Origin of the sequence: Oceanobacter sp. 1_MG-2023 (assembly GCF_030689025.1) — a bacterium.
Taxonomy (GTDB): Bacteria; Pseudomonadota; Gammaproteobacteria; order Pseudomonadales; family Oceanobacteraceae; genus Oceanobacter.
Map to the genome: position 1 here is coordinate 1 of NZ_JAUYWA010000008.1, position 57,671 is coordinate 57,671.

Below are 57,671 nucleotides of genomic sequence, written 5' to 3' on the forward strand. Positions count from 1 at the left end.
TCACGTAAATGAATTATCGACGAGTTCTTACTTCTTGATAATCTTGACTTCAGATCATCTCAGTAAGCACCCACACGAATTACTTAATGCTTAATTTTTTAAAGAGCTGTCAGACCGTTTCGTCTGAGCGGGCTGTGCATCTTACAGCAACAAACCCAAGAGTCAAGCGATTTTTCATTTAATGTTGAAGTCATCCAGAGGACTCATTCAACTTGATCAAACCGCTTTCACAACCCAGACCAGAGGTCTAAACCGTGTGGCGCATTCTACAGCGCCGAATCTTTCTGTCAAGCGTTTATTTTCAAAAACTTCTTTAAAAACAACCACTTACGATTGAAAGTTGATCGATCTTGCTGACCACTTCCCGAATCAAGGTGGCGAATAATACACTGATAAATCAGTAATTCAACCCTTAAATCCGTTTTTTCTGGTGGCGGTTCAAATCCAAAGGATAGGTTGCCAAACCAGAACTGAAGCTGACTCATCCAATAACGATGAGTCTTGCCCCATTCCCTGCTGCATCAGCAGTAGGGAGGCGCGCATTATAGGGATGGATTATTTTGAGTCAATCCTTTTTATAAACTTTTTAAGATGTGCGTATAATCACGCTTCATCAACAGGTGACCTCTTCTACCAATAGCAGCAGGTTGTTTCTTACGAGCCACTCGGACTGTTTTCCGTTTGGCTAACCTTGGAGTTTTTATGTCTGAAAAAGCAGTTGTCATCTACTCCGGTGGCATGGATTCCTTCACCATTCTTCAACGCGCTTATAAAGAAGGTTATGAGTTGTTCCCGCTCACCTTCGATTATGGCCAGAAACACAGCAAGGAAATTCGTTTCGCTGCCGATGTTTGTGACGAGCTGGGGCTGCCTCATCGAGTCATCGACATTACCGCCATCAATCAGTTGTTGCAGAGTTCATCATTGACCTCTGATCAGGATATTCCGGAAGGTCATTACGAAGCCGACAACATGAAGTCTACCGTGGTCCCCAACCGTAATATGATCCTGTTATCGCTGGCCATTGGTTATGCCGTTGATATCGGCGCCAGCAAGGTCTTTTACGGTGCGCACAGCGGCGACCACGCCATTTACCCTGATTGCCGGCCTGAATTTGTCCACGCCATGAACGACGTCGCCAAAATCGCCAACTATGAAGCGGTAGAGATTGTGAGTCCTTATCTCAACAGCGACAAAATTGGCATATTAAAAGATGGCCTGGCCATGGGTTTGGATTACGGCCAGAGCTGGACATGCTACAACGGCCGGGAAAAAGCATGCGGCAAATGCGGCTCTTGCGTCGAACGTCTGGAAGCTTTTGCGATAAATGGCGTTACTGATCCACTGGCTTATGAAACAGGCACAGCAACATGAGCAGCAAGAGTACCCCATCAAAGGTGTACCGTATAAAAGAAGCGTTTTACACACTCCAGGGCGAAGGCACACACGCCGGACGCCCGTCTGTCTTCTGTCGTTTCAGTAAATGCAATCTGTGGAATGGCAAAGAAGATGGCCGGGCAAGCGCCAGCTGTCAGTTTTGTGATACCGACTTTGTTGGCACCGACGGGCAAAATGGCGGCCGTTACTCACAAGACGAGTTGTGTTCCCTGCTTCGGGCGCTTTGGCCAGCGTCGGATATTCCACCTTATATAGTATGTACTGGTGGCGAACCGGCGTTGCAGCTGGATGAGGATCTGATCGAGGCCATGCACCAACAAGGATTTGAAATCGCCATCGAGACCAATGGTACGTTACCGCTACCTGCCAATATTGACTGGATCTGCCTGAGCCCGAAGGAAAACTCTCAGGTTGTGCTGCAGCAATGCGATGAGCTCAAGCTGGTATACCCCCAACCGGGAGCGATGCCCGAACAGTTCGAGCATATAAAAGCAACACATCGCTACTTGCAGCCCATGGACATGACCGCGCTGCAGCAAGCGCCCAAACGCGATCATATCCCCCTGTTCTCGGTACAGCCTGCCAATCCGGTACAAGCGACCGTCAGTTATTGTCTGGCCAACCCGCAGTGGAAACTAAGTACTCAGACCCATAAATGGATCGGGATAGACTAACCACCCGCTCAACCTCACCTGAAAACGCGAGAACGGATCGACAGTTACGACTCCTCACCTCTGGGTGAGGATTATTGGGCCAGGCTGACGCCGATCATCAATCAGCAACCGTCTGGTCTGGCCATACCAGCGCCACTTTACCTTGCAACTGTCCCTGCTCGTACCGCTTATGAACCGATGCCAATTCGATGGCTGCAACAGATTCAGGCTCGGGTACATCAATAACACCCTCCTCAACCCAGGCTGCAAACTGCACCAGATCCCGACCGAGTTGCTCCCGGCCCTTGCCGGTCAACAATGGCAATGCCTTGAAAATCGCATGGAGCGTCAGGGACTTGGCGTGCGCCGGAGACAAGTCATGAGTGCCACGGGCATTGATGGTCGCCACATCCCCCCATGCGGCAACGGCATTCAATGCGGATGTCAGACTGTCACCACCATGTGTATCAACAACACAGTCGAAGCTTTTACCTGAAGCGACCAGGTCCGCAACGGCATGATGCGCCAAGGCTTCAACGCCCATGGTACGCAAGATATCCAGTCGTTCGGAACTACCTGCCGTGGCAGTCACGGTTAACCCTTGATGCAACGCCAGCTGCAAGACCATGCGGCCAACACCACCAAGCCCTCCCAGCACCAGCAATTGACTGTCTGACGAGGGTCGCAAACGCTGGAATATTTCCATCGCCGTCAGCGCCACCACAGGCAAACAGGCGGCGGCCTCATTGGTCAGATTGGCTGGGGCACGAGCGAGCAGGCGCGCATCGGCAAGCACATACTCACACACTGTCCCCATGGTTCCGCGCACGCCACCCGTCATGCCATAAACACGGTCGCCGATGGCAAAACCATCAACGCCTTCACCAAGTGCGATTACTTCACCACAGACATCACAACCAGTGGTGCCGGATTCCGTGGCAACCGGTGCCAGCCCGGAGCGCACCTTGGTATCCAACGGGTTAAACCCGGCGGCCAGTACTTTCAGTAATAATTCCCCTTGGCCTGGGTCGGCGACGTCAATCGTTTGGAGCGTCAATACATCCGGGGAGCCATATTCAGTAAACACCATGGCTTTGGTATTAATCATCAGGATTCTGTTCCTATCCCATCGTCAAGATGGTGAACCAGTGGGTGGGTGTTGGCTTCTGCTGCGGCGATCTGGCGAATAACCATATCGACCAGGTGCTCGCTGCCGCCATTGGAGTGGAAGCTGGCATAAACCGTTCGGGAGATCACAGGGGCATCTTTTACCAGAAACAGGGTTTGTTGATCGAATGCGGTGGCGACCAGGCCCCAGGGAAGGTAAGCCGCCCCGCCTCTCGACTGAATACAATCAAGGGCTATTCGGCCAGTATTGGTTTGCAACGCTGGCGTGCCTGGTAATTTCAGCTGTCGGTTATGCTGTGCCTGAAAAGCAGTTCCCCAGTCCACCAGCACATACCCTTGCCCCAACGCTTCGTTAATCGTCACGCCTTCCACTGACGAACACAGGTACAGGGGCAAATGTGCTACTTCCAGGGTCGTCAGTTCATCGACTTTCGGCGCATCAAACAGAAAAGCCAGGTCCAGAGTACGCTCCAGTATCTGACGAATCAGGTTGCCACTGCTGTGTGCAACGGCTGTCAACGACAAGCCATCAACCCGATCCAGCAAGCCCGCCATTTGCTGCTGTAAAAAACCGTCCCATAAATTGGGAGTGGCACCGATGGCCATTTGTTGGCTTTGCCCTGCTTCTGCAGCCACTTCCTGACGAATTTTTTGTTCCAGCCGTACAGTGCTTTCTGCCAGCGGCATCAGCTTTTCACCAGCAGCCGTCAACTGGATGTTATTACGTTGGCGTGAGAACAACTCAACGCCCAATAACCCTTCCAACTGTCGCACACGAAAGCTGACCGCAGACTGGGTCAGATAAAGGTTTTCTGCCGCGCGACCAAAGTGTCGGGTGCGAGAGACTTCCATAAAGGTTTTAAGCAGTTCTGTATCCATTTGACCAATTTATATGTTCGTTACGATAAGTATTTTTTGTTTTACCGCGCAAAGTGCCCTGACCATACTCCGCCGAAACCACATTGGCTGTCCAGCCACTCACTAGATGTTATTTACAGGGGAATTGAATCATGAGTTTTGCCAGCCCGAAAAAATACTTTGATGATCGCAACTTTCCGCGTGGGTTTCATCGTTCAGGTGACTTTACTCGCGCCCAGGCCGAGATTCTTGAGTCACTTGGCACTGTTTTAAAAGCACTGCACGAAGGCACCCAGGAACCTGAAGATGAAGTTGAAGCGCACTTTGTCATGGTCTGCCAGGGTAAAGAGCAAGCTGTTACCGATATAGAAAAAGCCTGGACTCTGTACCTGTCGGCACTACGCCGCAAACAGGTTTACTTTACCGCCTCCTCAGCGGCCGTCACCGACGGTGTCAGTGAAGCCATCGACACCGATGACTAAGCCGACACTGGGGTACCTGGAAGTACTGGCGCTGCCTGACGTCGGTATTCAATGTCACGCCAAGGTTGATACCGGTGCCTGCTCCAGCAGTTTACATGCGGAAGACATCAAGGTCTTCCAGCGTGATGGCCAGGACTGGGTGAGCTTTCATGTGCTGTTCAGTCGAGAAAAAATGCGTATTGATCAACGCTGTGAGGCACCGCTGTTCACCCGCAAACGCATCGCCAGTTCCAATGGCTCCCGCAGTTATCGCTATGTCATCAAGACACCGGTTACTATCGGCAACCAGCAATGGCCCATCGAACTCAGCCTGACACCTCGCGGTAGCATGAAATATCCTATGCTATTGGGGAGAGAAGCCATTAGCGGTCGTTTCATCGTTGATGTTGAACACACCTATTTGAGCAAATAAATACCATGAAAATCGCGATCCTTTCGCGCAACCCCAGGCTCTATTCGACCCGGCGACTGGTTGAGGCCGGCACACAGCGCGGTCACGAAGTGACCGTCTTCGATACGCTGCATTGTTATATGAATATCAATAGTGTCGAGCCATCCATGCATTATCAGGGTAACGAGCTCAAAGACTATGATGCCGTGATACCGCGTATCGGTGCTTCCATCACTTTTTATGGTACTGCCGTGCTGCGCCAGTTCGAAATGATGGGGGTATATCCATTAAATGAATCGGTCGCCATCAGTCGTTCACGCGACAAGCTGCGATCAATGCAATTAATGTCACGAAAAGGCATAGGCCTGCCCGTCACCGGATTCGCACACAGCCCGGATGATATTCCCGACCTGATTGCCATGGTGGGTGGTGCACCGCTGGTCATCAAACTGTTGGAAGGTACACAAGGTATCGGGGTGGTACTGGCGGAAACCCGCAAGGCCGCAGAAAGTGTTATCGAGGCCTTTATGGGGCTGAAAGCCAATATCATGGTGCAAGAATTCATTCAGGAAGCCGGTGGCGCTGATATTCGCTGTTTTGTTGTTGGCGACCGCGTGGTGGCCGCCATGAAGCGCCAGGCCGCCGATGGCGAATTCCGCTCCAACCTGCACCGGGGAGGCTCTGCCAGTCTGATCAAGATCACTCCGGATGAGCGGGCAACGGCTGTGCGGGCAGCACGCACCATGGGACTGAACGTCGCCGGTGTCGATATTTTACGATCGAATCATGGCCCGGTTGTGATGGAAGTTAACTCTTCTCCTGGCATTCAGGGGATTGAGGAAGCCACCGGCATTGATGTCGCCAACAAAATCATCATGTTTATCGAAAAAAACGCCCGCGCGAATCACACCCGTACCCGCGGGCAAGGCTAGATAACGACTCTGCACCAGCGCCGCTGCTGGTGATATAGCGAGCACAACCAGCCCACGGGTATTGTGGTGATATCAGCCATCCACAAGCCAGGAAGCACCAGGCAGTAATAGTTACCGCCCATACCCGCCATATATCTCGCTATATGGCGTTATTCCTGACAAGTGATTGCATACCCTCCTGGCACGCCTTCCCTGTCGCATATCAATAACAGGCGACCATTCTGGCCGCTAAAACCGTTTACTTCAGCCAGAGGCTTTCGTATAGTCAATGTCCTACCGGGCAGCCAAGGCTGCCTTTTTGCGTTTTAAGGAACTGTCCCGAATGACTGCGATCATGAACACCTATGGCCGCCTGCCCGTTACCTTTACCTCTGGTAAAGGGAGTTGGCTGACAGATACTGATGGAAAGACCTACCTGGATGCCTTATGCGGTATTGCCGTATGTGGATTGGGTCATGCCCACCCGACTATCAGCGCAACACTGTCTGAGCAAGCTGGCCGCCTGATACACACCTCCAATCTGTACGGCATTGAACGACAGCAAGCACTGGCAGATGCGCTGATACGCATCTCTGGCATGGACAATGTCTTCTTCTCCAATTCGGGAGCAGAAGCCAACGAGGCAGCCATCAAGATTGCCCGCAAATACGGCCATCAACGTGGTATCCATGAACCTGTCATCATTGTCATGAGCAAGGCCTTCCATGGCCGTACCATGGCCACCTTGACGGCCACTGGCAACACCAAGGCGCAAGAAGGCTTCGGACCCCTGTTGAATGGTTTTCTCCGGGTCCCCTACAACGACCTCGATACCCTGACCAGGGTCGCCAGCGCCAACCCGAACGTCGTCGCCGTAATGCTCGAAACCGTTCAGGGCGAAGGTGGCCTGGCCACTGCCAGCGCCGACTATCTGCAAGGCATTCGGGCTTTGTGTGACCAGCATCACTGGCTGATGATGGTTGATGAAGTCCAGACCGGCAATGGTCGTACCGGCAGCTACTTCTCCTATCAACAACTGGGTTTTGTCCCTGATGTTGTTACAACGGCCAAGGGCCTCGGTAATGGCGTCCCTATTGGTGCCTGTCTGGCCCGTGGCGAAGCCGCCGATGTATTACAGCCAGGCAATCATGGCAGTACTTATGGTGGCAACCCGCTGTGTTGTGCTGTCGCCCTGTCTGTTGTCGAAACCATCGAAACGGACAATCTCTGTACCAATGCCCAAGAGATGGGCGACTACCTGGCCACTGGCTTCCGGGAGCGGCTGAGCAACAACCCACACCTGGTCGACATTCGTGGTCGTGGCCTGATGATGGGACTGGTGATGGATCAGGATTGCCCTGAGCTGATGGCCCGGGGTCTGGAATACGGCATTCTGCTCAACGTCACCGCAGGTAATGTGATCCGCTTGTTGCCAGCGCTGAACCTCAACAAGGATGATGCTGACAAGATCATCGATATCGTGTGCAACCTGATTGATTCGCTAGATTGATCGATATAACGAAGGAATTGCTGTGAGACACTTTTTAACTCTGATGGATCTGACTTCAGAAGAGCTGAACCAGGTATTACAACGAGCAATAGAACTCAAGGCCATGCAACATCGCCATGAAGTCTATGAGCCCTTCAAAAACCAGGTGCTGGGGATGATTTTTGAAAAATCGTCCACTCGTACCCGGGTATCTTTTGAAGCTGGCATGACACAATTTGGCGGCGCAGCTATTTTTCTGTCGCCTCGGGATACCCAGTTGGGTCGTGGTGAACCCATCGAAGACAGCGCTCGTGTGCTGTCTCGCATGGTCGATATCATTATGATCCGTACCTTCGATCATGCCGATATCGAATTGTTTGCCAAGCATTCGACCGTCCCTGTCATCAATGCGCTGACGGATGATTATCACCCCTGTCAATTGCTGGCCGATATGCAGACCTTTATCGAGCACCGCGGTTCGATCAAGGGCAAGACCGTTACCTGGATTGGCGATGGCAACAATATGTGCCAATCGTATATGAACGCCGCGGTGCAGTTCGACTTCCACCTCAATATTGCTGTCCCGCCTGGGTTTGAGCCTGATGCCGATTTGCTGGCCAAGTGTGGTGATCATGTTTCCCTGATGACATCTCCGGAAGAAGCGGCCACCCAGTCACACCTGATTGTGACCGATGTCTGGGCATCCATGGGCCAGGAAGAAGAACAAGCCGAGCGACTGCGTCAATTCAAGCATTACCAGGTAACTGAAGCATTGCTCGACAAGGCTGCCGATGACGTCCTGTTTATGCACTGCTTGCCTGCCCACCGCGGTGAGGAAATCAGTATGACCTTGATGGATGACCCCCGGGCTGTTGTATGGGATGAAGCTGAAAACCGCTTGCATGCGCAAAAAGCGCTAATGGAATTCTTGCTCAACAAGGCCCAAAACAAATAGCCGTTAACCCCGCTCGCTCACTGGTGATGGCCCTTGATTGGGCCTCTGCCAGCGGGTATCAGAATCATATCGACAGCAAGTCGCGACTCTTTTTTATCCTTAACAACTGCCATTCTGAAATCCTTCTGTGCTTTCGGGTATGCTTGAACTAATATCATACTGTTAATCAACAAGATGAATTAAATTCAAAGCCATGCTAGAAATCAAACATCTCAGAACTCTGGTAGCACTGCGTGATGGCGGTACGCTGGTCGAAGCCGCCAAGCGGCTGTATCTGACCCAGTCGGCGCTTTCTCATCAGCTCAAGGATCTCGAAGACAAGCTGGGCGTGCGCTTGTTTGTACGTAAATCCAAACCGATACGTTTCACCCGTGCCGGCCTGGAAATGCTGCAAATGGCTGATCAGATCCTGCCGCAGTTACGGCAATGTGAGCTGGCATTAAAAAAGCTGGCCGGTGGTGAAACCGGCCGCTTGCATATGGTGATTGAATGCCACAGCTGCTTTGAATGGCTAATGCCCGCGATCAACCGTTTCCGGGATCACTGGCCCGATGTCGAAATAGACCTCACCACCAGCTTCCATTTTGACCCGTTACCGGCGCTCACCCGAGGGGATATCGACCTGGTAATCACCTCCGACCCGGAACCCGACAGCCGTATCCACTATCGACCGTTATTTCGCTATCAATCGTTACTGGCCGTTTCCAACCAGCACCCACTGGCACACCAGGCCCAGGTAACGGCAACAGACCTCGCCCCCGAAACCCTGATTCACTATCCGATTGAACGCAAACGGCTGGATATTTATCAGCATTTTCTACTGCCGGCAGGTGTAGAGCCAGTTGCCAATCGCCAGACCGAGCTGACCCTGATGATGATTCAGCTGGTTGCCAGTGGCCGCGGTGTCGCCTGTTTGCCCAACTGGGCCTTACAGCCCTACCTGGATGCCAAATTGATCAGTGCCTTGCCATTGGGCAAGGGCATATGGCCAACCCTGTATGCAGCGATTCGTACTGATCAGCAAGACGACAGTTACATCAAGGATTTTCTCGACCTGTCAATTGATACCTGTTTCGATCGCCTGCGAGGGATTGAACCTATACGCCAGACCAAATGATCTGATCGATGGCATAATGATCTAGTCCATATGGTAGCGCGGCCAGATCAGGCTGAATCTGGCACCGCCCAATTGTTCACTGCGACCAACGATGGCTCGCCCACCGTGCCAATAAGCGATACGCCGTACAATCGACAGACCCAAACCATAACCACCTGAGCTGCGGGTACGGCTGTCATCCAGTCGGGCAAAAGCCACAAAAACCTTTGGCCATTCGGCTTCCGGAATACCCGGGCCATCATCTTCGACATCAATACGGCATGTATCCACCGCAACACTGCAACGCACCTGGACGCGGGAATGGGCGTAACGACAAGCGTTACTCACCAGATTTTGTACCGCCCGATGAATATAGCGAGGCTCTACTTCCACCAGCGTATTCTGTAACCGTTCGGTTTCCAGAAACAGCACCTCGATATGGGCCGGTGGTCGCGCTTCCGCAGCAACCTGACGAGCAATATCCGTCAAGACCACTTCATGAAACTCCAATAACGGCCCACCTTCCTCCAGGCGGGCATACGTCAGAATTTCATCAATCAGTTGGTCCAGCTCCTGAATATCCGTATCCATCCCCTGTATCTGCTGCTTCAGGTACGGAGACTCAACTTCATCTTCAATAATTTGCAATCCAAAACGCAAGCGAGCCACCGGCGTCCTTAACTCATGGGAAACGGCCCGCAGCATCTCTCGCTGGATATCAATCAGCCGCTGAATATGCTCAGCCATCTTGTTAAAGGAACTGCCCAGGCGATTGACCGGATCAACTCCCGTCACCGCAATACGGGCCGACAAATGCCCTTGCGCCAGACGTCCCGTTACCTGGTCCAGATTCCGCAGCCCCGACTCCAGCGTTGTAACCAGCCAGAAAACCACCAGAGCCAGCACCAGTACTGCCATTAAACCAAGAATCAGCCAGGTGTAAGCGGGAGTTTGCCGCGGAGTATTCAACGGCCCAATCATCAAATGATAGTTATCCCCCAGCCGTACATCGACCAGCCGGGAAGACACAGGATAAGTTGGAGCCGATTTCATCACGGCCAGACGGACAGGCACCGTCAGCTGCTCTGCCAACCACTGTTCATAACTGACCGCATCCATCCCGGACACCTGGTAGTGATGCCGGATCAAATCCGCAAATTGCGCCCAGGCCAGCTCGATATTGCCATCAAAATAAAAGGTCACCACAGCGCCGGATACAACACGACTCAAATCGTCAATATTGGGGACGGACGAGGGATAGGCAGACAACAACGATGCATCAGGCGAGCTGGTACCCCCACTCAAAAAACGAAACTGCATATCGCTATCGTCCAGTACCGTAATCACTCGGCCTCGTAATAAACGGTAGCGTTCATAGCTGTTCAGAGTCCCCAGACCAGCCTGTTCAACCCAGCCATGTTGCAGTGACTGACGAAAGCGTTCTCCCATATCCCCACTATTCAGCACCTGCAAAGGACGCCCCAGATCCTGCTCCCAGTATTCATGCAAACTGATATACCGAATCAGACTCAGCGACAAAAGGCAAAATACAACAATACCGCTGATGGTCATTATCAGGGTGCCATAGACGCGCAAGAACATGATGCTCATCCGTTCACCCTCAGACCCAGGCCAATACGAACACCACAACACCAGCCAACCGGCCGGAACAGCATGGCCCGCGTATCAGGAAGAAAGGTCATTACAGCTCTTTCACAAACAGGTATCCCTTGCTGCGCACCGTCTTGATACGGCGAGGATTGACCGGATCATCGCCGACCTTGGGACGAATACGAGACACCCTGACATCAATCGAGCGATCCTGCCCATCGTATTCAATCCCCCGCAGCTGATGGAAAATTTCTTCACGTGTTAATACTCGCCCGGCGCTGTTGCACAACAACCAGAGCAAATCGAACTCGGCACTGGTCAAATCGATGCTGCGCCCTTCCAGCCAAGCCTCCCGCATGGCGCTATCAACCACCAGATTACCGAACGTCAAACGATTTTCCTGATTAGGCGTGTCGGTCACTGTCTCCTCAAGATGACGAACCCGGCGCAACAAGGCTCGAATTCTGGCCAACAGTACCCGTGGGCGTACCGGCTTGGCCACGTAATCATCCGCCCCCATCTCCAGACCCAGCACCTGATCGAGATCTTCAGTCCGGGCGGTCAGCATCAGAATCGGACCGCGATAGTGAGGACGCACCAAACGGCACACCGCCAGACCGTCTTCCCCAGGCAGCATCAGATCCAATACCACCAGGTCGGGCTGTTCCGTCTTGATACGTTCAATTGCACGGCTGCCATCACCTTCGATGGCAACAACCAGGCCATTACTTTCCAGATAGTCTTTGGTCAATGCTGCCAGTCGCTCATCATCCTCAACAATCAGGATGCGCCAGTGATCATCCGAGTCATATGCCATTTTTTCGTCTGCCATCCAGAGATTTCTCCGTTACGGGGTTCTGCCGCAACATTTACTGCGACCTGTCAGATTAACAGCCGATCGTGCTTATAGCTCGGAGCAGTCAAGCCGTCTGTTAACTCCTGTGCATTCCGTCACAAAAGTTATTCACGCCATCAGCAAGCGCCTCCGTCCCTGGTACCAAAAACGATCGACCCTGATAACAAACCAGCAACCGTTAACACACCAGAAACAATGCGGCTTGCAGCTTGTTCCGCAGTAACGGGCCAATATGATACTAAAAATCACCCACATCTCATGCACATCTAATACACATGTTATTCACAAGCGGGATCCTCCCTGACAAGTAGGCCACACTAGATGTGGGGTTGAAACCATGGCCAAGGCCCATTATCTTGTGCCGCTTTCTTCGGCTTGTGGAACACGCTATGTCATCAAATCGTTCCGTTCTTCAGGCTTGCTTGATGCTAAAATCAGGCACAGCAATTTACATTCAGCACGAACACGCCATGAGCTGGCCACAATCCAAAGCCAGGCGATCGCTGCTGATTGATGGCCAGGATTGAAACAGACACACATCAGGACTTTCCCTTTTGCGCCCAACTTGCCGCCATCCGCTGATACCAGATCAGGGTAGCAGCAAGAACAATGGCCGGAGACAAGTCACTATCAGGCATGGACGTGATCAGAATACCTTCGAGTACAGGCACACTTAACATGAATAGCGCTCTCAAAGTCAGTAAACGCGATGGTCGTCAGGAACTGCTGGATCTGGACAAGATCCACAAAGTGGTTACCTGGGCCGCAGAAGGACTGGATAACGTCTCCGTCTCCGAAGTTGAACTTCGTGCCCATCTGCAATTTTTTGACGGCATCCAGACCTCAGAAATCCACGAGACCCTGATCAAGGCCGCTGCCGACCTGATTTCCGACCAGGCACCGGATTATCAATATCTGGCTGCGCGCCTGAATATCTTTCATTTGCGCAAAAAAGCCTTCGGCCAATACGAGCCACCGGCGTTGCTGGATCATGTGCGCAAACTGGTCGACAACAAACGCTACGACAGCCATCTGCTGGACGATTACAGCGAAGCCGATTACGCCGAGATGGAAACCTTCCTCGATCACAGCCGCGACTTGAACTTCAGTTATGCCGCGGTAAAACAATTGGAAGGCAAGTACCTGGTACAGAATCGCGTTACCGGTGAAGTGTTCGAAAGTGCCCAGTTCCTGTACCTGCTGATTGCAGCCTGTCTGTTCAGCAGCTATGAAAAGGATCGGCGCCTCGATTTCATCAAACGTTTTTACGATGCGATTTCGACCTTCAAGCTATCGCTACCCACTCCTATTATGGCAGGCGTACGGACACCGACACGCCAGTTCAGCTCATGCGTGCTGATTGAAGCCGGAGACAGCCTCGACTCCATCAATGCCACCGCCAGCGCCATTATCAAATACGTTTCCCAACGGGCAGGCATTGGTATTAATGGCGGCCGTATTCGTGCTCTGGGTAGCCCGATTCGTGGTGGTGAAGCCTTCCACACCGGTTGTATCCCGTTTTACAAACACTTCCAGACTGCGGTGAAATCCTGCTCTCAGGGCGGTGTTCGCGGTGGTGCTGCCACGCTGTTCTACCCAATCTGGCATTACGAAGTCGAATCCCTGCTAGTATTGAAAAACAACCGGGGCGTTGAAGAAAACCGCGTGCGTCATATCGACTACGGCGTACAGATCAACAAGCTGATGTACGAACGCCTGATCAAAAACGGCAATATCACCCTGTTCTCGCCATCCGATGCCCCGGGCCTCTACGACGCGTTTTTTGAAGATCAGGAACGTTTTGAGCAGCTGTATACCAAATACGAGCAAGACGACAGCCTGCGCAAAAAAACCATCAAGGCCGTCGATCTGTTCTCCAGCATGTTACAAGAGCGGGCCAGTACCGGTCGTATCTACATCCAGAACGTTGACCACTGCAATACCCATAGCCCGTTTAATCCGAAAAAAGCCCCTGTACGCCAGTCCAACCTGTGTCTTGAGATTGCCTTGCCAACCAAGCCATTGATGGATATTAACGACGAGAGTGGCGAAATTGCCCTATGTACGCTGGCAGCCTTCAACCTTGGAAGCCTGGACAACCTGGATGAACTCGAAGAGCTGTCCGACCTGATAGTACGGGCACTCGACAGCCTGCTCAGCTATCAGGATTACCCGGTCCCGGCCGCCGAACGAGGCAGCCTCGGTCGTCGCACCCTGGGTGTTGGCGTTATCAACTACGCCTATTATCTGGCCAAAAACGGCGTCCGTTACTCTGATGGCTCAGCCAATGGCCTGACCCACAAAGCGTTTGAAGCCATTCAGTACTGGCTGCTGCGAGCTTCCGTCGGCCTGGCAAAAGAACAGGGGGCCTGCCCGCTGTTTGAAGAAACCACCTACGCTCAGGGTATTTTGCCTATCGATAGCTACAAGAAAGATATCGATACTTTCTGTGATGAGCCGCTACACTACGACTGGGAAACCCTGCGCAAGGAAATCAAGGAACATGGCCTGCGCAACTCCACGCTAACAGCGCTGATGCCATCGGAAACCTCTTCCCAGATCAGTAATGCAACCAACGGTATTGAGCCGCCACGGGGCTATATCAGCGTCAAACAAAGTAAAGATGGTATTCTCAAGCAGGTAATACCCGAGTACGAAAACCTCAAGGATGCCTACGAACTGTTATGGCAAATTCCCAGCAACCAGGGCTACCTGCAACTGGTCGGTATCATGCAGAAATTTGTTGATCAGTCGATTTCTGCCAATACCAACTATGACCCCGCCCGGTTCAGTGGCAACAAGGTGCCCATGCAGCAACTGATGCGCGACCTGTTAATGGCCTATAAATACGGCGTCAAAACCCTGTACTATCACAACACCCGTGATGGCATGGAAGACCCTCAGAAAGACGTGATCGAAGAAGACGATGACTGCGCAGGCGGAGCCTGTAAAATCTAGTACGAAAAATTCAACGTACTTTCTACTGATTCTCTTTTAACACTGCACAAGGCCGGTACAATCAACACGCTATGTCGATAGTACCGGCAACAACCCGCTGTGTAAGGAAGCGCACACGGGTCTTTTCAATCCGAAGAATGACAACGGCCGAACAGGCCAGCGAGACGATACTGGCTATGGCCTACACCACCTTCAACCGCAACGAATTTGATACCTTCAAACAGCCCATGTTTTTTGGCGAGCACGTCAATGTTGCCCGTTATGATCAACAGAAACACAAGATTTTTGAAAATCTGATCGAAAAACAACTGTCGTTTTTCTGGCGCCCTGAAGAAGTGGATTTGACTAACGACCGTAAGGATTTTCTTGATCTGCCCGATCATGAAAAACACATCTTCGTCAGCAACCTGAAATACCAAACCCTGCTCGACTCGGTTCAGGGGCGTTCTCCCAACGTGGCATTTTTGCCCGTGGTCTCGCTGCCGGAACTTGAGACCTGGATTGAAACCTGGTCATTCAGTGAAACCATTCACAGCCGCTCTTATACCCATATTGTCCGTAATATCGTGCCCAATCCGGCAACGATTTTTGACGACATCACCCGTAACGAGCACATCACTCGCCGGGCGGTCTCAGTGACACATTACTACGACAGCTTTATTGAACTGAGTAATTATTACCAGCAACTGGGCGAAGGCACGCATACCGTCAACGGCCAGGCCGTTGAAGTCAATATGCACGAGCTCAAGCGTCGTCTGTATCTGACCCTGGTGTCCGTCAACGTATTGGAAGCCATCCGTTTTTACGTCAGCTTTGCCTGCTCTTTCGCTTTTGCCGAACGGGCCAAAATGGAAGGTAATGCCAAAATCATCAAGTTGATTGCCCGTGACGAAGCGCTGCATCTCACCGGCACCCAGCACATGCTGCAAATTATTGCTCGCGGTAAAGATGATGCCGACTTTGCCGTGATTGCCGAAGAGTGCAAGGCCGATGTTGTCCGTATCTTTGCCGAAGCCGCCCAGCAAGAAAAAGAATGGGCCGATTATCTGTTCAAGGACGGCTCCATGATTGGCCTGAACAAGGATATTCTCTGTCAGTACGTTGAATACATCACCAACCAGCGTATCGCCGCCCTGGGCTTTGATCGTATTTTTGAAGCCCGCTCCAACCCGCTGCCCTGGATCAACTCCTGGTTAAACAGCGACAACGTCCAGGTCGCTCCACAGGAATCTGAAATCAGTTCCTACCTGGTCGGTGCTCTCGACAGCGAAGTTGACACCAACGATCTCGGCGACTTTGATCTTTGATGAGTCGTCCATACCCCATGAGTCAACCCCCGGAGAGCAACCACCAGGATCTGTCTTCGTCAGCGAATGACAGCTTTGAGCTGGATGGCAACATCGAACCGGACAGCGGCACCGGACTGCCGCCGTTCGAGTTGGAGCCCCCTCCGGCTACCTCCGACAGCTCTGCCCAACAGGTTGAGTTATATCTGCCGGAGCGTGACCCCGAACAGCCGGAGCAGACACCCCAGCTCGAGCTGGAGGGTATGGCTCCGCCTGTTTTTGCCATTACTCTCGATGATGGGCATCAGGCCCGCTTCCAATACGCAGCTAACTTACTGGAGTCTCTTGAAGCCCAGCAGATCGATGTCCACTTTCAATGCCGGGAAGGCTATTGTGGCAGTTGCCGTGCCCAGCTGCTCAGTGGTGAAGTGCATTACGCCAACGACCCATTGGCCTGGCTGAATGAAGGCGAGATCTTGTTGTGCTGCTGTATCCCTCGCAGCGACGTCAAGATCAAGCTGTAGCGGTTGTAGCAGCGCTAATGAATCCAACGAATATAAGGAGAGCCTTATGTGCAGCGCACTTGTCTTACCAGAAGCCGGAACTCCGGCACCAGCCTTTACCACACTGAATCAGCGCGGTGACACCGTGTCACTCAGCGATTACCAGGGTAAAACCCTGATTCTTTATTTCTACCCCAAAGCCATGACGCCAGGCTGTACCACCCAGGCCTGTGGACTGCGGGACAGTCAGGCAGAGCTGGCGGCCCACAACGCCGTTGCCGTTGGTATCAGTCCGGATGCACCCGCCCGGTTACAAAAATTTATCGACCGCGATCAACTCAACTTCGACCTGCTTTCGGATGAAGACCATCAGATTGCCGAAGCCTATGGGGTATGGGGCCTGAAAAAATTCATGGGCAAGGAATATATGGGGATCAACCGCATCACCTTTATTATTGGTGCAGACGGTATCATTCAGCATGTGATGCCGAAGGTAAAAACCAAAAGCCATCACGATGATGTGATTGCGTTGCTGACCAGCGCCTGAGTCCTTTCGGCCGCCTGACTGCGTGCGGAGAAAAAGCGTCGGAGAAAAAACCAACAAGGCGGCCAGAACGGCCGCCTGTGTCTATCATCTGTCTGCTACCAGTATCTGTCAGTCGAGCTGCTCAACCCGGATCCGGGTTACTGCACCCACGGTGCTTTCCAGCGCTTCAATCGCTGCAATCGCCGCATTCATGGCTTTTTCCACAATACGGTGAGTCAGCAAAATAATCTGCGCCAGCTCTTCCCCTTCCTTGGGTTCTTTTTGAATGATGGCTTCGATATTAATGCCGCGCTCACTCAGAATCGTGGCTACCGATGCCAGCACCCCGGTTTTATCCTGCACCTGAAGGCGCAGATAATACGAGGTGACCACTTCTTCCATCGGCAGGACCTGCTCATCTTCGATTTCGTTGTACGCCAGATGGTTCACCCGCACCGAGGCATCGGCTTCCAGCGTCCGCGCCAGATCAATGATATCCGCAACAACAGCAGAGGCTGTTGGGCCAGCACCGGCTCCCGCACCAACGTACAGCGTATCGCCAACGGCATTACCGTTCACCATCACAGCGTTTAATACGCCATCTACCTTGGCAATCGGCCGGGCTTCCGGAATCAGGGTCGGATGCACACGTAAATCAATGCCTTTTTCTGTTTGACGACTGACTCCCAGGTGCTTGATGCGATAGCCCAGCTCTTCTGCAAATTCAACGTCATCCCGGGTAATATTACTGATGCCTTCGGTGTAACAACGATCAAACTGTAACGGAATACCGTACGCAATCGATGCCAGAATTGTCAGTTTGTGGGCCGCATCAATGCCTTCAACATCAAAGGTAGGGTCTGCTTCGGCATAACCCAGCTGTTGGGCCTCTGCCAACACATCGTTAAAATCCCGGCCTTTATCACGCATCTCGGTCAGGATAAAGTTGCCGGTTCCATTGATGATACCTGCCAGCCAGTTGATACGGTTGGCGGCCAGCCCTTCCCGCAGCGCCTTGATGATAGGAATACCACCGGCAACACCGGCTTCATACATCACCGACACGCCCTTGGCTTCTGCCTGGGCAAAAATCTCTGCGCCATGCTCGGCAATCAATGCCTTGTTGGCAGTCACCACGTGCTTGCCGTGCTCAATCGCCGTTAATACCAGCTCACGAGCGACCTCATAACCACCAATCAACTCCACCACTACATCGATTTCAGGGTTTTTGGCCACATCAAAAATATCGTTAGTCATGGGAATAGTGCTGGTGTCGTAAGCGGGATTCGGACGACGAGCTCCGATCTGCGCCACAATAATCTCGCGACCTGCCCGGCGTGCAATGTTTTGCGCATTGGTCGTCAGTACATCAAATGTACCGCCACCGACTGTACCTAAACCGCAGATACCTACTTTTACCGGTTTCAAGGTCTTCTCCTCTTTGCTGGATAAAATCGAACGCTATAGCGCAGTGGCTGATCACCGTTCTTTATATATTGTTCACTGTATTTTAGCGGCTGTAATGCCTTGCCTTGCCGCATATCGCGCTGCCTGGTGCGAATTGTCAGCCCAGTTCAGTCACCCTGATAATGGCCATCCTTGCGCAGCATATGCTTGATACCACGCAGTGCCTGACGGGTACGCTGGTCGTTTTCAATCAGGGCCAGACGTACATGGTCGTCGCCGTATTCACCAAAACCGATACCCGGTGACACAGCGACCTTGGCATCCAGCAAGAGTTTTTTGCTGAACTCAAGTGATCCCATCGCCCGATATGGCTCAGGAATACGTGCCCAGATAAACATGGTGGCCTTGGGAATATCGACCTGCCAGCCCATATCATTCAAGCCTTTGCACAACACATCACGCCGATGTTTGTACATCTCGCAGATCTCGTGCACCACCGACTGGTCGCCTTCCAGAGCCGCAATAGCCGCCACCTGAATGGGAGTGAATGTACCATAATCAAGGTAAGACTTGATCCTGCCAAGGGCGTGAATCAGGTCTTTATTACCGCAACAGAAACCGACCCGCCATCCCGGCATATTGTAGCTTTTGGACAACGAGAAAAATTCGACCGCCACATCCCGGGCACCTTCAACTTGCAGAATCGACGGCGGTTGATAACCATCAAAGGCGATATCAGCATAGGCCAAATCCTGCACTACCCAGATCTGGTGTTCGCGGGCCATCTCGACCACCCGTTCAAAAAAATCCAGCTCAACACATTGCCCGGTCGGATTACCGGGAAAGTTAAGCACCAGCATTTTGGGTTTGGGCCAGCTGTTTTTGATGGCTTTTTCCAGCTCGGCAAAAAAATCCACGTCCGGAGTCATTGGCACATGGCGAATATCCGCACCGGCCAATACAAAACCATAAGGATGAATCGGGTAAGCCGGATTGGGCACCAGTACTGCATCCCCGGGGCCAAGCGTCGCCAGCGCCAAATGCGCCAGACCTTCCTTGGAGCCTATTGTAGTAATCACTTCAGTGTCCGGGTCGAGCTCAACGTCGTAGCGGTTCTTATACCAGTTAGCCATGGCTTTGCGCAGCCGTGGAATGCCCTTCGACTGGCTGTAACGATGCGTGCCTTCTTTTTGCACCGTTTCAACCAGCTTGTCGACAATATGCTGTGGCGTATCCTGATCCGGATTCCCCATCGATAAATCCACGATGTCTTCACCACGGGCTCGCGCCGCCATTTTCAACTCACCGATAACGTTGAAAACATAAGGGGGCAAACGCTCAATACGCGGAAAATGCTTGTTCATGGTGGACTCTTTCATCAATGGCAGAAAAGCCCAACAGGCTACTGGATGGCGGCGCTTTGATCAATGGAAGGCGTGCCGTTACGCCCACGCCTGGTGCTGTAGCGCAAGGCAACGACGGGCATGGAGCCATGTAGGAAGCACCGACGGGGCTTCCGTGTCGATGCCGTGAAAGCCTGCAATATTATGATTTTGGCATCGTCTTTATTTTACGCATCAGCCAATGACCCAACGCTACTTCCCCGATGGCCATCACACCGTACAGTGCGCCGAACATAAACGAAGAACCGATAAAGGCAATAATGATCAAGGCGAGAAACGCCAGCATCAGGTTTCTTTTATCCCTGAGTAGTGTTGAATCACTGGATAAGACAAACCCAGCGAACATGCCGATCACGAGTCCTACAATAATGCGTCCTAACATGTGTCCATTTTCCTGAAAAAGCGATTGTTTATCGAAGCGACTCTGTTTCACAGCCGATATGTTTACGGTTTTTTGTCATGCGCCGGAATGGCTGTCCGTTCAAAGCTGACGCTTAACGAATCTGATGCCAGCACCCAATCATGCATGTGTTTTCGCAACATGGTGGCAGAAACCTTGTCTGCGGGCGTCAAATCCAAGGATTTTGACAGGGCATAAAGATGAAAGGTATAGACTTTGATGCCCGGACCTTTCGAGCAAGGCGGAGCATATTCGTTTTTCTGGTTCACAATATTATTCCCCAGTGTACCAACCGACTGCCCGGCTTCCGTACCCGTCACCGTTGGTGGAATATTGTACATGCTCCAGTACCAGCGTATGCCCTCCGGTCCTTTTGATGGCGGTGGCTGTGTGCCACCGTCTGCCCGACTGCCAGCGTCAGGATTGGGCCTGGAACTGGATTCGGGTGCTCGCGGAAGCTGTAGTTCCGGCCCTGGCCTGGGCTGATGATCCATAATGATCACCAGCGACCGGGTTCCATCCGGCACCCCACTCCAGCTTAGCGGTGGAGACATGCCACCACCGTCACAGGTAAATTGAAGCGGTAATGCACCACCATCGGTAAATGCGCGGCTGGTCAGTTCAAGACCGTCATTGGCCCGGGCTGTCATTGGCATCAGCAATACCAGGCCTGCGATCGCGAGCGCCGTTATGCTTGCATTCATATTCATAATCCACCATCTCTTTGTATCATCCCGTCATCTCCGACAGGACTGTCAAGTCGAAGATCAGCCAGGCTATCCGGGGCTGAGCATTGTAGGGCCAATGCCCCGGAGCCACCAGACAGCGGGCAGCTACCATAGCGTCTGTCAGTACTGACACCCTGCTGCCAGGCTCGTTCGGGTAAAGAACAAGCGGCTTGTATTCAACCACGACAAGGGCCTATCTCCTTGCTAGTCTTTTGACCTCAGGGCGTTTGACGACACCTCCCTGATCACAAGATGCCCTTTTCATTTTTTCAGGTACTTTTTATTTATGACGTTATCTCTGGTTCTGACTGTCATTGCCGATGACAAGCCCGGCATTGTTGAAACAATTGCCGCCGTGATCAGTCGCCACCATGGCAACTGGACCGAAAGCCATCTTGCCAATCTGGCGGGCAAGTTTGCCGGTATTATTCTGGTGACTCTCAAAGAGTCTGCCGCTGCCAATGAGTTACAAACCGAACTGGCAGCACTTGCAAGCCAGGGCATCGAGATTCGGGCCGAAGCTGGCTTGCCAGATCACCGCAGCAGCCACCATTTGAACCTGAGTCTGGTGGGTAATGACCGCCCTGGAATTGTCCAGGCCGTATCCAGGGTATTGGCCACCCTGGAGGTGAATGTACTGGAATTAAGCAGCGAATGCGCCCAGGCAGAAATGTCTGCGTTATCCCTGTTCAAAGCCCGGGCAGAATTACAGGTTCCCGACACTCTGGATCACGAAACACTGACCGCCGCATTGGAACAGCTGAGTGATGAGTTGATGGTCGAAGTAACCCCCGTCTGAACCGACCGGCCAGCGGCCATCGTCAGCTATCCCGGTCGCGCCGTAAAATCACCGTTTGCCAGCTGACCTCAGGACGTTCAAGCAGATCGCCCCGATCAGCTCTTGGGGTCAACTCTTCTACCGAGATTTTCAGCGGCTTGGCAATGGCTCTGACTTCAACGGCACTGACCGGGTACATCGGCCGTTCAGGATCTCCGGAACCACTGCGCAAGGTCATCACAATCACACCGGTATCAGCCAGCATTTGTACCAGTCGCCGCAAAGCGACTGGCCGATGCGCAATGGACAAATGCATCCAGACCGCTGACAGCAGAATCAGCTGATAACGCTCATCCGGTACTTTTTTCAGGGCTGGCAAGGAGTCATCAATCCATTGCAGCTGGTCTGATCCCAATTCCAGTGCCGTTGACCGCTGTTGACCTATTTCACGCATGCCGGCTGCCGGTTCCACCGCAGTGACATGCCAGCCTTGTTGCGCTAACCAGCAAGCATCCCGGCCGCAACCGGCTCCGACATCCAGCGCTCGTGCTCCTGGCTGCACAGGCACCAGAGGCAGCCAGCTACCGTGCACCTGCTCAACGGTCAGGCCGTCGTAGCAGTCCGCCAGCCGTTTGGCATGGCGATGGTAAAAATCAACACTGGCAGTGGGAGATGGCATGACAACCTCAAAAAAAGCGCCGCCGCTACGACAATCGTAACGGCGGTTTGCGCTCACCCTATCACAACACCGGTAAGGGGCAAGATTTCAAACATTAAGCCCGGCAACAACTCAGGGTTTGTTACGTGCTTTACGATATTTATCGAGTTTGATCTGACGAATATTCGCCGTTTTGACCACCGCCTCTGCCCGACTCTTGCGACGGTGGCGAACCTCTTTCTGCTTGTCTGCAAACGGGTTTTCGCCCTGACGGAACTCAACCCGAATGGGCGTGCCCTTGATGGCCAGTACCCGGCGGAAGGTATTGGCCAGATAACGTTTGTAATCATCCGGCAAGTCATTCACCAGATTACCGTGAATCACCAGCACTGGCGGGTTGGAGCCACCCTGGTGCGCGTAACGCAATTTCGGCCGCCGATTACGTACCATCGGCGGTTGATGGGTTGCTACAGCGTCTTCCAGAATCCGGGTCAGCATATTGGTTTGCCATTTGCCCATGGCCGATTCGTAGGCCTGGTCAACCGATTCATACAGATGGCCGACACCCGTACCGTGCAAGGCCGAAATAAAGTGCATATCGGCGAACGTCAGAAAATCAAAGCGGCGGTCAATTTCATCTTTGACGCGCTGCTTTTCATCCGCTTCCATGCCATCCCATTTATTGATGGCAATCACCAGAGCCCGGCCTGCGTTCAGCACAAAGCTGAGCATATGCAGGTCTTGTTCAACAATACCGGTACGGGCATCCAGCACCAGAATACAGACATGACAATCCTGAATGGCTTGCAGGGTTTTGATAATAGAGAATTTTTCGGCGGCTTCACTGATATTCTTGCGACGTCGCACCCCGGCGGTATCGATCAGAGTGTAATCCTGGCCATGACGCTCATAGGGAATGTAAATACTGTCACGCGTGGTACCGGCTTCGTCATAGACCACAACCCGGTCTTCCCCCAAAAAGCGGTTCACCAGCGTCGACTTGCCCACATTCGGACGCCCGACCACCGCGATCTTGATGCCTTTGACGTCGAGCTCTTCGTGTACGACTTCTTCCGCCGGGCTTTCTTCGCCTTCATCCCAAACGTAGTGCCAGTCGTTTTCAGGGTGAGCAACCGGTTCGTCGGAGACCCCATGAAGCTCATCCATCACATGATCTATCAGTGAGGAAACACCACGGTTGTGTGCTGCGGCAATGCCCAGCGGTTCGCCCATGCCCAGTTCGTACATTTCAACCAATACAACATCGGGGTTTTTGCCGTCGATCTTGTTGGCAATCAGATAAGCCGACTTGCCGCTTTTACGCAGGTAGTTGGCGATCATCCGGTCGCCTTCCAGAATACCGGCGCTGGCATCAACCATAAAAAAGACGATATCGGCTTCCTGTATCGCCTGAAAGCTCTGGGAAGCCATGGCTTCATCGATACCGACTTCTTCACCACTGATACCGCCGGTATCAATAACAATAAACGGCCGCTCGCCGACCTTGCCTTCACCATATTTACGATCGCGGGTCAGCCCGGCGATTTCCGCTACCAGTGCATCGCGAGACTTGGTAAGACGATTAAACAGAGTGGACTTGCCAACATTGGGACGACCCACCAAAGCGATGACTGGAACCATGAAATACCTCAGATAAAAAGGGGAGCCAATAAGCTCCCCGGAAAAACAACGCTGATCACTATGAAAGCAGCAAGACTATTCTTCTGCAGTGACCAGCATAACGTCACCGGCATTGGTATAGACCACTACGCCCCTGTCGGTGACCAGCAAGGGGCTACGCACACCAAAGTCACGGCCATGCAGCTGCCGCCAGCGAGTGGCTTCCGACTGATTAGGATAGCTGACGTGTAAAGCATTGGGAATAAGAGACAAACGCGCCAGCAAGGCACCATCCACCTGACTGAGCAGATACAGGAAGCCTTCGCTGTCGGTGACGACCAGATTGTTCTGGTAAGCTTCGACGCCTCCCAGCTGGCGACCTTTCAGACTGCCCTGGGTCCAGACCGGATCACCACCATACACATCAAATGCGCGAATACTACTGTCATCCAGAGTCAGATAGACGTTACCCAGAGATAACACCGGGCTGGTATAGCTTGAGCCATCTTCTTCCCAGCGCGTTTCACCCGTGGCACTGATGGCGGCTACCTTGCCGTGATAACTGGCGGCATAAATCAGTTGGTTTTCAACCACTACGGTGCCGTCTGCATCCACCAGGCGTTCCAGCTCGGAACGACCTTCCGGTGTTGCCAGGCGGACATCCCAGCGCGGAATACCCAAACGCCGGTCCAGCGCAATCACCTTGCCATTGGCCAAACCCAGTATTACCAGTTCACCGGATACCACAGGGGCGGCGGTGCCGCGTACCGACAGAATCGGCATCGCGGTTTCATACGACCAGCGTTGTTCCCCGCTATAACGATCAAAGGCCGAGACCCGACCATCAATGGTGTGAACATAGACGCGCTCGTCATCCACTTCCGCAGCAGCCACCGCTTCACTGGACAATTGGGCTTGCCAGACAGGTTGGCCCTGATCAGCTGTCAGGCCATGCAGCACGCCATCAACCGTTACCAGAAACAGATGCTCACCGGCCAGCGTAACACCGGCCGATACTGGTTTTTCCAGCGTCTGTTGCCACAGCGTGCGACCGGAGTCCAACGCCAGCGACCAGACAGAGCCGGAGGTATCGGCGGCATACAGTACATCGTCCGCAGCCACGGCTTGCAAACGGCTGTAATTGCTACCCGGGCCATCCCCGATATGAGTGCGCCAGACAATATCCAGGCCATTACTGCCCAATGAAGGCAGGCTCTCGGCATCGGTTTGAGGTTGCGAAGAACAAGCGCTGACCAGAACGGCGGCCAACAGTAACCCGGTGCGGGTGACTCTGCCAGCGACCAGCCGTTGGCGGCCAAATTTCAGACCGCTCAGCATCAGGCGTCCTCAGCGGCGATCAGAAAATCGCTTTTGCGTTGCAGCAGCTGGGTATCCACACCCAGTACGGCAGCAGCATCCAGCGCTTCCTGATAGGCCACCCGGGCTGCTGCGCGGTCGCCTTTGCGGAACAAGGCATCACCACGGGCTTCCAGATACTGAGGGGCATAAGCCGGGTCCGGTACATCGCTCACCAGAGCCAGCGCCGCATCGGTATCATCCAGTTCAACCAGTACATCAGCCAGACGCGCGGTGGCCAGGTATTTGATTGGCGCTTCAGCGCTATCAACCAAGGCTCTCAGCTCGGCAGCCGCACTGTTCATATCACCGTTATCCGCAGCAAAGCGCGCCAGAAACAGGCTGGCAAACTGACTGTAAGTGCTTTTGCCAAAATCACTTTTCAGCTGCTCAGCCAGGACAATTGCTTCTTGCTGGGCAGCCTCATTACCAGACATGATAGCCGCAGAGGCTTTTTCAGTCAGTGAGGAATACAGCGCTGATGCCGCTTCTCCGGTGGTCTGTTGCTGGGTCTGATAATAATTCCAACCCAACCAGCCAGCCGCAACCAACACAATGGCTATCAGCGTGCTCTTGCCATTTTCATCCCACCAGCGTTTGAGCATTTCTGCCTGTTCTTCATCCGTACGCAGTTCTGTCATGACCTGGCTACCTTATTCGTATTCGTTATGTTCATTCGATATCTATTAATGCCAGTGTAAGCACTGTTCAGCCGTCAGGCTGTTACAGCATTGCTTCAGCCAGCCAATCAGACAAGCCGGACTGGGCAATGGTTTGCTGCTCAGCATCATTCCGTAAATCCTTGATGGTGATCTGCTCTGCTGCCAATTCATTCTCACCCAGTAACAAGGCAAAACGAGCACCACTTTTATCGGCTTTTTTCATCTGGCTCTTGAAGCTGCCACCGCCGCAGTGACACTGTATCCGCAGCCAGCTGTGTTCTTCGCGCAAGCGATCGGCCAGCAACAGTGCGGCCATGTCTGACCCTTCACCCATGGCGCAGAGGTACAGATCGACGGTTTGGGTGACCGCCGAAGGAATCACATCCAGGGTTTCCAGCAGCAGGATCAGCCGCTCAATCCCCATGGCGAAACCCACCGCCGGGGTCGGTTTGCCACCCAGCTGTTCCACCAGACCATCGTAACGGCCACCAGCACACACAGTGCCCTGGGAGCCAAGCTGGTCCGTGACCCATTCAAACACGGTCTTGTTGTAGTAATCGAGCCCACGTACCAGACGCTGGTTGATTTCATAAGCAACCCCGGCGGCATCCAGAATGGCACGCAGTTTGGCAAAATGTTCCCGGCTGTCGTCATCGAGATGGTCGTGCAACTGCGGGGCATCAGCCAGCAGCGCCTGGGTGTTGGGATCTTTCGAATCCAATACCCGCAGCGGGTTGCTTTCCAGACGACGTTGACTGTCTTCGTCAAGCTGGTCCTTGAACTGACTGAGATACGCCACCAGAGCGGCCCGATATTCAGCCCGGGCGGCGTTGCTGCCCAAAGTGTTCAGCTGCAGTGTGACCACATCCTTGAGGCCAAGTTGCTGCCATAAGCGGGCTGTCATCAAAATCAGTTCGGCATCGATATCTGCGGTGGCAATACCGAAGGTTTCCACACCCACTTGAAAGAATTGGCGATAGCGGCCTCTTTGTGGCCGCTCATGACGAAACATCGGGCCGGTGTACCATAACCGCTGGGTCTGGTTGTACAGCAAGCCATGTTCTTCACAGGCACGTACGCAGCTGGCGGTACCTTCCGGGCGCAGCGTCAGGCTGTCGCCATTACGGTCATCGAAGGTGTACATTTCTTTTTCGACGATATCCGTCACTTCACCAATCGAGCGTTTGAACAGGTTGGTGCTCTCAACAACCGGCATCCGGATTTCATCATAGCCATGTCCAGCCAGCAGATCCTTGACGGTACCTTCCAGGTACTGCCACACCGGGCTTTGCGCTGGCAGGATATCGTTCATGCCGCGAATGGCTTTTATTTTCTTGGACATAATCTCTGGGTTATTCCTGTAGTTCTGCAGTCTCAAATTCTGCTTTCTGCGGTCTCAGCCGGAGACAATCAGATTGTCACGTTCTTTGTCGAGCTGGTCGGCACGTTCACGAATCAGACGTTCGAGATCATCCACCAGCGTCTCGTTGTTCAGCTTTCCGGCCGGTTTGCCATCGATATACACCAGGTTGGGCTGACCACCGGCCAGACCCAGGTCAACTTCCTTGGCTTCACCAGGACCGTTCACCACGCAACCGATCACCGCTACATCCATATTGGTGCGGATATCTTCGACCCGGGTTTCCAGGTCGTTCATGGTCTTAATAACATCGAAGTTTTGTCGTGAGCAGCTGGGACAGGCAATAAAGTTGATGCCTCGGGAGCGCACTTTCAGTGACTTCAGCATATCCCAGCCGACTTTGACTTCCTGTACCGGGTCTGCTGCCAGCGACACACGAATGGTGTCACCGATACCGTCCCACAGCAGCAGGCCCAGACCGATGGAGGATTTGACCGTACCACCACGCAAGCCACCAGCTTCCGTGATACCCAAATGTAACGGCTGTTCGATCTGGCTGGCGATTTGGCGGTAAGCGGCCACCGTCATAAAAATATCGGAGGCCTTCAGGCTCAGCTTGTATTCCTGGAAGTCGAGGCGATCGAGAATATCGATATGGCGCATGGCCGATTCCACCAGCGCTTCCGGGGTTGGCTCGCCGTATTTTTTTTGCAGATCTTTTTCCAGCGAACCGGCGTTCACACCGATCCGAATCGGAATATTATGGTCACGAGCAGCATCCACTACCGCACGCACACGGTCTTCACGGCCAATATTACCGGGGTTGATACGTAAACAATCCACTCCCAGTTCAGCCACACGCAAGGCAATGCGGTAGTCAAAATGAATATCGGCCACCAGCGGAATATTGACCTGCTTGCGGATCCGGCCAAAGGCTTCGGCAGCATCCATAGAAGGGACAGAAACCCGCACAATATCGGCACCAGCATCCTGAGCCTGCTGAATCTGCGCTACCGTAGCCGCGACATCCGTGGTTTCGGTGTTGGTCATGGTCTGGATCGAGATCGGTGCATCACCGCCAACCGCGACGTCACCGACCATGATCTTGCGACTTTTTCGACGTTTGATCGGATTTTCAAAATGCATCAGTCAGTCTCGCTCGTACCGGTTATCAATCGTTGCTGCTGTCCAGGGATTCCTGGTACAGACGGTATTCGTTGGAATTCGGAAATTGTTTTTTCAGTTGCGTCGCCAGCGTAATGACCTTGTCGGTATCCTGACGAATCGTCGCCAGCTTGATACCCAGCCACAGGCTGTGCGATGTATGACGGGTGTTACCCTTGCTGACCAGGCGATCCAGACGGTCAAAATACTTGCGTGACTCATCGTAGCGCTGGGCTTCAAACAACAGGGTGGAGACATTCACCAGCGCATCAACACTGTATGGCGACAAACGTAATGCTTCCATATAGCTGTCAATGGCATTGGACGGCTGGTTCTGGCGGTAATAGTTCATCGCCAGGTCGTTATACGCACTGGCGCGGCTGTCGTAATAACGATCTCCGGCTGCCGTTTCGAGCCATTTTTTCGCCTTGTCATACTCTTTCATCTGGATATACAGCCGTCCCAGATGATGTTTGGCGGCGGTATACGAGCTGTCGTTGGCAATGGCCTTACGCATAAAATCTTCCGCCAGGTCGTACTCGGCTTCCATTTGCCACACCAGCCCCATGGCGTCGTTGGCAGGGGCATGATTCGGGTCCATGGCCAGTGCTTTTTGCAACCTCTGGCGGGCCAGGTCCGGGCGATTCTGTTGCAGGTAACCAAAGCCAAGCTGGGTGTAGTTTTCCAGCGCCTTGTCCGGGTTCTTGTTTTTTTGCAAGCGGCTTTCGGTGGTGGTTACACAGGCCGTCAAAACCAGTGCCAGGGTAATCATGACCAATTGCTGCAAGATATTACGGAGCTGTCTCATACCTGAGGGCCTTATTGGTTGGAATCCAGTTGCACCGCATTGATATAACGCTCACTGCGGCGAGTACGATCCTCGACCTTGCCGACCAGCTGGCCGCAAGCGGCGTCGATATCATCGCCGCGTGTCGAACGTATTGTCACAATATGATTCTGACTGACCAGATAATCACGGAAACGGTACACGCGATTATTGCTTGGACGTTTGTAGCCAGAATTAGGAAACGGGTTAAATGGAATCAGATTGATCTTGCAAGGTACCTGTTTCAGCAACTCTGCCAGCTCAATCGCCTGTTCCAGACTGTCGTTGATACCATCCATCATGGTGTATTCAATGGTCGCCTTGCGTCGATCCGGCAACCTTGCCAGATAACGATTGGTAGCAGCAATCAACTCGGCAATCGGGTATTTGCGGTTGATCGGTACCAGCTGGTTACGCAACTCGTCATTCGGGGCATGCAGTGATACCGCCAGCGAGACGTCAGTGACTTCCCCAAGCTTATCCAGCATCGGCACCACGCCGGAAGTACTCAGCGTTACCCGACGTTTCGACAAACCGTAGGCATTGTCTTCCATCATCAGATGCATGGCATCGACGACGTTATCAAAATTCAACAGCGGTTCGCCCATGCCCATCATCACCACATTGGTAATACGACGTTCACGGCGTTCACCAGGCTCATGAAAACTCATCGAGGCAACGTAGACCTGGCCAATAATTTCCGCCACTGTCAAATCACGGTTAAAGCCCTGCTTGCCGGTGGAACAAAAGCTGCAATCCAGCGAGCAACCTATCTGTGAGCTGACACACAGGGTGCCGCGTTCTTTTTCCGGAATGTACACGGTTTCAATCGAGCTGCCGCCAGGCATACGCATTACCCACTTGCGGGTACCGTCGGCAGAAATATTTTCATAGACCACTTCAGGCAAACGGATCTCGGCGAGATCGGCCAGCTTGGCACGCAAAGGCTTGCCCATATTGGTCATTTTTTCGAAGTCGGCTTCGCCATACTGATGAATCCACTTCAGCATCTGCTGGGCACGGAATTTCTTTTCACCAATATCGGTGAAAAAAGCTTCCATTTTTACTGGAGACAAGCCCAGCAAATTGATCTTTTGAGTGGTATCGGTCATCAAGCAGTTACCTGGCGTAGCGCTTCCGAGCAGGAAAAAACAGAACGAACGGGAGCAAACCGCTCCCGTTCAGACAAAATCAACGTGCGCAGATTTCGTCAGCAGAGAAGAAATAAGCAATTTCACGAGCAGCAGATTCTGCAGAATCAGAACCGTGTACTGCGTTGGCATCAATGCTTTCAGCGAAATCAGCGCGGATAGTACCGGCTTCAGCTTCTTTAGGGTTGGTTGCACCCATCAGTTCGCGGTTCAGCAGGATAGCGTTTTCACCTTCCAGAACCTGTACAACGACAGGACCAGAAGTCATGAAACCAACCAGATCCTTGTAGAAAGGACGTTCTTTGTGCTCAGCGTAAAAACCGCCTGCTTTATCATCATCCAGGCGCACCATTTTGGCAGCAACAACACTCAGGCCAGCTTTTTCGAAACGGGCAATGATGTCACCGATTGCATTTTTGGCAACGGCATCTGGTTTGATAATAGACAGTGTACGTTCAACAGCCATGTGTAACTCCAATAGTAAATGTATTCAGGGGGTTAAAAATCCGGCGGATTATACGCACGTTTTGATAAAAGGTGTACGCATGTAACCGCTGTCAGACCCAACCCCGTCTCAACCCCGGCTGGTCTGCTGACGTAACCGCGTTACAATCCGGCTCACCTGCTCAATGGCAAAGTCAATATCGTCCTCAGTGGTGTAACGGCCGACACTGAAACGCAGCCCGGCATGAGCCAGCGCATTGCTGCGTCCAATGGCTTTTAACACGTAAGAAGGCTCGATACTGGCAGAGGTACAGGCCGACCCGGACGATACCGCCACTTGCGCCAATGAGGCGAGCAGGATTTCACCGTCAACCCCGTCAAATGACAGATTAAGCAGACCAGCAACCCGCTGCCGGGCATGGCCATTCAGATAGACATCTCCCAACCCCAGCAAGGCCTGCTGTAACCGCTCGCGCAAGGCCGTGATACGCGGTAACTCTTCCGCCAGCAGGGTCGCGGCCATTTGCGCAGCCGTACCGATACCGACGATCTGGTGGGTTGGCAAGGTGCCTGAGCGCATGCCGCGCTCATGGCCACCACCGTGAATCTGGGCATCAATATGCACCTGTGGCTGACGGCGTACATACAACACGCCGATGCCTTTGGGGCCATAAAACTTGTGGGCCGATACCGATAACAGATCTACCCGCCAGTGGTTAACATTCACCGGCAGCTTGCCAACCGCCTGGGCAGCATCCACATGCAGCAGCGCCGGGTGATCACTCAACTGCTCTGCCACTGCGGCGATATCCGTCAGGGTACCGATTTCGTTGTTCACCGCCATCAGGGAAACCAGTACGGTATCGTCCCGCAAGGCATCGGCGACCTGTTGCGGCTGGATCAGACCATCGGCATCTGGCGTCAGCAGGGTAATGGCGACATCCTGTTGCTTCAGCCAGGCCAGGGTATCGAGTATCGCCTTGTGCTCAATGGCGGAACTGATGATATGGCAGGATTTGCCCGGATGATGGCGGCGGTAATATTCAACCACCCCTTTAAGGGCCAGGTTATTGCTTTCTGTTGCACCGGAGGTCCAGACAATTTCACGCGGTTCGGCACCCAATACGTCAGCCACCTGACGCCGGGCTTTTTCAACCGCCTGTTCTGCCTGCCAGCCAAAGCGATGGGAGCGTGAAGCCGGGTTGGCAAAATTGCCATCCATGGTAAGGCAAGCCGTCATGGCCTCAGCCACCGCCGGGTCAACTGGCGTCGTGGCAGCATAATCAAGATAAAGGGTTTTCATTGCAGATCCAAATCACATCGGGCGAAACAGATAACAGATAGTGTAGCGCTGCCACCAAGAGCGTCAGAATACAGTAAACACATGGCGGCAACGGGGAATAATAACGCAAAATTGCCGCTGATCGACAACAACCGCAGTTTACTCTCTCGATACGATTGGTCGCTTATGACGTCGCGGACCTCTCTGATCCGGCTAACCTAACCGTCCAATCAAACCATCCAATCAAACCAAGCAGGTCGATCCGTTAACCCAAAGACACCGTTCAAACACCCGCTTGTCTGTCACTGCCCCTGGCCGTTACCGGGTGCCAACGGTGAAGATGATCAAACAAGGACGTGTTTGACCGTGTTTGCCATACGCTTGTTGCGTTGCTGTCAGCGCCAGAAAAGAACAGTTCTGCAAGGCTGCAAGGGCTAGCCGTTCATGGCATCCGATAAAAATGCATTGATACGATTGCCGGTCTGCATATCCTGGCGGTGTGCCGTGTGCTGGATTTCCTGGCGGGCAATCAGTTCTTGCAAGCTGATCGCCGACAGAAAATCGTGTATCTGCTCACTCAGATCCAGCCACAGATGATGGGTCAGGCATTCATCACCCTTTTGGCAATCTCCGCGTTTACTGCAGCGCGTGGCATCCATGGATTCATTCACGGCATCAACAATTTCTGCCACATTGATGGTATCCATTGCCCGGCCAAGACGATAACCACCTCCCGGCCCACGGACACTGGAAACCAGTTCACGACGTCGCAAACGAGCAAACAACTGCTCAAGATACGACAGGGAGATGCCCTGCCGTCCAGATATATCGTTCAGGCTGACAGGGCCATCTTCTGCGTGTATGGCCAGATCCAGCATGGCTGTCACCGCGTAGCGGCCCTTGGTTGTCAGTCGCATATAACAATTCCTCCGATCGGGTCGGTATTATGTTTATATCCGACTAATACAGTCAACTAAGTAAAGCGTAAAGTAAGCGGTAAAGCCTGTCCGTTGCCCCGGTTTCAGCCCTCACCGCTCTGATCCACCCACACAGGCCTTTTGATCAGCCCTCTGAGGGTCTTTAATCAGCAGTCCGTTCAGCAGTCCGTTCAGATTCAGCTTCTGTTGCTGCAGTGTTTGGTGCTTCGGTGGCTGGTAATTCATCCTTATCCAGCGCGGCTTGTTTGGATGCGCCAAGCGAATCTGGCGTTGCCTCATCCTGATCATCCCCCAGGCAGACAAAATGCTCCCGCTCCAGCTCTGGCAGTGCGTCGTCGCAGTTATGAATACCCACCTGATGCAGGGCCTTGCACATGCGATCAATCTTGCTGTCCACCGCATCCATATGATCCATCATATTGTGGATCGAGCGGGCAATCGGGTCCGGGGTTCCATCGGCAATACCGTAGGCGTCAAATCCCAGTTTTTCAGCCATACGGACAGTCCCTTCTGGCAAGGGATTTTTCTTGCCTGCCATCCGTACAATACGACCAGGAATCCCCACCACGGTAGCGCCGTCCGGCACGGGCTTGGTCACGACCGCATTGGAGCCGATACGGGCATTTTCGCCCACTTCGATTGGCCCCAATACCTTGGCACCGGCACCCACGACAACACCGTTGTGCAAGGTCGGGTGACGCTTGCCCTTGTTCCAGCTGGTGCCACCCAGGGTGACGCCGTGATACAGGGTGCAGTCATCACCGATCTCTGCGGTTTCCCCAATCACCACGCCCATGCCGTGATCGATAAAAAAGCGGTGACCAATCGTCGCACCCGGGTGGATTTCGATACCCGTCAGCCAGCGACTGCCGGTCGATAACAGCCGTGCCAACCATTTGAAGCCACGACGCCATAAGCCATTGGCCAGCCGATAATGCAAAATGGCATGAACCCCCGGATAAGTGGTCAGGACTTCAAACGTATTACGGGCTGCGGGGTCGCGCTCGAAGACGCAGGCGACATCTTCACGGAGTTGTTTAAACATCAGAATGGCTCCCTTGGGTAGCACCATCAATGGCATCATCCATCGGTAGCTGGGCATCCGATCGCGGTGGTGTCTGAGGTGAGAATGATACATCGGTGACTGGTTGATCCTGGCGACGTCCAGCATGTTGCTGTATCGCTGCCAACATACCGCGCACCATATTGATTTCCATCTTGTCCGGTTCCGCCCGTTGATACAGGCGACGTAATCGGGTCATCAGTTGCTTGGGGGTGTTTGGGTCCAGAAAGCCGATATCCACCAGTGTTTGCTCAAGGTGCAACATCATGCCATTCAGCTCCTTGTGTGTGGCTGGCGGGTGATCCCATTCCACTCCCCAGCGTTGCCCCATCACCGCCGCCGTGTTGTCGGCATGGTTATCCGCCGCCGCAATGGCTGCCAGTCGCATTTCGTAACACAACACCTGAACGGCCTGCGCAACATTCAAGGAGGAAAAGGATTCCACCGTCGGAATATGAACATGGGCATGGCAGAGGTGCAGCTCTTCATTGGTCAGGCCGCGGGACTCTCGCCCAAACACCAACGCCGCACGAGCGCCGGTTCCTGTTACCTGACACACACTCTCGGCCGCTTGCCTTGGGGTCATCAAAGGCCAGGGAATATGACGACTGCGAGCACTGGTGCCGACGACCAGACTGGCGTCGGCAATGGCCTCTTCCAGGGTTGGTACAATACGCACCCGCTGCAGAATATCCTCCGCCCGGGATGAACGTGCCAGGGCCTCATCGTTAACGGTCGCGATCGGATCAACCAGAATCAATTGCCCCAGCCCCATGTTTTTCATGGCCCGGGCAGCAGCGCCAATATTGCCGGAATGCGTGGTATTTACCATCACGATGTCAATGGCATCGAGCAGAGGATAATGGTCACCTGCGTCTGAAATCACTTCACCCACCTTTCACTGTGCAACCATCAAGGATGGCTTGCTGGACGCAGCACCCGCCAATCGTCTGATTTATGTGGCAGGAACTGCTAAAAACCGCGAAGTGTAGCGAAAACATGCTTCGCCAACCAGAGCAGTACTGATATAATCACCGGTTCCCCGTTCTTTAAGAGATAGTTATCGCAATGCAGCCCATGGTGAACTTGGCGTTGCGCGCTGCGCGCAATGCGGGTCAGGATTTGGTCCGCCGACTGGACCGCTTCGATTCGTACCAGAGTACGGATCAGGAAAAAGCGAAGTTTATTGCAGACTGCACCATTGGTCTGGAAAAAAGCATCATCTTTGAACTGAAAAAGTCCTATCCGGAGCACAGCTATAACGGCCGTGAAACCGGTGTGAACTCAGGTGTTGAGAAACAGCCAATCTGGCAGATCTGTGTCATTGATGATATCGCCAACTTCCGTGTCGGTATCCCTGCGTTTGCCATTATCGTTGGCTGCCAGATCAATGGCAAAACCGAGCATGCGGTGGTAACCAACCCAATCAATGGCGATGAGTTTACGGCTTCCCGTGGACGTGGTGCCCAACTGAGTGGCCGTCGTATCCGCTGCGGCCAGATCAACAATTTGTCCGATGCCATCGTTGGCTATACCCAGCCCGTTGGTGTTGGTGAAGATGCCTACGTCCAGCGCGAACGTATTATGAAACTGATGGGCAAGACCTATGAGTTGCGTAATATCGGTTCCAATGCCTTGTCTATCGCCTATGTCGCCGCCGACCGTTTCCAGGCCGCCGCATTAAGCAACGTTGACGAATTCAGCCTGCTCGCTGGCGGTCTGATCGCCTCTGAAGCAGGCTGTCTGATCTCAGATATCCATGGTGAACCACGTGTGCGCCAGGGCGGTAACTTGCTGGTCAGCAACCCACGCTTGCTCAAAAGCCTGATGTTCAAAGACTAACAGGCATTCGACTGCCATCCTTGGGTATTTTCTATCCAATGGTCTGGCAGGTCCCACAAAAAAAGCGGCCAAGGCCGCTTTTTTTGTGCAGTATCAGCAGGCTTACTGCACCGCAGAGACATCTTCGGCTTGAGGGCCTTTATCGCCTCGCACCACAGTAAACTTGACTCGCTGCCCTTCTGCCAAGGAACGATGCCCTTGACCACGAATCGAACGGAAATGCACAAACACATCTTCACCGTTATCCCAGGTGATAAAGCCAAATCCTTTTTTGACGTTAAACCATTTCACTACGCCTCGTTCACGTCCATCTTCAACATCTTCCTCCACCACAGTGCCGGTGCTGCTGCGACTGCTGACTGGCTGTTCAACACTGGCATTACCCAGTGAAACCACCAGCAAGCCAGCGCCAAAGGCAGCGGCAAAGACAATCAAGACCAAACCAGCGGGCAATGAAACACCATCCATCAGCCCTTGAAACGACAACCACAAAGCGACTGACACAATAACAGCTGTCAGTAATGCCAAACTTAATTTACGAACCATTGCGATACCTATAATTAACGTTTAAAACTGTTTTTAATTCTGGATCATGAGGCCATCGGGCCTCTCCGCATGAAATCCTAAATCCCTTAAAAAATCAATATGATAGCCATTGCCCCTCAACACAGTGAGCAAACCCGTATGAATAGTAGTACAAAGACCCCCGATCAGCACCGTTCTGACACACTGCAGCTGCTCGACCGTATTACTGAGCTGGAAACCCGGCTGAGCTATATGGATGAAACCGTCGACACCCTGAATGAGCAAATCACTCACCTGTCGGCAGACTTCACCCTTGCTCGTCAGGCCATGCAGCTGATGAATCGCCGTCTGGAACAACTGGCAGCCAATACCGGCGACCTCAAATCCAGCCAGGATGATGCCCCACCTCCACACTATTAATCTGTGCCCGCCCGATCACCCCAAAGGGATCACACAAAAGGACAGTATCGATGAACCGGTTCTCTCGCTGGCAACTGCGGCCACTTGGATGGCTGCAGGCACTACTTTACAGCCTGATCAAAACCCGCCTGATTGGCCCGGCCCAGCAACCCGCCACCCACAATACCTTGCGGGTTTATGCCCTGCTTTATCCTTCGCTCTCAGAAACCCTGGTCATTGACCGTGAAGTACAGGAGCTGAACTGGGCCAGCCCCCTGGATACCGCCAACTCGCTCAACCAGACGGGACTGCCATCGTTTTTCCATGTTTACGGCCGTTCAAGAAGCCTTTTCCACCGTGCTGGCAAACCGGTCATCTGCGATTCACTGAAAATGCTGGCCGAATGGCAATTGGCCCACCCGGATCGTCCTCTTGAAGTGGTTCCTGTACGGGTTTTCTGGGGTCGAGGCCCCCAAAAAGAAGGCTCATTCCTGCGTATCTGGCTGCAAAACAGCGGCTCGTTTGGTGGCCGTCTTCTGACCCTGCTGGCGATTTTATTTAATGGCCGCAATACCTTTGTCCATTTCAGCCAACCGTTATCACTGCAACAGCTGGCGCAAAAGGCTCGTACTCCCCACCGCCTGGCCCGTAAAACCGCGCTCTTGCTGCGTATCCATTTCCGTCAGGTCTCCGCCACTGTCATTGGCCCTGATCTCTCTCACCGTCGTACCCTGATCAGCCAGATTCCGAATCGCCCACTGGTACAGACAGCCATTGAACAGGCGATAAAGGAACAGAACCTGACCCTGCCCCAGGCGCGCCAGAAAACACGCCAGTATGCCGACGAAATCGCCTCCAATATTTCCTATACCACGGTGCGGTTTATGGATGTCCTGCTCAGCTGGGTCTGGAATACCCTTTATGACGGCGTTCAGGTCAACCATATCGACCCGCTCAAAACAGCTGCCCGCGATAACGAGATCATCTACGTCCCTTGTCACCGCAGCCATATTGACTACCTGTTGTTGTCTTACGTGCTGTATCACAATGGCTTGCAACTGCCGCAAATCGCTGCTGGTATCAATCTGAATCTGCCAGTGGCGGGATCCATATTACGTCGAAGCGGGGCATTTTTCATGCGTCGTTCATTTCGTGACAACCCCTTGTATGCCGCGGTGTTCGACGAGTATTTACACAGTATTTTTACCCGGGGTTATGCAGCCGAGTATTTTGTTGAAGGAGGCCGCAGCCGGACTGGTCGAACCCTGCAGCCCAAAGCCGGCATGCTGGCCATGACGGTGCGCAGCTATCTGCGTGACTGCCGCAAACCCATTCTCTTTATGCCCGTGTATCTGGGCTACGAAAAAGTCTTTGAAGCAGGCAGCTACCAAAAAGAACTGAATGGCAAGAAAAAACGGCAAGAAAGCCTGCTTGGTGTTTTCGCCACACTGAAGTCCTTTCGACGCCATTTTGGCAAGGTACAGGTTACTTTCGGCGAGCCGATCTACCTGACCGAATTCCTGAACCAGCAGTACCCCGACTGGCGTCAACAGACTGCTGCCGATCATCATTACCGCCCGGACTGGGCACGACCAGTGGTCGATCAACTGGCCCGGCGTATCGTCACAGGTATCAATCAGGCTACCTCCGTCAACCCCATCAACCTGGTCGCCATGGCACTACTGACCAGCCCTCGTGAAGCCATGGAAGAAAGCGTCCTGATCCAGCGACTGGAAAACTGGGCAGCCCTGATTCGGCAACAACCACTCAGCAATCGTACCCAGGTAACAGAAGGCAGTGCCAGCGACTGGATTCAGCAAGCCGAGACACTTGGCAGCATCCAGCGCCAGAGCCACAGCATGGGCGACCTGATATACGCCGACGATCGCCGCGCGATCGCCCTGACCTACTATCGCAATAACGTCTTACACCTCTTGGCCATCCCGTCGGTACTGAGTTGCCTGCTGGTGCACCGCCAGCCACACCAGGCCAAACAATTACACGCTCTGGTGCTGACCCTTTACCCCTATTTGCAGGCCGAGCTGTTTTTACCCTGGTCAAAGGCACAACTGGAAACAGTGATTAACGACTGGCTCGACACCTTGTGCCAGGCCGACTATCTCGAATGCAGCAACCATCACTATTGCGCCGTGGATGACCGTGAAGCCAGTTATACCGAACTCACGGCACTGGCAACCCTGATGATGCCAACCCTGGAACGTTATTACCTGACACTGGCCCTGCTGCGTCAGCGGCGGTCCGCTACCCTGACGGCAGAGCAGCTGGAGCGGCAATGCTCACTGATTGCTCAGCGAATCAGCTTGCTACATGGCCTGAATGCCCCCGAGTTCTTTGATACCAGCTTGTTCCGGACTCTGGTTGCAGAGCTACTGGAACAGCAGATTCTGACCCGACAAGACAACCATGGGGTACTGGTATTTGGTGAAGCCCTGGTCACATTGACCGAGCAGCTCGAACAGGCGCTAGACGGCCCCATGCGTCACAGCATCCTGCGCTGTATATAGACAGAAACCGATCATATACAAGCGCCAGAAGCTTACTCAGCCAATGGCGCCACTTTCGCCAACACATACACATCGAAGCGATTGGACTTGCCCGTCAGGGCATAGGAAGGAGCACGATTGGCCAGCGGTGCCGCCTTGCGGCCCCGCTTTACCACCACCCGGCAACGCGCCGCTTGTAACGCGGCATCGAGTAACTCATCGGCATCCGCATCACCACCCACCAGCGACCGGAATGCCTGCATGTCTTTTTTAACCTGGGCCGACCCCTTGGCATCCTCGCCAAACATAGGGTCGAGATAGACCACATCCGGCCGACGTGCCATCTCCGCTTCCGGGATCAGTAACGTATGGCTGGAGCCAAACGAAAAACGGATACGGCGCACAATTTCCCCGGCTTCAACATCTTGTCGACCACGTATCAACCCATCGTCCAGCAAGGCCGCCACAACCGGTTGCCGTTCATGGGCAACCACCTGGCAGCCCAGTGTTGCCAGCACAAAGCTGTCGCGTCCCAAGCCGGCGGTTGCATCGATAACACTTGGCTGATAAGCCCCGGAAACGCCAACCGCTTTGGCGATATCCTGACCCAGCCCGCCACCAAAACGGCGACGGTGCGCCGTAGCACCGGCCGCAAAATCAACTCGCACCACCGCCTTGCCACCTGCACCTTCTCGCAGCGACAAGCCATCGCCACCCAGGCACAAATGAAAACCGGGCTGCTGCAGCCGCTCCACAGTGGCCGCTGTCAGGCCATAACGTTCAGACCAGACCGCTGCTTCAGCCGCATACTCTGGCGCCAAACAAATCAACTCAGCCATGGTGCTGCCACTCAGACAAAAAACAGAAACAGCATCGCACCCAGCAACAAGCGGTAAATCACAAACGGCAGCATACCCAGCTTGTCGACCAGCTGCAGGAAGTAGTGAATCCCCGCCCAGGCGCTGATGCCCGACACCGCCATCCCCAGCAACAGGCTAAACCAGTCCACTCCATCGGCAGCCTGAATCAGCTCCACCACTTTGAGGCCGGATGCTGCCAAAATCAGCGGGACCGACAACAGGAAGGAAAAACGGGCCGCATCCAGGCGATGAAAACCCAAAAACAGCGCCGCTGTCATGGTGATACCAGAACGCGAAGTCCCTGGAATCAGTGCCAGCGCCTGAGCCACCCCGATAATCAGAGCCAGGGCAACGGTCATCTCGACCAGGCTATGACGGCGTGACTGACAGCGGTCCGACAGCCCCAGTACCACACCAAAGAGGATTGTCGTGGTTGCAATCACCATGGTCGAGCGCAGGTTGGCTTCAATAAAACTCTCACCCAGCAAGCCAACAATCACCGCCGGTACCGTGGCAATCGCCACCATCCAGGACAAGCGACCGTCTTCATTGGGGGTGCGGCTAAACCCGGTCGTGACCCAACCGACAATCATGCGTTGCAGCTCATTGCGGAAATACCAGACAACCGCCAGCAAGGTGCCAAAATGCACCGCGACATCAAACGCCAGTCCCTGATCCGGCCAACCGAACACCTGTGAGGGTAAAATCAGGTGAGCCGAGCTGGAGATCGGTAAAAACTCGGTAATCCCTTGCAGAATTGCCAAGACAACAGTTTCAAAAATTCCCACGATTGGTTCCTCAGCGTTTGAGCAGGCTTGGTTGCTCGTCCAGTTTTTTCCATGCGACGGAATCGCGCAAATATACGGGGGGGAAATCCTCGATGCCAGCAAATTCCCCTTGCTGCCAGGCAGCCATGACCTGATCTGCGGCGTAGTGGCTCAAAGGCTCAATCCCTTCGATCAGCGCTAGCGCGACCGGGTTATCATCCAGCGCAGCCAGCAGCGATACGCCATTGCCAGCCATCACACAGTCATTCGGATCAAGCTGCCGGGTCTGTAGCAACGCCTGCAACTGTTCGACACAGTGTAGGGGCTGACTGACTTGCTCAGTACCCAGCAGCCGACAAAGCGGCCCATTACGCTCGTACACAGCCCAGAATACTTCACCCATATGAGCATCCAGCACAGTTACCACCCGGCCTGCTGTTGTCTGCGTCAGCGCCTGTTGCGCCAACAGTTGCAGGGTAGAAAAACCGTATACCGGCACATTCAAACCCAGGGCAATCCCTTGAATCACACTGACGGCAATACGAATACCGGTAAACGAACCCGGACCACGGCTAAACGCCAAACCATCCAGCGCTGACTTGTCCACTGCGGCAGCTACCAGCACCTCATCGATCATCGGCAACAAGCGCTGGGCATGGCGGCGGGGCTGTCTTTCGGTCAGATCCTGGACACCCGCGGCGGAAATCAGGCTGACGGAACATAATGCCGACGAGGCATCAACAATCAGCAAATTGGCCATTCCAAACCCTGCCCTCTCGTAAAAAGCGCGCAGTATAGCAGAGCCAATCCGACGCGCTGGCAAAACACCGGACATAAATACGGCGCATAAACAGCAGCCATAAAAAAAGCCCCCGAAGGAGCTTTTTTTATGGCTGGCAGGTGGTTAACCCAGCGCAGACATCACGGTATTGGTAATGTCTTGCATGGAGCCTACACCCGGAATATGGCTGTACTTGGGTGAGCTGGCATCCTGCTTGGCTTCCAGTTGCTTGTAGAAAGCAACCAGCGGCTCGGTTTGTTCGTGGTAAATAGACAAACGTTTGCGAATGGTCACTTCCTGGTCGTCGTCACGTTGTACCAGATCTTCACCGGTTTCATCGTCTTTACCGGCCACTTTTGGCGCATTGTAGATTACGTGGTAGACACGGCCAGAGCCTGGGTGCACACGACGGCCACTCAGACGTTTGACGATTTCTTCATCATCAACATCGATTTCAACGACATGATCGATCACCACGCCAGCTTCCAGCATGGCTTCCGCTTGAGGAATAGTGCGAGGAAATCCATCAAACAGAAAACCGTTAACACAGTCTTCCTGAGTAATACGTTCCTTGACCAGACCGATAATGATTTCATCCGAAACCAGACCACCGGTCTCCATGATTTCCTTGACCTTGAGGCCCAGCTCAGAACCTGCCTTGACTGCGGCACGCAGCATGTCACCGGTTGAAATTTGTGGAATATCGTACTTTTCACAAATGAACTTGGCCTGAGTGCCTTTGCCGGCACCTGGTGCGCCCAAAAGAATTACGCGCATGCGCTTCCCCTCGTTGTTAGATTGGTTTGGATCCATCTGGTTAATTTATGGTTATTTTTTAACCAGCCAAAAAATAGCTGTAACCTTACTCTGGCACAGGTCTGATCTCAACTTATTGTGACCAAAATCCTGTGGGAGTAACGCCCGACTTTGGTATACCGCATTGATTGTTATCATTTTAACGCGGCGTATTACGACCTGAGGTGCTATCCCCAGGTCGTATATAATCAATCAATCTGGCCCGCTTGTCTTGGTCAAAAAATCCTGTTTCTTGCTCAGAAAACAGAGGCGGGCAATCTGGTGATCCATCGAACCGGCCATACTTTATTCTTAACCGGTATTCCTCATACCGGCAGCAATACCGGCCATTGTGACCATCAATGCCTGCTCAACTTCCGGATTGATCATTTCCGGATGTCGCCGCTCACGATATAACAATTCCACCTGCAAATAGTGTAACGGGTCGGTATATGGATCACGTACCGTCATGGAATCACGCAATACCGGCTGACTGTCGAGCAATGCCTGCTGGCCATTAATGGCCAGTACCCGCGCCTTGACGTTATCCAGCCGCTGACGCAGTTGCTCTCCCAGTGGCTGCAAGCCTGGCTCAACCAGACGTGATTCATAATACTCGGCGATTGCACTGTCGGCTTTGGAAACGACCATCTCCAGCATATCGATATAGGTACGAAAGAAAGGCCAATCCCGGTACATGCCCTGCAAAACCGGTAACTCTCCCCGTTGTTGGCAGTCATCCAATGCGTCATCCGACCCTAACCAGGCCGGTAGCATCAGCCGCATCTGGGTCCAGGCAAAAATCCAGGGAATAGCCCGCAAGGTTTCGATACCGCCACCGGCTTTACGGCGGGCCGGACGACTGCCCAGAGCCAGTTTTCCCAGCTCCGGTTCCGGTGTGGCGCTACGAAAGTAGCGTACGAATTCCGGCGTATCGCGCACCATCGCCCGATACGATGCCACGCCTCGCTCGGCCAATCGGGTCATTTGTGCCCGCCATTCATCCCGCGCAGGCTCAGGTGGCAGCAAATTGGCTTCCAATACCGCCGACACATAGATCTTCAGGTTACGCCGTGCAACGTCTGGCTGGCCAAACTTGAAACGAATCATTTCGCCCTGTTCCGTCACCCGCAAGCCACCGGCAACAGACCCCGGCGGCTGTGCCAGAATCGCCCGATGCGCCGGGCCACCTCCGCGACCAACGGTACCACCACGGCCATGAAACAGGGTCAGTGAGATCCCGGCGTCACTGGCAGTCCGGGTCAAGGCTTCCTGAGCCTGATACTGCGCCCAAACTGCCGCCAGCTGACCGGCATCCTTGGATGAATCCGAATAGCCAATCATCACTTGCTGACGGTGCTGACAATAGTCGCGATACCAGTCCACCGCCCACAGCTTGCTCATGCGTAACGATGCCTGTTGCAGGTCGCCCAGGGTTTCGAACAGCGGTACCACCGGAAAATGCGCCCGCACGCCGGCGTCTTGTAGCAGCAGGATCACGGCAAGGATATCCGAAGGCTCGCTGGCCATCGAGATAATGTAGCACGACACCCCTTCACCGGCTTCGGTTGCCAGTACTGCCACGGTATCCAGCACCTCCTGCACATCTGCGGACGGTTGCCAGTGCTTGGGCACCAGCGGTCGCCGGGAAGCCAGCTCACGCAGTAAAAACGCCTGTTTTTCGTCTTCGTTCCAACTGAGGTAATCACCCCAGCCGTAATACTGGCAAATGGCCTGCATCACTCCGGCATGACGGGATGACTCCTGCCGTACATCGAGTCGCACCAGTGAGACCCCGAAACAAGCCACACGGCGAATGGTATCGAGCAGCTGGCCATCGGCAATGGTCTCCATGCCGTTCTCGAGCAAGCTGCGGTAACACAGGGTTAACGGTTCCAGCAGCTCTTCATCCCGGGTCAGGGGATTACCACTGGTTTCCCGCTGCTGAATGCAGTCTGTTGCCCATTGTTTGGTATCTTCCAGCCGCGAGCGCAAGACGTGCAAACAGGCCCGGTAAGGTTCGTCAGGGTCTTGTGGAAAGGCCTGCAAAAGCTCCTCTGACGCTGCCATCATCGACAGCTGGTTCCCCAGTTTATCGATGTCGCGTAAATACAGGTCGGCCGCCATCCAACGCGCCAGGTAGAGTACTTCCCGTGTTACTGGTGCCGTTACATTAGGGTTGCCATCACGATCACCGCCCATCCAGGAAGCAAATCGTACCGGTGCAGAATCCAGCGGCAGTACCTTGCCACCATGTGCCAATAGCTGCTGGTCGAGGTCACGCATCATTTTCGGCACCGCTGCCCAAAGCGAGTTTTCCACCACGGCAAACCCCCAGCGGGCTTCATCAATGGCGGTTGGCCGGGTCTTGCGGATTTCATTGGTATGCCAGACTTCTTCGATCAATCTCGCCAGACGTTGATCCAGTTCCTGCAGCAGTGGATGCTGGTCATGCAAATCATCACGCTGCTGTAGCAAACTGGTGATGGTGTCGTATTTCTGAATCAGGGTACGACGCGTGATTTCGGTAGGATGGGCTGTTAATACCAGTTCAATATTGAGGTCGGCGATACGCTCACTCAGGCCGTCGGCCTTGACCCCGGCGGCCTCAAGCCGTTCGAGCAAATCCGGAAACATGGTATCCAGACCGGGCGATAACTCTCCGGCCCGACGCCAGCTGCTGCCATGTTGCTGGTCGGCAATATTGGCGAGGTTAAGAAACTGGTTAAATCCCCGTACAACCGGCAGCAGGTTTTTTTCAGGCAGGTTTTTCAGGGTTTGCAGCAACTGCTCCCGTTCTGCCGGGTTCCCCTGGCGAGCTCGCTTGGCCTGCTGGCGTATCGATTCAATCGAGACCAGTACATCACTGCCCTGACTGGCCTGAATGGTCTTGCCCAGCATGGTGCCAAGCATTTTTACCTTGTCTCGTAATAGTGGATCCAGTTCGCTCATCACGCTCCCTCCTGACTGATCGGTTTGACGTCCAATAGTGACGCGACAGAACTGGCAGTGGTCTTGTGCTGCTCAGGTTGCCCCGTGATATCCATAAATTTTCTGAACCATCCCTGTAATTCATACCAAAATAAAGGGACCTTGTGAAAGGAGATTAATATGAAAGCGTCAGCTTTGATGGCTCACTGGCAGCAGGAATATGGCGACCCGGTGGCTGAGCACCACTATCCCGTTTCACTCAACATCAAGGATGCCGCCCGGGTGGAGGCGTTACTGGATATGTTTCCCGGTCTGTCGCGAGAGCGATTACTGGCAGACCTTGGTACAGGCGGCATTAAACGATCTGACCAGCGGTTTTCCTTATGTCGCTGGCAACACGATTGTTGCACGGGACGAAGAAGGATTTCCGCTCTATGAGGATATCGGCCCAACACCGACCTTTCTGGCGTTAAGCCGTAAACATCTGGCCAGGATGGACCCCGGCCAGCATTAAAAACCAACCGCGGGACAATAGCGGATCAACAACAGGGCGGATAAGCGACTGCGTCAATCGGCCTGTTGTTTTTCCTGCTGTTTGGCGATTTGCCAGGATGCTTCCATATCGCTGAGTGTGGCCTGCTGCCAGCCACCAGCCGCCAGTGCCCGTTCTTCAACCACGGCAAAACGCTGACTGAAGCGCTGGTTGGTACCACGAATGGCCACTTCCGGGTCAATTTGGTAATGACGCGCCAGATTGGTTACCGCAAACAGCAAGTCGCCAATTTCAGACTCCAGACGCTGACGATCATTGGCCTCCACTTCCACGCTTACTTCTTCCAGTTCTTCACGGATTTTATCCATGACCGCTTGTGGGTCTTGCCAGTCAAAACCGACCGTCGCGGTTTTTTTCTGCAGTTTGACTGCCCGGGTAAGCCCCGGCAGATTCGCCGGAACCGAATCCAGCAATCGATCTGGCTGTTGTGATTTGGCTGCTTTCTCGGCTGTTTTAATGGCTTCCCATTGACGGCTGATATCCACTTCCTGTGGGGCAAGCCCAGCCTCCCGTTCACTCTCCAGGGTCCCTTCAGGAAACACATGAGGATGGCGACGGATCAGTTTGGCCACCAGGCGGTCGATAATGCTAGCAAGGGAAAAATACTGTTTTTCAACCCCTAACTGCCCGTAAAAAATCACCTGAAACAACAAATCACCCAGCTCTTCTTCAAGGTGTGGCCAGTCCTGACGTTCAATGGCATCGGCTACTTCGTAGGCTTCTTCCAGTGTGTGCGGCACAATACTGGCGAAATCCTGTTGCAGATCCCAGGGACAGCCGGTTTGCGGGTGACGCAAACGGGCCATCAGGGTGACCAGGTCTTCCAGTTGGTACATCAGGATTTCTCTCCGCGAATACGCCGCGCTGACATAATATTGGGCAGTTGTTCAACCTTGTTCATCAGGCGACCCAGATTTTCCAGACTTTCAACCTCGACCATCAGCTGCATGCTGGCGGTATTGTCTCCCTGGTTTGACTGGGTGGTAACACCGACGACGTTGACCCGTTCATTGGCCAACACCGCACTGACGTCCCGTAGCAGACCCGTACGGTCATACGCCAGGATCGATAACTCGACCGGATAGGTGCGGGTCGGTTTGACGCCCCAGGTAACTTGCAGCACTCGGTTGGGTTCGATTGCTTCCAGATGCAGCAGGTTTTCACAATCGCTGCGATGCACGGTCACTCCTCGCCCCATGGTAACGTAGCCCCGGATATCATCACCGGGCAGCGGCTGGCAACACTGCGCCATCTGGGTCAGCAGATTGCCAACGCCTTCGATGTAAATATCATCCTTACCCGGTTTGACGGTTGCTTCCAATGCTTTGCGGATAAGGGGTAATTCTTGCTGTGACTGGCCTGCATCGGTCTGCCGCAAGACAGCGTTCACTATTTGGCCAACACGCATATCACCGGCACCCACGGCGGCAAACATGTCATCTATCGATTTCATGTTCATTTTCTGGGCGATGTCATGCAGTGGCTCTTGCGCCAGATCCATGCGATCCAGTTCCCGTAACACCAGCGCACGGCCTTCTTCGATGTTCTGATCCCTGGCCTGCAACTTGAACCAGTGCGCCACCTTGGCTCTGGCTCTGTTGGTGTGGATATAGCCGGATTCGACATACAGCCAGTCACGGCTGGGGTTGGCGTCGGGATGGGTCAGAATCTCGATCTGCTCACCGGTTTTAAGGGTGTAGGTCAGAGGCACAATCCGGCCGTTGACCTTGGCACCACGACACTTGTTACCCACTTCGGTATGTACCCGATAGGCAAAATCCACCGGGGTCGCATTGGGCGGTAAATCCACCACATGGCCACTCGGCGTAAACACGTAGATACGGTCCGGGTTGATATCACTGCGCAAGGCCTGCGCCAGCTCGGGCAGATCATCCAGTTCTTCGTGCCATTCCAGTACCTGACGCAGCCAGGTAATTTTCTGTTCGTAGCCGTTATCCTTGCCGTTGGTGTCCGTGCCCTTGTATAACCAGTGGGCGCAGACTCCCAACTCAGCGTCTTCGTGCATTTCATGAGTACGAATCTGCACTTCCAGAATCTTGCCTTCCGGACCAATCACCGCCGTATGCAAAGAGCGATAGCCGTTTTCTTTCGGGTTGGCGATGTAGTCATCAAATTCATTGGGAATATGACGCCAGAGCGTATGCACTGTGCCGAGAGCGGCGTAACAGTCGCGTCGTTCCGGTACCAGAATCCGGACAGCCCGAATGTCATAGATCTGCGAGAAGTCGAGATTCTTGCGGCTCATTTTGCGCCAGATACTGTAGATGTGCTTGACCCGGCCATACACATCACAACGGATACCGTAATCCAGTAATTCTTCCCGCAGGCGCTGCACGACATCTTCGATATAGTCTTGCCGGGCAATCCGTTTTTCATCCAGCAAACTGGCAATCTGTTTATAGGAGTCCGGCTGCAGATAGCGAAACGCCAGGTCTTCCAGCTCCCATTTAAGATGACCAATCCCTAACCGGTGAGCCAGTGGCGCATAAATATTAAACACTTCTTCGGCCACTTTCTGACGCCGGTCCGGTGGTGCATCCTTGACGGCACGGATGGCCGAGGTACGTTCTGCCAGTTTGATCAGTGCCACCCGGACATCATCAATCATGGCCACCAGCATTTTGCGCAGGTTATCAACCTGGGCTTCACGCTGGCCCAGCACCACATCATCGGTTGAGTTCTGAATGGCACTGATGGCGGCCATGCGCAGCACGCCTTCAATCAACTTGGCCACCGTGCCACCAAAGTCACGTTCGACGCGTGGCAGCGACAAGCGCCCTTCCCGTACCGCACGGTACAGAATAGCTGCCACCAGCGATTCGGTGTCCAGTCGCAGATCCATCAACAGTTGAGCCATTTCAATGCCCATCTGCACACTGTCGACCGACCAGTAGGTCTGGTTGGCAATGGCTTCATCGGACAACTGCTTGGCCAGCTGCAGTGCTTTTAACAACACATCAGGATCGCGGATTTCATATCTCTGGGCGGCCCGCTCCAACCAGCGTTCAGCGTCCAGGGAACCATCGTGCCAAAGAGGAAGATCTTCTCTTACCTTAACCACGACGCTTGTCCTTATAGCGGAGCAGCACCATGGTTTCGACATGATGCGTCTGGGGAAACATATCCATAATTCCTGCCTTTTCTATCTGGTAGCCACCAGCCACCAGCGTACTCAAGTCCCGCGCAAGGGTCGCAGCGTCACAAGACACGTAAAGTACCTGCGATACCTGTCGGGTGTTCAATTCTTGCATAAGGGCTGCCGCACCTGCTCGTGGCGGATCCAGCAGCACTTTGTCGGGGGCCGGCAGGTGAGCCAGCACGCCAGTATTTGATAAATCGGCTTCAATCGCATGCAAAGACAGCGCCAGAGACTCTGCCTGACGCTGCAAACTGCCAATCATGCTCTCTTGCACCTCGACAGCACAGACCTGTTGGCTACGCCGCGCCAGCGGCATACTGAAATTGCCGTGTCCGGCAAACAAATCCCAGATGACGTCCTCAGATTGGGGCTGCAGCCAGTCCAAAGCCTGTTGCACCATTGCCCGATTAACCGGGCCATTGACCTGAAAAAAGTCGCTCAGTTGCATTTTTAATGGCTGCTCATCGACAAAATGAACCAGATCGACCGGCTGGTCGGGAAAAATGCACACCGATGGCTCATCACGCCCCGGATTCAGCCATAGCTGTAATAACGAATCCCCCGTCAAGGCTTCGGCCTGGGCACACAAGATTTTCTGGTCAGCCAATGACAGCGGCTTGAGGATGCGGAACACCAGTGCCAGCGCGCTATCTGCCGCCACCACTTCAATCTGGGTAATATGATCCCGGCCTTGCAAGGTCGAAATACACTCACGCCAACGACTCCAATCCAACGCCGGTAAGGCTGGTAACACCGGGCAACGATCAATATTGGTCAGATGTTCGGAAGCGGCTTCACGAAAGCCAAGAAAGTTACGCTGCTTGTTTTTACTGAAACGCACGCCCAGGCGGGCCTTGCGTCGATAGCCCCACGGTTCCGCGGTAATCGGTGTAGTCCATTCGGGCACGATCAAGCCCTGTCGACTGAACTCGCGCTCAACACGTTGCTGCTTGAAAGTAACCTGGGCGGGGTATGACAGATGCTGCAAGTCGCAGCCACCACAACGCTGGTAGTGTGGGCAGGCTGGTGTCACCCGGTCGGGGGACATGGTGTCGATCGTGGTCAGCTTGGTCATCCAGACTTTTTTGCGGCGACCATCCAGGCGGGCAGTCACCTGTTCTCCAGGCAAGGCGCCCGGTACAAAATAGACATCGCGACCAAGGCGTGCGACCCCTTGTCCATCCGATGTCATGTTATCTATATTCAGCTGCAAGGTTTTTGCCGTAGCCACCCGTATCTCCTGAGCAAATGCCAGCTGGATATAGCTCCGCTGGCGGTAACGGCGCACAGTATTGGTACTCTCAGCGGGATTGCAACCCTGAAGCCCTGTCACAACCGGATTGGTGGCTATTTCCGGGTTTATTCCTGCTCGGGCGCAAAAATCCCAGACGACAAATAACGATCACCGCGGTCACAGACGATCGCTACAATCGTGGCGTCCTCTAGCTGTAACACCAACTGCAACGCAGCGTATACCGCACCACCGGATGACACACCACAAAAAATGCCTTCTTCCCGGGCCAATTGTCGCATGGTGTTTTCAGCCTCTTGCTGGCCGATATCAAGGATTTGATCGACCCGCTGCCGCTCAAAAATGGTAGGCAAATACTCTTCCGGCCAACGCCGGATTCCCGGGATGGAGGCGTTATCTGCCGGCTGCAAACCGACAACACATACATTCGGGTTTTGCTCCTTGAGGTAGCGCGAGATGCCCATGATGGTACCGGTTGTTCCCATCGAGCTGACAAAATGAGTGACTCGCCCACCAGTCTGCTGCCAGATTTCCGGCCCCGTACCGACATAATGCGCCTCCGGGTTGGCCAGGTTGCCAAACTGGTTCAGCACCTTGCCCTGACCTTCGGCCTCCATCGCCAGGGCCAGATCACGAGCGCCTTCCATCCCATTACTGACCAGGATCAGTTCCGCCCCATAGGCTTGCATGGCCCAGCGCCGCTCCATGGTACTGGTATCTGGCATAATAAGAATGATGCGATACCCCATCATCGCCGCGGCCATCGCCAGCGCAATGCCAGTATTACCGCTGGTCGCTTCAATCAGTGTATCGCCAGGCTGGATATCACCCTGCTGCTCAGCCAACCGGATCATCGACAGTGCTGGCCGGTCTTTAACCGAACCGGCCGGGTTATTACCTTCCAGCTTCAGTAGTATCTGATTACCCTTGCTGTTGATCCCCATACGCTGCAGCCGTACCAACGGCGTATGACCAATGCAATCTGCAATGGTTGGGTAGTTACAATCGGATTGGTTTATCACCGTCGTCACCTTGCCTGTTATTCATATAACCAAATACGCGATATAGTACGTGTTGGCTGAATAATTCGTTAATAACAATTACTGATTTCCATATAGCCCTCACTTGTCTTCGCACCAATGCAAGTAGCCATTGTGATTACCGTCAACCTGCGCCAGACAGATGTTCGAAGATTGCGTATAGCGCTATTACTCAGTACTCTTCAGGTTCATTTATCGACCTGCTGGTTCAGGTTGTCTGGCGAACACCATGAAAACCTGGAAGATTCAAAAGCGCGCGTTATTAATGGGGCTGGTGCCTGTCCTGATCGCCTCTGTCACTCTTGGCGGTTATTTTATCAGCCAGCGTTTCCGCGACCTCAATGATTTGCTCGATCAACGCGCACTGGCCATGGCCAAACAGCTGGCGCCGGTCTGCGAATATGGCGTCACCATTGGCAATGTGGCCATTCTGCAAAATATTGCCAATAACATGCTGGAAGAGCCCGACGTTCGTTCCGTCAGTATCTATAACCAGGATATGGAATTGATGGCCCACGCTGGACCGCGAATGATCAGCCACCAGCTGTCCGATTCCACACTGAAGCGCGGTCAATTACATCTGATGCATACCAGCGAGTCGGTACGGGTACGCACTCCGGTACTGGCACAGAATCTGGTTATTTCGGATCAGGTATCCACCCAGTTTTTTGCCGAGCAGGTGGCCGAACCCAAGTTACTGGGATGGGCAGAGCTGGAATTATCATCCAACAACACTCGCCTGCAGCGCTACCATTACGCCGCCTCCTCAATACTGATTATTCTGTTTGCGCTGATCTGCGGTTTTATCTCGGCAGCTTATATCAGCCGCCTGATTTCCCGTCCCATTACCAGCATCCTGCAAGCAATCCGCTCACTGGAAGAAGGCAAACATGAAGTCAGGGTGCGGGTTGAAGAAGGTGGCGAGATGGGTGAGATGGCCAGTGCGATCAACAGTCTTGCCGCCGGTCTGCATCAGAACGCGGTCGAGCAGCAGCGCCAGATCGAAGAAGCAACGCGCGACATACTGGAAACCATGGATGACCTTGAAATCCGTAACCGCCAGTTACAGCTCGACCAGCAAGAGGCTCAAGCAGCCAGCCGCCTGAAATCCGAATTCCTTGCCAATGTCAGCCATGAACTACGTACCCCGCTGACAGGGATTAAAGGCTACGTACAACTGATGGAGCGCACCACCCTCAGTGAACGACAAAGTGATTATATCGACACGATGCGCAAATCATCCGATGACCTGATGCGCATCATTAACGATATTCTCGACCTTTCCAAACTCGAAGCAGGCAAGTTGATCATCGAGCACAATCCGGTCAACCTCAGGGAGCTCACCGAGGATGTACTGATTGCCCTGACGCCGGACGCCATCAACAAACGGCTGGCACTGTCTCTCTCGATCGCGGACGACGTCCCCTGCCAACTACTCAGCGATGAATTACGCCTGAAGCAAGTGCTGACCAATCTGGTAGGGAACGCCATCAAGTTCACCCCGTCCGGCTCAGTCGCCGTTGATATCAGTCTGATTAATGTACGCGACAGTCAGGCCAACATCAGTATTACCATCAAGGATACCGGTATCGGCATGTCAGCGGAGCAGCAGAAACGCTTGTTCAGTGCTTTTAGCCAGGCCGATGCCAGTACCGCCCGCCAGTTTGGCGGCACCGGGCTGGGGCTGATTATCTCACGCGCGTTGGTGCAGTCCATGCACGGTGATATCAGTGTCAGTAGCAAACCAGGCGAGGGGTCCGAGTTCAGTTTTTACGTCAGTGCGGATATCGACCAGAACCCGCCGCCACCGCTGTGCAGCCTGAAACCGGGCCAGATCGCGGTACTGGATGAACACCCGGGTAGTAACCGTAACCTGTGTATTTTGCTCAAGGAATGGCAACTGGTTGGTACTCCCTGCTCCTCCATCCCGGAACTGGAGCAACGGCTACAGGCTCAAGGCAATCGACCGGATGTCATTATTATCACCGTCGATCATGATCACCTGAACAACAATTTATACCAGCAAATTACCCGGCAACTGCTGCCCTATGATGTTCCGATTATTACCCTGATAGACAGCCTCGATCACGACCAGCAAGATCAGTTCCGCCGCATTGGTGCATTCGCCTGTATGACCCGGCCATTCAGCAGCCGCAAACTGCACGCGCTACTGGCCAGCATCCTGAAGGGTGAGTCCGTAGAGGACGAACCCTCCACGGCCCTGCATCAACTCAACCAGGCCAGTGGCCTACCTCCACACGTGCTGGCAGTCGACGATAATGAAGCCAATTTACGTTTGGTGGTCACACTACTGAGAGAGCTTGGCTTACCCACTTATGGTGCCTCCTCTGGCCAGGAGGCCATCCAGATTATCCAGCAGCAATCTATTGATCTTGTGTTTATGGATATTCAGATGCCGGGGATGAATGGCCTGGAAGCCACCCGCAAAATTCGTTTGTTACCAAACAAACAAAGTATTCCTGTCATTGCCCTCACCGCTCACGCCATGGCCGATGAACGCCAGCAACTGCTCAATAATGGTATGAACGACTATCAAACCAAACCGATCTCCATGGATCAGCTGGTGCAGTGCATTCATCGCTGGACAGGGTATATGCCACCGACGGAGCCGATGCAAACAGCGGCAGAAACAAGCGCCGATAACCGACAGCAAGGTGAGCAAACCGATCAGCCCTGTCTGTTTTCGCTGGAGCTGGCCTTGCGCTGTGCCAGCGGCAAACCTGGCCTGGCGTGTGACATGATGGAAATGCTGCTGACATCATTACCCAAAGAGATCATGAACATCCGCACACTGTGGGAAGAAGAAGCACTGGAAGATTTGCAGGCCGCAGTGCACCGTCTGCATGGCGCCTCACGTTATTGCGGCATACCGGCCCTGCGACATGATCTTGATGCGCTTGAGACAGCACTCAAATGCAAACAACACAGTCACTTGCCAGGACGGTTGCGAGCGATGATTGAAAGCGCTGAAAAACTGCAACAATGGGCAGATCAGCACGACTGGCGCAGCGACCTCAGTAACAGTAACCGGGATTAAATCACCGAAACCTCAACCCACTGTCTGGATTAACGGGACAGCACCGCAAATGCCAATACCAGCGCTTCCTCATCCGACAAGCTGACCCAGGCCTGTTTGCCTCCCAGCTGTTGCAAGCGGTCGGCGGCCGCGCCGTAGAGTGACACGCGCGGCGCCCCTGCAGCGCTCCGCAACACCTCCAGCTGCTGGAACCCCACTCCTTTGGCAATCCCGGTACCCAGTGCCTTGGCGAGGGCTTCCTTGGCGGCAAACTGCTTGGCAAGGAAGTTCACCGTGCCACCACGTTGTCGCCACAAGGCCTGCTCCGCCGGCGTCAGGATACGCGTCACCAATCGCTCACCATTACGTCGAAAGACCAGCCCGATACGCTCCACCTGAAGGATATCCGTGCCGACACCAACCACCGCTGACTCGCCAACGGGCAGGCTGTCTGGCATCACGCTGAAGCAGCAGCCAACAAGCTACGCATCTCGGCAACCGCTCGTTCCATACCAACAAACAGCGCCTGGGCAACAATCCCATGGCCGATATTCAATTCATTGATTTCAGCAATAGCCGCGATTGGCTCCACATTGTGGTAGTTCAGGCCATGTCCGGCATTAACCACCAATCCACAGCCATGAGCATAACGCGCCGCTTCCTGAATCCGCTGCAGCTCTTCATCAACCACAGCGGCGGAGGCATCGGCATAACGACCGGTGTGCAACTCAATCACAGGGGCTCCTGTGCGAACCGCAGCGTCAATCTGGGCGGTATCCGGGTCGATAAACAAGGACACCACACTGCCGACCTGTTGCAAACGGGACACGGCTTTCCGGATTTGGTCTTCTTGCCCTATCACATCCAGGCCACCTTCTGTGGTCAGTTCTTCTCTCTTTTCTGGCACAAGACAAACACATTCCGGCTCTACTTCTTCTGCCAGTTGCAACATGGCTTCGGTAACGGCCATTTCCAGATTCATGCGCGTAGTCAGAGTTTCTTTCAAGACGTACACATCGCGGGTCTGGATATGACGACGGTCTTCACGGGGATGAATGGTAATACCATCAGCACCCGCCTGCTCAGCCACAAAAGCAGCCTGTACCGGGTCAGGGTAACGGGTACCACGAGCCTGCCGCAAAGTGGCTATATGATCGATATTAACGCCAAGAAGAACACGGCCGTTTTTAATCACAACAATTTCCTCAATCAATAGGGGATAAGTCACTGAACAAGCAGTCTTTGAACAGCTCAATGACAATCAGAGGGTAAATCACCGGCGGGGAATTTAACAGCAGCGAGGCGTCCGGCATCCGGCATCCGGTGCCTGTGCAGTATGACCAGGCAGGTCAAACAAGCGACGGCTGTTTAGCGGCCGTGACAAGCATTCCGATAACGCCTGCCGCAATACCCACTTGGCCAGCCGCAGTTCGGTTATGCCTAACTGGCCCTGATGAATCGCCAGTAATATCGAGCCGGGGAAACCAGCAGGATCTCGGGTTACTGCAAACCCGGCCTGCGCTTCAAAAGCATAATAAGCCGATGCCTGGATTGCAGCGCCAGTCTGATCCCGATGCCAATGAAAACCCAGCCCCAAATCCGACAGCAGCTGATACTCAAACATACGCAACCAGGGTTCCGCTGCCTGCCCGTCGGCCAGTGCCCTCAAGGTATGGGTATAACGCTGATACAAGCCGGGAAACGATTCACCCTGAGGTAACAGACGTAACAACAGCTCGTTCAGGTAAGCGGTACAAAACAGCGCCTCTCCTGTCAGGAAAAACGTCTGCTGAGGGTCAGCCAGCACCAATCGGGGCCAATCCTGTTCGGCTTGCCAGACCCCTTGATAAACCTGGTGCAGGTGCAATGTTTTGCGCCGGGGAGCCAGCAACAGCTGAAAACCGTCTTGCTCACACAGGGCAGACAGCAACCAGCCGGATTCTCCGGCCGGTTGCCGGTGTAACACCACCAGTGCTTGCATCAGACGCGGTCGTCGTAACCCAAACTACGCAAGGCACGCTCATCATCAGACCAGTTGGCTTTGACCTTGACCCACAGGTTCAGCATCACCTTGCAGTCGAACAGAATCTCCATATCCTTACGGGCATCCTGGCCAATTTGTTTGATACGAGAGCCAGCATCACCGATCACAATACGCTTTTGCGATGAGCGTTCGACCAGAATCAGGGCGCTGATTTCTGCCAGCCGACCGTCGTGGGTAAACTCTTCGATTTCAACCGTCATAGCGTAAGGAAGCTCATCTCCCAGCTGACGCATGATTTTTTCGCGCACCAGTTCTGCCGCCAGAAAGCGGGAGCTGCGATCAGTAATCTGGTCTTCCGGATAAAAATACCCGGCTTCTGGCAAATAACTGTTGATCAAGGATTCCAGCCGATCGACGTTACGGCCGGTTTTGGCGCTCAGTGGAACGATCTGGGCGAAGGCATACCGCTCGGACAGGGTTTGCAGATACGGCAGCAATTCTTCGTCTTTATCCTTGATAAAGTCGACCTTGTTGACCACCAGCACCACCGGCGCCCGCTGTTGGCTGACGGCTTGTAACACCAGGTCGTCTTCTTCCGTCCAGCGCGTCCGGTCGACGACCATAACAACCAGATCAACATCTTTTACTGCCGTTGTGGCCGCCTTGTTCATATAGCGGTTGATGGCTTTTTCCTGATGCAGGTGTATGCCTGGTGTATCGACATATACCACCTGCACATCCTCTTCTGTCTTGATACCCAGAATCTGGTGGCGAGTGGTTTGTGGCTTGCGGGAGGTAATGGACAGTTTCTGCCCGAGAATACGATTGAGCAGTGTCGACTTGCCCACATTGGGGCGACCGACGATGGCAACAAACCCGGTGCGTTGTGTCATTTTTCTT

The 57,671-nt window shown here is 53.6% G+C and carries 55 protein-coding genes (1 of these 55 running past the window's edge); 19 read left to right on the plus strand and 36 right to left on the minus strand.

The window, feature by feature from the left end:
* Positions 1-702: 702 nt before the first annotated feature.
* Complete coding sequence (queC, locus tag Q8W22_RS07045; protein ID WP_305451924.1) at positions 703-1,374, plus strand: 7-cyano-7-deazaguanine synthase QueC; 672 nt, start codon at positions 703-705, stop codon at positions 1,372-1,374.
* Positions 1,371-2,072: a 7-carboxy-7-deazaguanine synthase gene (gene queE, locus Q8W22_RS07050; protein WP_305451925.1), complete on the plus strand. Its 702-nt coding sequence runs from the start codon at positions 1,371-1,373 to the stop codon at positions 2,070-2,072. Before queC ends, queE begins: the two co-directional genes overlap by 4 nt.
* Before the next feature lie 97 nt (positions 2,073-2,169).
* On the opposite strand, the gene Q8W22_RS07055 is transcribed toward queE, so the two are convergent.
* Positions 2,170-3,159 carry a zinc-binding dehydrogenase gene (locus Q8W22_RS07055; RefSeq protein WP_305451926.1) on the minus strand — a complete coding sequence of 330 codons (990 nt, stop codon included), beginning with the start codon at positions 3,157-3,159 and terminating at the stop codon, positions 2,170-2,172.
* Complete coding sequence (hdfR, locus tag Q8W22_RS07060) at positions 3,159-4,058, minus strand: HTH-type transcriptional regulator HdfR (RefSeq protein ID WP_303433345.1); 900 nt, start codon at positions 4,056-4,058, stop codon at positions 3,159-3,161. Before hdfR ends, Q8W22_RS07055 begins: the two co-directional genes overlap by 1 nt.
* A 131-nt stretch (positions 4,059-4,189) precedes the next feature.
* On the opposite strand from hdfR, the gene maoP reads away from it, so the two are divergent.
* From maoP to Q8W22_RS07090, 6 genes are all read left to right on the plus strand, one after another.
* On the plus strand, positions 4,190-4,519 hold the full coding sequence (gene maoP / locus Q8W22_RS07065) for a DUF413 domain-containing protein (RefSeq protein WP_305415381.1): 330 nt from the start codon (positions 4,190-4,192) through the stop codon (positions 4,517-4,519).
* Complete coding sequence (locus tag Q8W22_RS07070; protein ID WP_303433347.1) at positions 4,512-4,931, plus strand: RimK/LysX family protein; 420 nt, start codon at positions 4,512-4,514, stop codon at positions 4,929-4,931. Before maoP ends, Q8W22_RS07070 begins: the two co-directional genes overlap by 8 nt.
* A 5-nt stretch (positions 4,932-4,936) precedes the next feature.
* The gene (gene rimK, locus Q8W22_RS07075; protein WP_305415382.1) at positions 4,937-5,842 is read left to right on the plus strand and encodes a 30S ribosomal protein S6--L-glutamate ligase; all 906 of its coding nucleotides are present in this window, start codon (positions 4,937-4,939) and stop codon (positions 5,840-5,842) included.
* A 322-nt stretch (positions 5,843-6,164) separates the two neighbouring features.
* A complete protein-coding gene (locus Q8W22_RS07080) occupies positions 6,165-7,331 on the plus strand; it encodes an aspartate aminotransferase family protein (protein ID WP_305451927.1) in 1,167 nt (388 codons plus the stop codon).
* Positions 7,332-7,347: 16 nt separating this feature from the next.
* The gene (gene argF, locus Q8W22_RS07085; RefSeq protein WP_305415441.1) at positions 7,348-8,265 is read left to right on the plus strand and encodes an ornithine carbamoyltransferase; all 918 of its coding nucleotides are present in this window, start codon (positions 7,348-7,350) and stop codon (positions 8,263-8,265) included.
* A 193-nt stretch (positions 8,266-8,458) separates the two neighbouring features.
* Entirely contained in the window at positions 8,459-9,382 is a 924-nt protein-coding gene (locus Q8W22_RS07090; protein ID WP_305451928.1) for a LysR family transcriptional regulator, read from the plus strand.
* A 21-nt stretch (positions 9,383-9,403) separates the two neighbouring features.
* On the opposite strand, the gene Q8W22_RS07095 is transcribed toward Q8W22_RS07090, so the two are convergent.
* Together Q8W22_RS07095 and Q8W22_RS07100 are read right to left on the minus strand one after the other, a co-directional pair.
* Positions 9,404-10,972 (minus strand): ATP-binding protein, encoded by a 1,569-nt coding sequence (locus tag Q8W22_RS07095; RefSeq protein WP_303433351.1) that lies wholly within the window; start codon positions 10,970-10,972, stop codon positions 9,404-9,406.
* Between the two features lie 91 nt (positions 10,973-11,063).
* Complete coding sequence (locus Q8W22_RS07100) at positions 11,064-11,804, minus strand: response regulator (RefSeq protein ID WP_303433352.1); 741 nt, start codon at positions 11,802-11,804, stop codon at positions 11,064-11,066.
* Between the two features lie 361 nt (positions 11,805-12,165).
* Here Q8W22_RS07100 and Q8W22_RS07105 point away from each other — a divergent pair, with 361 nt between their 5' ends.
* From Q8W22_RS07105 to bcp, 5 genes are all read left to right on the plus strand, one after another.
* Positions 12,166-12,342, plus strand: coding sequence for a hypothetical protein (locus Q8W22_RS07105; protein WP_305415384.1), 177 nt, complete (start codon positions 12,166-12,168; stop codon positions 12,340-12,342).
* A gap of 164 nt (positions 12,343-12,506) precedes the next feature.
* Positions 12,507-14,786 carry a class 1a ribonucleoside-diphosphate reductase subunit alpha gene (gene nrdA / locus Q8W22_RS07110; protein ID WP_303433353.1) on the plus strand — a complete coding sequence of 760 codons (2,280 nt, stop codon included), beginning with the start codon at positions 12,507-12,509 and terminating at the stop codon, positions 14,784-14,786.
* Positions 14,787-14,962: 176 nt separating this feature from the next.
* Positions 14,963-16,093 (plus strand): class Ia ribonucleoside-diphosphate reductase subunit beta, encoded by a 1,131-nt coding sequence (gene nrdB / locus Q8W22_RS07115; RefSeq protein WP_305451929.1) that lies wholly within the window; start codon positions 14,963-14,965, stop codon positions 16,091-16,093.
* A 17-nt stretch (positions 16,094-16,110) separates the two neighbouring features.
* Positions 16,111-16,596 (plus strand): class I ribonucleotide reductase maintenance protein YfaE, encoded by a 486-nt coding sequence (gene yfaE, locus Q8W22_RS07120; protein WP_305451930.1) that lies wholly within the window; start codon positions 16,111-16,113, stop codon positions 16,594-16,596.
* A 46-nt stretch (positions 16,597-16,642) separates the two neighbouring features.
* On the plus strand, positions 16,643-17,122 hold the full coding sequence (gene bcp / locus Q8W22_RS07125; RefSeq protein WP_303433356.1) for a thioredoxin-dependent thiol peroxidase: 480 nt from the start codon (positions 16,643-16,645) through the stop codon (positions 17,120-17,122).
* Positions 17,123-17,230: 108 nt separating this feature from the next.
* Here bcp and Q8W22_RS07130 read toward each other — a convergent pair whose 3' ends face one another.
* The 4 genes from Q8W22_RS07130 to Q8W22_RS07145 form a co-directional block, all read right to left on the minus strand.
* Entirely contained in the window at positions 17,231-18,529 is a 1,299-nt protein-coding gene (locus Q8W22_RS07130; protein ID WP_305451931.1) for a homoserine dehydrogenase, read from the minus strand.
* Between the two features lie 146 nt (positions 18,530-18,675).
* Positions 18,676-19,887, minus strand: a complete 1,212-nt coding sequence (gene alaC / locus Q8W22_RS07135; RefSeq protein WP_303433358.1) for an alanine transaminase — start codon at positions 19,885-19,887, stop codon at positions 18,676-18,678.
* A gap of 166 nt (positions 19,888-20,053) precedes the next feature.
* A complete protein-coding gene (locus tag Q8W22_RS07140) occupies positions 20,054-20,293 on the minus strand; it encodes a hypothetical protein (protein ID WP_305451932.1) in 240 nt (79 codons plus the stop codon).
* A gap of 62 nt (positions 20,294-20,355) precedes the next feature.
* Positions 20,356-21,015, minus strand: a complete 660-nt coding sequence (locus Q8W22_RS07145; protein WP_305451933.1) for a YbhB/YbcL family Raf kinase inhibitor-like protein — start codon at positions 21,013-21,015, stop codon at positions 20,356-20,358.
* A 310-nt stretch (positions 21,016-21,325) separates the two neighbouring features.
* Here Q8W22_RS07145 and Q8W22_RS07150 point away from each other — a divergent pair, with 310 nt between their 5' ends.
* Positions 21,326-21,838: a glycine cleavage system protein R gene (locus tag Q8W22_RS07150; RefSeq protein WP_303433361.1), complete on the plus strand. Its 513-nt coding sequence runs from the start codon at positions 21,326-21,328 to the stop codon at positions 21,836-21,838.
* A gap of 22 nt (positions 21,839-21,860) precedes the next feature.
* Here Q8W22_RS07150 and Q8W22_RS07155 read toward each other — a convergent pair whose 3' ends face one another.
* The 13 genes from Q8W22_RS07155 to Q8W22_RS07215 form a co-directional block, all read right to left on the minus strand.
* Complete coding sequence (locus tag Q8W22_RS07155; RefSeq protein ID WP_303433362.1) at positions 21,861-22,496, minus strand: bifunctional 2-polyprenyl-6-hydroxyphenol methylase/3-demethylubiquinol 3-O-methyltransferase UbiG; 636 nt, start codon at positions 22,494-22,496, stop codon at positions 21,861-21,863.
* 111 nt (positions 22,497-22,607) lie between these two features.
* Positions 22,608-24,116: a ribosome biogenesis GTPase Der gene (gene der, locus Q8W22_RS07160; RefSeq protein ID WP_305415390.1), complete on the minus strand. Its 1,509-nt coding sequence runs from the start codon at positions 24,114-24,116 to the stop codon at positions 22,608-22,610.
* Between the two features lie 75 nt (positions 24,117-24,191).
* Positions 24,192-25,433, minus strand: a complete 1,242-nt coding sequence (gene bamB, locus Q8W22_RS07165) for an outer membrane protein assembly factor BamB (RefSeq protein WP_305451934.1) — start codon at positions 25,431-25,433, stop codon at positions 24,192-24,194.
* A complete protein-coding gene (locus Q8W22_RS07170; RefSeq protein WP_305415392.1) occupies positions 25,433-26,092 on the minus strand; it encodes a tetratricopeptide repeat protein in 660 nt (219 codons plus the stop codon). The genes bamB and Q8W22_RS07170 overlap by 1 nt, the downstream gene beginning before the upstream one ends.
* 82 nt (positions 26,093-26,174) lie before the next feature.
* On the minus strand, positions 26,175-27,455 hold the full coding sequence (gene hisS, locus Q8W22_RS07175) for a histidine--tRNA ligase (protein ID WP_303433366.1): 1,281 nt from the start codon (positions 27,453-27,455) through the stop codon (positions 26,175-26,177).
* 54 nt (positions 27,456-27,509) lie between these two features.
* Entirely contained in the window at positions 27,510-28,619 is a 1,110-nt protein-coding gene (gene ispG / locus Q8W22_RS07180) for a flavodoxin-dependent (E)-4-hydroxy-3-methylbut-2-enyl-diphosphate synthase (protein WP_303433367.1), read from the minus strand.
* Positions 28,620-28,644: 25 nt separating this feature from the next.
* Positions 28,645-29,445, minus strand: coding sequence for a tetratricopeptide repeat protein (locus Q8W22_RS07185; protein ID WP_303433368.1), 801 nt, complete (start codon positions 29,443-29,445; stop codon positions 28,645-28,647).
* A gap of 11 nt (positions 29,446-29,456) precedes the next feature.
* A complete protein-coding gene (rlmN, locus tag Q8W22_RS07190) occupies positions 29,457-30,575 on the minus strand; it encodes a 23S rRNA (adenine(2503)-C(2))-methyltransferase RlmN (protein ID WP_303433369.1) in 1,119 nt (372 codons plus the stop codon).
* Positions 30,576-30,654: 79 nt separating this feature from the next.
* The gene (ndk, locus tag Q8W22_RS07195; protein ID WP_303433370.1) at positions 30,655-31,080 is read right to left on the minus strand and encodes a nucleoside-diphosphate kinase; all 426 of its coding nucleotides are present in this window, start codon (positions 31,078-31,080) and stop codon (positions 30,655-30,657) included.
* A gap of 108 nt (positions 31,081-31,188) precedes the next feature.
* Complete coding sequence (locus Q8W22_RS07200; RefSeq protein WP_305451935.1) at positions 31,189-32,361, minus strand: aminotransferase class V-fold PLP-dependent enzyme; 1,173 nt, start codon at positions 32,359-32,361, stop codon at positions 31,189-31,191.
* A gap of 413 nt (positions 32,362-32,774) precedes the next feature.
* Positions 32,775-33,257, minus strand: a complete 483-nt coding sequence (gene iscR / locus Q8W22_RS07205) for a Fe-S cluster assembly transcriptional regulator IscR (protein WP_303433372.1) — start codon at positions 33,255-33,257, stop codon at positions 32,775-32,777.
* 163 nt (positions 33,258-33,420) lie between these two features.
* Positions 33,421-34,323, minus strand: coding sequence for a serine O-acetyltransferase (gene cysE / locus Q8W22_RS07210; protein WP_305451936.1), 903 nt, complete (start codon positions 34,321-34,323; stop codon positions 33,421-33,423).
* Entirely contained in the window at positions 34,316-35,227 is a 912-nt protein-coding gene (locus Q8W22_RS07215; RefSeq protein WP_368501382.1) for an RNA methyltransferase, read from the minus strand. The genes cysE and Q8W22_RS07215 overlap by 8 nt, the downstream gene beginning before the upstream one ends.
* Before the next feature lie 191 nt (positions 35,228-35,418).
* On the opposite strand from Q8W22_RS07215, the gene Q8W22_RS07220 reads away from it, so the two are divergent.
* Entirely contained in the window at positions 35,419-36,183 is a 765-nt protein-coding gene (locus tag Q8W22_RS07220; protein ID WP_303433374.1) for an inositol monophosphatase family protein, read from the plus strand.
* Between the two features lie 102 nt (positions 36,184-36,285).
* Here Q8W22_RS07220 and Q8W22_RS07225 read toward each other — a convergent pair whose 3' ends face one another.
* Entirely contained in the window at positions 36,286-36,729 is a 444-nt protein-coding gene (locus Q8W22_RS07225) for a cold-shock protein (protein WP_303433375.1), read from the minus strand.
* A 138-nt stretch (positions 36,730-36,867) separates the two neighbouring features.
* Between Q8W22_RS07225 and Q8W22_RS07230 the strand changes: the two genes are divergently transcribed.
* Together Q8W22_RS07230 and plsB are read left to right on the plus strand one after the other, a co-directional pair.
* Entirely contained in the window at positions 36,868-37,128 is a 261-nt protein-coding gene (locus Q8W22_RS07230) for a SlyX family protein (RefSeq protein ID WP_303433376.1), read from the plus strand.
* Between the two features lie 50 nt (positions 37,129-37,178).
* Positions 37,179-39,632 carry a glycerol-3-phosphate 1-O-acyltransferase PlsB gene (gene plsB, locus Q8W22_RS07235; RefSeq protein ID WP_305451937.1) on the plus strand — a complete coding sequence of 818 codons (2,454 nt, stop codon included), beginning with the start codon at positions 37,179-37,181 and terminating at the stop codon, positions 39,630-39,632.
* Between the two features lie 32 nt (positions 39,633-39,664).
* Here plsB and Q8W22_RS07240 read toward each other — a convergent pair whose 3' ends face one another.
* From Q8W22_RS07240 to ppc, 5 genes are all read right to left on the minus strand, one after another.
* Complete coding sequence (locus Q8W22_RS07240) at positions 39,665-40,450, minus strand: class I SAM-dependent methyltransferase (RefSeq protein ID WP_305451938.1); 786 nt, start codon at positions 40,448-40,450, stop codon at positions 39,665-39,667.
* An 11-nt stretch (positions 40,451-40,461) separates the two neighbouring features.
* Positions 40,462-41,259, minus strand: coding sequence for an undecaprenyl-diphosphate phosphatase (locus Q8W22_RS07245; protein WP_303433380.1), 798 nt, complete (start codon positions 41,257-41,259; stop codon positions 40,462-40,464).
* A 10-nt stretch (positions 41,260-41,269) separates the two neighbouring features.
* A complete protein-coding gene (gene tsaB, locus Q8W22_RS07250; protein WP_305451939.1) occupies positions 41,270-41,998 on the minus strand; it encodes a tRNA (adenosine(37)-N6)-threonylcarbamoyltransferase complex dimerization subunit type 1 TsaB in 729 nt (242 codons plus the stop codon).
* Between the two features lie 144 nt (positions 41,999-42,142).
* On the minus strand, positions 42,143-42,796 hold the full coding sequence (adk, locus tag Q8W22_RS07255) for an adenylate kinase (protein ID WP_303433384.1): 654 nt from the start codon (positions 42,794-42,796) through the stop codon (positions 42,143-42,145).
* 330 nt (positions 42,797-43,126) lie between these two features.
* Positions 43,127-45,766: a phosphoenolpyruvate carboxylase gene (gene ppc, locus Q8W22_RS07260; RefSeq protein WP_305451940.1), complete on the minus strand. Its 2,640-nt coding sequence runs from the start codon at positions 45,764-45,766 to the stop codon at positions 43,127-43,129.
* A 159-nt stretch (positions 45,767-45,925) separates the two neighbouring features.
* On the opposite strand from ppc, the gene Q8W22_RS07265 reads away from it, so the two are divergent.
* Positions 45,926-46,183, plus strand: a complete 258-nt coding sequence (locus tag Q8W22_RS07265; RefSeq protein WP_305451941.1) for a hypothetical protein — start codon at positions 45,926-45,928, stop codon at positions 46,181-46,183.
* 129 nt (positions 46,184-46,312) lie between these two features.
* On the opposite strand, the gene mazG is transcribed toward Q8W22_RS07265, so the two are convergent.
* The 4 genes from mazG to cysM form a co-directional block, all read right to left on the minus strand.
* Positions 46,313-47,134 (minus strand): nucleoside triphosphate pyrophosphohydrolase, encoded by an 822-nt coding sequence (gene mazG / locus Q8W22_RS07270; protein WP_303433389.1) that lies wholly within the window; start codon positions 47,132-47,134, stop codon positions 46,313-46,315.
* On the minus strand, positions 47,134-49,380 hold the full coding sequence (gene relA / locus Q8W22_RS07275; RefSeq protein ID WP_305451942.1) for a GTP diphosphokinase: 2,247 nt from the start codon (positions 49,378-49,380) through the stop codon (positions 47,134-47,136). The genes mazG and relA overlap by 1 nt, the downstream gene beginning before the upstream one ends.
* Positions 49,373-50,689 (minus strand): 23S rRNA (uracil(1939)-C(5))-methyltransferase RlmD, encoded by a 1,317-nt coding sequence (rlmD, locus tag Q8W22_RS07280; protein ID WP_303433392.1) that lies wholly within the window; start codon positions 50,687-50,689, stop codon positions 49,373-49,375. Before rlmD ends, relA begins: the two co-directional genes overlap by 8 nt.
* A gap of 128 nt (positions 50,690-50,817) precedes the next feature.
* Positions 50,818-51,729 carry a cysteine synthase CysM gene (gene cysM, locus Q8W22_RS07285; protein WP_305451985.1) on the minus strand — a complete coding sequence of 304 codons (912 nt, stop codon included), beginning with the start codon at positions 51,727-51,729 and terminating at the stop codon, positions 50,818-50,820.
* 250 nt (positions 51,730-51,979) lie between these two features.
* On the opposite strand from cysM, the gene Q8W22_RS07290 reads away from it, so the two are divergent.
* Positions 51,980-54,808, plus strand: coding sequence for a response regulator (locus Q8W22_RS07290; RefSeq protein ID WP_303433393.1), 2,829 nt, complete (start codon positions 51,980-51,982; stop codon positions 54,806-54,808).
* 29 nt (positions 54,809-54,837) lie between these two features.
* On the opposite strand, the gene acpS is transcribed toward Q8W22_RS07290, so the two are convergent.
* The 5 genes from acpS to rnc form a co-directional block, all read right to left on the minus strand.
* Positions 54,838-55,245, minus strand: a complete 408-nt coding sequence (acpS, locus tag Q8W22_RS07295; protein ID WP_305451943.1) for a holo-ACP synthase — start codon at positions 55,243-55,245, stop codon at positions 54,838-54,840.
* Entirely contained in the window at positions 55,245-55,982 is a 738-nt protein-coding gene (gene pdxJ, locus Q8W22_RS07300) for a pyridoxine 5'-phosphate synthase (protein ID WP_305451944.1), read from the minus strand. Before pdxJ ends, acpS begins: the two co-directional genes overlap by 1 nt.
* Positions 55,983-56,075: 93 nt before the next feature.
* Positions 56,076-56,768, minus strand: coding sequence for a DNA repair protein RecO (locus Q8W22_RS07305; RefSeq protein ID WP_305451945.1), 693 nt, complete (start codon positions 56,766-56,768; stop codon positions 56,076-56,078).
* Positions 56,768-57,664, minus strand: a complete 897-nt coding sequence (gene era, locus Q8W22_RS07310) for a GTPase Era (protein WP_303433400.1) — start codon at positions 57,662-57,664, stop codon at positions 56,768-56,770. The genes Q8W22_RS07305 and era overlap by 1 nt, the downstream gene beginning before the upstream one ends.
* Positions 57,661-57,671: the final stretch of a ribonuclease III gene (gene rnc, locus Q8W22_RS07315; RefSeq protein WP_303433403.1), read on the minus strand. 676 nt of this gene lie beyond the right edge of the window; the window shows 11 of its 687 coding nt (coding positions 677-687); its start codon lies off the right edge, out of view; its stop codon occupies positions 57,661-57,663. The genes era and rnc overlap by 4 nt, the downstream gene beginning before the upstream one ends.

Coding starts and splice junctions, on each gene's coding strand:
- queC (WP_305451924.1), top strand. CDS start 703: ATGTCTGAAAAAGCAGTTGTCATCTACTCCGGTGGCATGGATTCCTTC.
- queE (WP_305451925.1), top strand. CDS start 1,371: ATGAGCAGCAAGAGTACCCCATCAAAGGTGTACCGTATAAAAGAAGCG.
- Q8W22_RS07055 (WP_305451926.1), bottom strand. CDS start 3,159: ATGATTAATACCAAAGCCATGGTGTTTACTGAATATGGCTCCCCGGAT.
- hdfR (WP_303433345.1), bottom strand. CDS start 4,058: ATGGATACAGAACTGCTTAAAACCTTTATGGAAGTCTCTCGCACCCGA.
- maoP (WP_305415381.1), top strand. CDS start 4,190: ATGAGTTTTGCCAGCCCGAAAAAATACTTTGATGATCGCAACTTTCCG.
- Q8W22_RS07070 (WP_303433347.1), top strand. CDS start 4,512: ATGACTAAGCCGACACTGGGGTACCTGGAAGTACTGGCGCTGCCTGAC.
- rimK (WP_305415382.1), top strand. CDS start 4,937: ATGAAAATCGCGATCCTTTCGCGCAACCCCAGGCTCTATTCGACCCGG.
- Q8W22_RS07080 (WP_305451927.1), top strand. CDS start 6,165: ATGACTGCGATCATGAACACCTATGGCCGCCTGCCCGTTACCTTTACC.
- Q8W22_RS07090 (WP_305451928.1), top strand. CDS start 8,459: ATGCTAGAAATCAAACATCTCAGAACTCTGGTAGCACTGCGTGATGGC.
- Q8W22_RS07095 (WP_303433351.1), bottom strand. CDS start 10,972: ATGAGCATCATGTTCTTGCGCGTCTATGGCACCCTGATAATGACCATC.
- Q8W22_RS07100 (WP_303433352.1), bottom strand. CDS start 11,804: ATGGCAGACGAAAAAATGGCATATGACTCGGATGATCACTGGCGCATC.
- Q8W22_RS07105 (WP_305415384.1), top strand. CDS start 12,166: ATGGCCAAGGCCCATTATCTTGTGCCGCTTTCTTCGGCTTGTGGAACA.
- nrdA (WP_303433353.1), top strand. CDS start 12,507: ATGAATAGCGCTCTCAAAGTCAGTAAACGCGATGGTCGTCAGGAACTG.
- nrdB (WP_305451929.1), top strand. CDS start 14,963: ATGGCCTACACCACCTTCAACCGCAACGAATTTGATACCTTCAAACAG.
- yfaE (WP_305451930.1), top strand. CDS start 16,111: ATGAGTCAACCCCCGGAGAGCAACCACCAGGATCTGTCTTCGTCAGCG.
- bcp (WP_303433356.1), top strand. CDS start 16,643: ATGTGCAGCGCACTTGTCTTACCAGAAGCCGGAACTCCGGCACCAGCC.
- alaC (WP_303433358.1), bottom strand. CDS start 19,887: ATGAAAGAGTCCACCATGAACAAGCATTTTCCGCGTATTGAGCGTTTG.
- Q8W22_RS07140 (WP_305451932.1), bottom strand. CDS start 20,293: ATGTTAGGACGCATTATTGTAGGACTCGTGATCGGCATGTTCGCTGGG.
- Q8W22_RS07145 (WP_305451933.1), bottom strand. CDS start 21,015: ATGAATGCAAGCATAACGGCGCTCGCGATCGCAGGCCTGGTATTGCTG.
- Q8W22_RS07150 (WP_303433361.1), top strand. CDS start 21,326: ATGACGTTATCTCTGGTTCTGACTGTCATTGCCGATGACAAGCCCGGC.
- Q8W22_RS07155 (WP_303433362.1), bottom strand. CDS start 22,496: ATGCCATCTCCCACTGCCAGTGTTGATTTTTACCATCGCCATGCCAAA.
- der (WP_305415390.1), bottom strand. CDS start 24,116: ATGGTTCCAGTCATCGCTTTGGTGGGTCGTCCCAATGTTGGCAAGTCC.
- bamB (WP_305451934.1), bottom strand. CDS start 25,433: ATGCTGAGCGGTCTGAAATTTGGCCGCCAACGGCTGGTCGCTGGCAGA.
- Q8W22_RS07170 (WP_305415392.1), bottom strand. CDS start 26,092: ATGACAGAACTGCGTACGGATGAAGAACAGGCAGAAATGCTCAAACGC.
- hisS (WP_303433366.1), bottom strand. CDS start 27,455: ATGTCCAAGAAAATAAAAGCCATTCGCGGCATGAACGATATCCTGCCA.
- ispG (WP_303433367.1), bottom strand. CDS start 28,619: ATGCATTTTGAAAATCCGATCAAACGTCGAAAAAGTCGCAAGATCATG.
- Q8W22_RS07185 (WP_303433368.1), bottom strand. CDS start 29,445: ATGAGACAGCTCCGTAATATCTTGCAGCAATTGGTCATGATTACCCTG.
- rlmN (WP_303433369.1), bottom strand. CDS start 30,575: ATGACCGATACCACTCAAAAGATCAATTTGCTGGGCTTGTCTCCAGTA.
- ndk (WP_303433370.1), bottom strand. CDS start 31,080: ATGGCTGTTGAACGTACACTGTCTATTATCAAACCAGATGCCGTTGCC.
- Q8W22_RS07200 (WP_305451935.1), bottom strand. CDS start 32,361: ATGAAAACCCTTTATCTTGATTATGCTGCCACGACGCCAGTTGACCCG.
- iscR (WP_303433372.1), bottom strand. CDS start 33,257: ATGCGACTGACAACCAAGGGCCGCTACGCGGTGACAGCCATGCTGGAT.
- cysE (WP_305451936.1), bottom strand. CDS start 34,323: ATGTTTAAACAACTCCGTGAAGATGTCGCCTGCGTCTTCGAGCGCGAC.
- Q8W22_RS07220 (WP_303433374.1), top strand. CDS start 35,419: ATGGTGAACTTGGCGTTGCGCGCTGCGCGCAATGCGGGTCAGGATTTG.
- Q8W22_RS07225 (WP_303433375.1), bottom strand. CDS start 36,729: ATGGTTCGTAAATTAAGTTTGGCATTACTGACAGCTGTTATTGTGTCA.
- Q8W22_RS07230 (WP_303433376.1), top strand. CDS start 36,868: ATGAATAGTAGTACAAAGACCCCCGATCAGCACCGTTCTGACACACTG.
- plsB (WP_305451937.1), top strand. CDS start 37,179: ATGAACCGGTTCTCTCGCTGGCAACTGCGGCCACTTGGATGGCTGCAG.
- Q8W22_RS07240 (WP_305451938.1), bottom strand. CDS start 40,450: ATGGCTGAGTTGATTTGTTTGGCGCCAGAGTATGCGGCTGAAGCAGCG.
- tsaB (WP_305451939.1), bottom strand. CDS start 41,998: ATGGCCAATTTGCTGATTGTTGATGCCTCGTCGGCATTATGTTCCGTC.
- adk (WP_303433384.1), bottom strand. CDS start 42,796: ATGCGCGTAATTCTTTTGGGCGCACCAGGTGCCGGCAAAGGCACTCAG.
- ppc (WP_305451940.1), bottom strand. CDS start 45,766: ATGAGCGAACTGGATCCACTATTACGAGACAAGGTAAAAATGCTTGGC.
- Q8W22_RS07265 (WP_305451941.1), top strand. CDS start 45,926: ATGAAAGCGTCAGCTTTGATGGCTCACTGGCAGCAGGAATATGGCGAC.
- mazG (WP_303433389.1), bottom strand. CDS start 47,134: ATGTACCAACTGGAAGACCTGGTCACCCTGATGGCCCGTTTGCGTCAC.
- Q8W22_RS07290 (WP_303433393.1), top strand. CDS start 51,980: ATGAAAACCTGGAAGATTCAAAAGCGCGCGTTATTAATGGGGCTGGTG.
- acpS (WP_305451943.1), bottom strand. CDS start 55,245: ATGCCAGACAGCCTGCCCGTTGGCGAGTCAGCGGTGGTTGGTGTCGGC.
- Q8W22_RS07305 (WP_305451945.1), bottom strand. CDS start 56,768: ATGCAAGCACTGGTGGTGTTACACCGGCAACCGGCCGGAGAATCCGGC.
- era (WP_303433400.1), bottom strand. CDS start 57,664: ATGACACAACGCACCGGGTTTGTTGCCATCGTCGGTCGCCCCAATGTG.